55 protein-coding genes (2 of these 55 cut by a window edge) are annotated in these 57,671 nt (G+C 35.0%); 37 read left to right on the top strand and 18 right to left on the bottom strand.

Features of this window, described 5'->3' with window-relative positions; genetic code table 11:
• The 6 genes in view from ABJF08_RS05775 to ABJF08_RS05750 are tightly spaced (at most 53 nt apart) and all read left to right on the top strand, a layout consistent with a single transcriptional unit that may run on beyond the window.
• Positions 1-1,884, top strand: the 3' portion of a protein-coding gene (locus ABJF08_RS05775) for a TonB-dependent receptor (RefSeq protein WP_348115128.1). Its footprint begins 402 nt before the window's first position; only the last 1,884 of its 2,286 coding nucleotides appear in the window; the start codon falls outside the window, past its left edge; it ends in the stop codon at positions 1,882-1,884.
• Positions 1,885-2,367, top strand: coding sequence for a thioredoxin fold domain-containing protein (locus ABJF08_RS05770; RefSeq protein WP_348115127.1), 483 nt, complete (start codon positions 1,885-1,887; stop codon positions 2,365-2,367).
• A 53-nt stretch (positions 2,368-2,420) separates the two neighbouring features.
• On the top strand, positions 2,421-3,329 hold the full coding sequence (locus ABJF08_RS05765; protein WP_348115125.1) for a zinc ABC transporter substrate-binding protein: 909 nt from the start codon (positions 2,421-2,423) through the stop codon (positions 3,327-3,329).
• Positions 3,329-4,066 carry a metal ABC transporter ATP-binding protein gene (locus ABJF08_RS05760; RefSeq protein WP_104514419.1) on the top strand — a complete coding sequence of 246 codons (738 nt, stop codon included), beginning with the start codon at positions 3,329-3,331 and terminating at the stop codon, positions 4,064-4,066. Before ABJF08_RS05765 ends, ABJF08_RS05760 begins: the two co-directional genes overlap by 1 nt.
• A 4-nt stretch (positions 4,067-4,070) precedes the next feature.
• Positions 4,071-5,183 (top strand): metal ABC transporter permease, encoded by a 1,113-nt coding sequence (locus ABJF08_RS05755; protein WP_348115124.1) that lies wholly within the window; start codon positions 4,071-4,073, stop codon positions 5,181-5,183.
• The gene (locus tag ABJF08_RS05750) at positions 5,177-6,337 is read left to right on the top strand and encodes a metal ABC transporter permease (RefSeq protein WP_348115231.1); all 1,161 of its coding nucleotides are present in this window, start codon (positions 5,177-5,179) and stop codon (positions 6,335-6,337) included. Before ABJF08_RS05755 ends, ABJF08_RS05750 begins: the two co-directional genes overlap by 7 nt.
• Positions 6,338-6,401: 64 nt before the next feature.
• Here the strand turns inward: ABJF08_RS05750 and ABJF08_RS05745 are convergent, their stop codons facing one another.
• From ABJF08_RS05745 to ABJF08_RS05735, 3 genes are all read right to left on the bottom strand, one after another.
• On the bottom strand, positions 6,402-6,665 hold the full coding sequence (locus ABJF08_RS05745; protein WP_348115123.1) for a hypothetical protein: 264 nt from the start codon (positions 6,663-6,665) through the stop codon (positions 6,402-6,404).
• Positions 6,666-6,766: 101 nt separating this feature from the next.
• Positions 6,767-7,534: an enoyl-CoA hydratase-related protein gene (locus ABJF08_RS05740; protein ID WP_348115121.1), complete on the bottom strand. Its 768-nt coding sequence runs from the start codon at positions 7,532-7,534 to the stop codon at positions 6,767-6,769.
• 134 nt (positions 7,535-7,668) lie between these two features.
• Complete coding sequence (locus ABJF08_RS05735) at positions 7,669-8,325, bottom strand: ComF family protein (protein WP_348115120.1); 657 nt, start codon at positions 8,323-8,325, stop codon at positions 7,669-7,671.
• A gap of 234 nt (positions 8,326-8,559) precedes the next feature.
• Between ABJF08_RS05735 and ABJF08_RS05730 the strand changes: the two genes are divergently transcribed.
• On the top strand, positions 8,560-9,441 hold the full coding sequence (locus tag ABJF08_RS05730; RefSeq protein ID WP_348115119.1) for a hypothetical protein: 882 nt from the start codon (positions 8,560-8,562) through the stop codon (positions 9,439-9,441).
• Between the two features lie 213 nt (positions 9,442-9,654).
• Positions 9,655-11,202, top strand: a complete 1,548-nt coding sequence (locus tag ABJF08_RS05725; protein ID WP_348115118.1) for a glycine--tRNA ligase — start codon at positions 9,655-9,657, stop codon at positions 11,200-11,202.
• Between the two features lie 130 nt (positions 11,203-11,332).
• Here the strand turns inward: ABJF08_RS05725 and ABJF08_RS05720 are convergent, their stop codons facing one another.
• Entirely contained in the window at positions 11,333-11,770 is a 438-nt protein-coding gene (locus tag ABJF08_RS05720) for a hypothetical protein (RefSeq protein WP_348115117.1), read from the bottom strand.
• Between the two features lie 190 nt (positions 11,771-11,960).
• On the opposite strand from ABJF08_RS05720, the gene ABJF08_RS05715 reads away from it, so the two are divergent.
• Complete coding sequence (locus ABJF08_RS05715) at positions 11,961-12,557, top strand: CvpA family protein (RefSeq protein ID WP_348115116.1); 597 nt, start codon at positions 11,961-11,963, stop codon at positions 12,555-12,557.
• Positions 12,558-12,693: 136 nt separating this feature from the next.
• Positions 12,694-13,599, top strand: a complete 906-nt coding sequence (locus tag ABJF08_RS05710; RefSeq protein ID WP_348115114.1) for a nicotinic acid mononucleotide adenyltransferase — start codon at positions 12,694-12,696, stop codon at positions 13,597-13,599.
• A gap of 223 nt (positions 13,600-13,822) precedes the next feature.
• Here the strand turns inward: ABJF08_RS05710 and ABJF08_RS05705 are convergent, their stop codons facing one another.
• Positions 13,823-14,698 (bottom strand): AraC family transcriptional regulator, encoded by an 876-nt coding sequence (locus tag ABJF08_RS05705; RefSeq protein WP_348115113.1) that lies wholly within the window; start codon positions 14,696-14,698, stop codon positions 13,823-13,825.
• Positions 14,699-14,889: 191 nt separating this feature from the next.
• Between ABJF08_RS05705 and hemA the strand changes: the two genes are divergently transcribed.
• From hemA to ABJF08_RS05680, 5 genes are read left to right on the top strand one after another with little or no spacing between them, the layout of a single operon-like run.
• The gene (gene hemA / locus ABJF08_RS05700) at positions 14,890-16,143 is read left to right on the top strand and encodes a glutamyl-tRNA reductase (protein ID WP_348115111.1); all 1,254 of its coding nucleotides are present in this window, start codon (positions 14,890-14,892) and stop codon (positions 16,141-16,143) included.
• 18 nt (positions 16,144-16,161) lie between these two features.
• Positions 16,162-16,728, top strand: coding sequence for a hypothetical protein (locus tag ABJF08_RS05695; protein WP_348115110.1), 567 nt, complete (start codon positions 16,162-16,164; stop codon positions 16,726-16,728).
• A gap of 10 nt (positions 16,729-16,738) precedes the next feature.
• A complete protein-coding gene (gene hemC / locus ABJF08_RS05690; RefSeq protein WP_348115108.1) occupies positions 16,739-17,692 on the top strand; it encodes a hydroxymethylbilane synthase in 954 nt (317 codons plus the stop codon).
• A gap of 4 nt (positions 17,693-17,696) precedes the next feature.
• Positions 17,697-18,647, top strand: coding sequence for a hypothetical protein (locus ABJF08_RS05685; protein WP_348115107.1), 951 nt, complete (start codon positions 17,697-17,699; stop codon positions 18,645-18,647).
• A 39-nt stretch (positions 18,648-18,686) separates the two neighbouring features.
• Positions 18,687-19,220, top strand: coding sequence for a 3-hydroxyanthranilate 3,4-dioxygenase (locus ABJF08_RS05680; protein WP_348115105.1), 534 nt, complete (start codon positions 18,687-18,689; stop codon positions 19,218-19,220).
• 77 nt (positions 19,221-19,297) lie between these two features.
• Here ABJF08_RS05680 and ABJF08_RS05675 read toward each other — a convergent pair whose 3' ends face one another.
• From ABJF08_RS05675 to ABJF08_RS05655, 5 genes are all read right to left on the bottom strand, one after another.
• Positions 19,298-19,879: a fasciclin domain-containing protein gene (locus tag ABJF08_RS05675; protein WP_348115104.1), complete on the bottom strand. Its 582-nt coding sequence runs from the start codon at positions 19,877-19,879 to the stop codon at positions 19,298-19,300.
• Between the two features lie 265 nt (positions 19,880-20,144).
• Positions 20,145-20,543: a hypothetical protein gene (locus tag ABJF08_RS05670; RefSeq protein WP_348115103.1), complete on the bottom strand. Its 399-nt coding sequence runs from the start codon at positions 20,541-20,543 to the stop codon at positions 20,145-20,147.
• A gap of 48 nt (positions 20,544-20,591) precedes the next feature.
• The gene (locus ABJF08_RS05665; protein ID WP_348115102.1) at positions 20,592-20,987 is read right to left on the bottom strand and encodes a GTPase; all 396 of its coding nucleotides are present in this window, start codon (positions 20,985-20,987) and stop codon (positions 20,592-20,594) included.
• Positions 20,988-20,998: 11 nt separating this feature from the next.
• Positions 20,999-22,018: a phenylalanine--tRNA ligase subunit alpha gene (pheS, locus tag ABJF08_RS05660; protein ID WP_348115101.1), complete on the bottom strand. Its 1,020-nt coding sequence runs from the start codon at positions 22,016-22,018 to the stop codon at positions 20,999-21,001.
• Positions 22,019-22,043: 25 nt separating this feature from the next.
• The gene (locus ABJF08_RS05655) at positions 22,044-22,754 is read right to left on the bottom strand and encodes a hypothetical protein (protein WP_348115100.1); all 711 of its coding nucleotides are present in this window, start codon (positions 22,752-22,754) and stop codon (positions 22,044-22,046) included.
• Between the two features lie 190 nt (positions 22,755-22,944).
• Here ABJF08_RS05655 and ABJF08_RS05650 point away from each other — a divergent pair, with 190 nt between their 5' ends.
• From ABJF08_RS05650 to ABJF08_RS05635, 4 genes are all read left to right on the top strand, one after another.
• A complete protein-coding gene (locus tag ABJF08_RS05650; RefSeq protein WP_348115098.1) occupies positions 22,945-23,895 on the top strand; it encodes an SPOR domain-containing protein in 951 nt (316 codons plus the stop codon).
• A gap of 29 nt (positions 23,896-23,924) precedes the next feature.
• Positions 23,925-24,491, top strand: a complete 567-nt coding sequence (locus ABJF08_RS05645; protein WP_348115097.1) for a GNAT family N-acetyltransferase — start codon at positions 23,925-23,927, stop codon at positions 24,489-24,491.
• Positions 24,492-24,567: 76 nt separating this feature from the next.
• Positions 24,568-25,626 carry a hemolysin family protein gene (locus tag ABJF08_RS05640; RefSeq protein ID WP_348115096.1) on the top strand — a complete coding sequence of 353 codons (1,059 nt, stop codon included), beginning with the start codon at positions 24,568-24,570 and terminating at the stop codon, positions 25,624-25,626.
• A gap of 29 nt (positions 25,627-25,655) precedes the next feature.
• Positions 25,656-26,384, top strand: a complete 729-nt coding sequence (locus ABJF08_RS05635) for a hypothetical protein (RefSeq protein WP_348115094.1) — start codon at positions 25,656-25,658, stop codon at positions 26,382-26,384.
• Between the two features lie 2 nt (positions 26,385-26,386).
• Here the strand turns inward: ABJF08_RS05635 and ABJF08_RS05630 are convergent, their stop codons facing one another.
• From ABJF08_RS05630 to ABJF08_RS05620, 3 genes are all read right to left on the bottom strand, one after another.
• Entirely contained in the window at positions 26,387-27,049 is a 663-nt protein-coding gene (locus tag ABJF08_RS05630) for an ATP-binding cassette domain-containing protein (RefSeq protein ID WP_348115093.1), read from the bottom strand.
• The gene (locus tag ABJF08_RS05625; protein WP_348115092.1) at positions 27,042-27,350 is read right to left on the bottom strand and encodes a hypothetical protein; all 309 of its coding nucleotides are present in this window, start codon (positions 27,348-27,350) and stop codon (positions 27,042-27,044) included. The genes ABJF08_RS05630 and ABJF08_RS05625 overlap by 8 nt, the downstream gene beginning before the upstream one ends.
• 82 nt (positions 27,351-27,432) lie before the next feature.
• Entirely contained in the window at positions 27,433-27,984 is a 552-nt protein-coding gene (locus ABJF08_RS05620; RefSeq protein WP_348115091.1) for a hypothetical protein, read from the bottom strand.
• Positions 27,985-28,215: 231 nt separating this feature from the next.
• Between ABJF08_RS05620 and ABJF08_RS05615 the strand changes: the two genes are divergently transcribed.
• Positions 28,216-28,647 (top strand): hypothetical protein, encoded by a 432-nt coding sequence (locus ABJF08_RS05615; RefSeq protein WP_348115090.1) that lies wholly within the window; start codon positions 28,216-28,218, stop codon positions 28,645-28,647.
• 29 nt (positions 28,648-28,676) lie between these two features.
• On the opposite strand, the gene ABJF08_RS05610 is transcribed toward ABJF08_RS05615, so the two are convergent.
• Positions 28,677-29,600: a histone deacetylase gene (locus tag ABJF08_RS05610; RefSeq protein ID WP_348115089.1), complete on the bottom strand. Its 924-nt coding sequence runs from the start codon at positions 29,598-29,600 to the stop codon at positions 28,677-28,679.
• 183 nt (positions 29,601-29,783) lie between these two features.
• On the opposite strand from ABJF08_RS05610, the gene ABJF08_RS05605 reads away from it, so the two are divergent.
• The 7 genes from ABJF08_RS05605 to ABJF08_RS05575 all read left to right on the top strand — a co-directional run bounded on the left by ABJF08_RS05605 (position 29,784) and on the right by ABJF08_RS05575 (position 40,599).
• Positions 29,784-30,125, top strand: a complete 342-nt coding sequence (locus tag ABJF08_RS05605) for a hypothetical protein (protein WP_348115088.1) — start codon at positions 29,784-29,786, stop codon at positions 30,123-30,125.
• A gap of 100 nt (positions 30,126-30,225) precedes the next feature.
• Complete coding sequence (locus ABJF08_RS05600; protein WP_348115087.1) at positions 30,226-31,266, top strand: transporter; 1,041 nt, start codon at positions 30,226-30,228, stop codon at positions 31,264-31,266.
• 69 nt (positions 31,267-31,335) lie between these two features.
• Positions 31,336-31,797: a hypothetical protein gene (locus ABJF08_RS05595; protein ID WP_348115086.1), complete on the top strand. Its 462-nt coding sequence runs from the start codon at positions 31,336-31,338 to the stop codon at positions 31,795-31,797.
• 131 nt (positions 31,798-31,928) lie between these two features.
• Positions 31,929-33,143, top strand: coding sequence for a GTPase HflX (gene hflX, locus ABJF08_RS05590; protein ID WP_104514453.1), 1,215 nt, complete (start codon positions 31,929-31,931; stop codon positions 33,141-33,143).
• 75 nt (positions 33,144-33,218) lie between these two features.
• On the top strand, positions 33,219-33,749 hold the full coding sequence (locus ABJF08_RS05585; protein WP_348115085.1) for a membrane lipoprotein lipid attachment site-containing protein: 531 nt from the start codon (positions 33,219-33,221) through the stop codon (positions 33,747-33,749).
• A gap of 120 nt (positions 33,750-33,869) precedes the next feature.
• The gene (locus tag ABJF08_RS05580) at positions 33,870-35,111 is read left to right on the top strand and encodes a M48 family metalloprotease (RefSeq protein WP_348115084.1); all 1,242 of its coding nucleotides are present in this window, start codon (positions 33,870-33,872) and stop codon (positions 35,109-35,111) included.
• Positions 35,104-40,599 (top strand): AAA domain-containing protein, encoded by a 5,496-nt coding sequence (locus ABJF08_RS05575; RefSeq protein ID WP_348115083.1) that lies wholly within the window; start codon positions 35,104-35,106, stop codon positions 40,597-40,599. The genes ABJF08_RS05580 and ABJF08_RS05575 overlap by 8 nt, the downstream gene beginning before the upstream one ends.
• 330 nt (positions 40,600-40,929) lie before the next feature.
• Here ABJF08_RS05575 and ABJF08_RS05570 read toward each other — a convergent pair whose 3' ends face one another.
• Entirely contained in the window at positions 40,930-43,386 is a 2,457-nt protein-coding gene (locus ABJF08_RS05570; RefSeq protein ID WP_348115082.1) for a ligase-associated DNA damage response DEXH box helicase, read from the bottom strand.
• 206 nt (positions 43,387-43,592) lie between these two features.
• On the opposite strand from ABJF08_RS05570, the gene ABJF08_RS05565 reads away from it, so the two are divergent.
• The 5 genes from ABJF08_RS05565 to ABJF08_RS05545 all read left to right on the top strand — a co-directional run bounded on the left by ABJF08_RS05565 (position 43,593) and on the right by ABJF08_RS05545 (position 48,104).
• Positions 43,593-43,898, top strand: coding sequence for a hypothetical protein (locus tag ABJF08_RS05565; protein ID WP_348115081.1), 306 nt, complete (start codon positions 43,593-43,595; stop codon positions 43,896-43,898).
• 122 nt (positions 43,899-44,020) lie between these two features.
• Positions 44,021-44,224, top strand: coding sequence for a hypothetical protein (locus ABJF08_RS05560; RefSeq protein WP_348115080.1), 204 nt, complete (start codon positions 44,021-44,023; stop codon positions 44,222-44,224).
• Positions 44,225-44,227: 3 nt separating this feature from the next.
• On the top strand, positions 44,228-44,971 hold the full coding sequence (locus tag ABJF08_RS05555) for a GLPGLI family protein (protein WP_348115079.1): 744 nt from the start codon (positions 44,228-44,230) through the stop codon (positions 44,969-44,971).
• Positions 44,972-44,977: 6 nt separating this feature from the next.
• Positions 44,978-47,677, top strand: a complete 2,700-nt coding sequence (locus tag ABJF08_RS05550) for a carboxypeptidase-like regulatory domain-containing protein (protein ID WP_348115078.1) — start codon at positions 44,978-44,980, stop codon at positions 47,675-47,677.
• A gap of 121 nt (positions 47,678-47,798) precedes the next feature.
• The gene (locus ABJF08_RS05545; RefSeq protein WP_348115077.1) at positions 47,799-48,104 is read left to right on the top strand and encodes a hypothetical protein; all 306 of its coding nucleotides are present in this window, start codon (positions 47,799-47,801) and stop codon (positions 48,102-48,104) included.
• Between the two features lie 59 nt (positions 48,105-48,163).
• On the opposite strand, the gene ABJF08_RS05540 is transcribed toward ABJF08_RS05545, so the two are convergent.
• Entirely contained in the window at positions 48,164-48,703 is a 540-nt protein-coding gene (locus ABJF08_RS05540) for an alpha-ketoglutarate decarboxylase (protein WP_348115076.1), read from the bottom strand.
• Between the two features lie 115 nt (positions 48,704-48,818).
• Between ABJF08_RS05540 and ABJF08_RS05535 the strand changes: the two genes are divergently transcribed.
• The 5 genes from ABJF08_RS05535 to ABJF08_RS05515 all read left to right on the top strand — a co-directional run bounded on the left by ABJF08_RS05535 (position 48,819) and on the right by ABJF08_RS05515 (position 56,167).
• Positions 48,819-51,563, top strand: a complete 2,745-nt coding sequence (locus ABJF08_RS05535) for a 2-oxoglutarate dehydrogenase E1 component (protein WP_348115075.1) — start codon at positions 48,819-48,821, stop codon at positions 51,561-51,563.
• A gap of 3 nt (positions 51,564-51,566) precedes the next feature.
• Complete coding sequence (gene odhB / locus ABJF08_RS05530) at positions 51,567-52,853, top strand: 2-oxoglutarate dehydrogenase complex dihydrolipoyllysine-residue succinyltransferase (protein ID WP_348115074.1); 1,287 nt, start codon at positions 51,567-51,569, stop codon at positions 52,851-52,853.
• 265 nt (positions 52,854-53,118) lie between these two features.
• The gene (locus tag ABJF08_RS05525; protein WP_348115072.1) at positions 53,119-54,213 is read left to right on the top strand and encodes a hypothetical protein; all 1,095 of its coding nucleotides are present in this window, start codon (positions 53,119-53,121) and stop codon (positions 54,211-54,213) included.
• A gap of 88 nt (positions 54,214-54,301) precedes the next feature.
• Positions 54,302-55,084 carry a hypothetical protein gene (locus ABJF08_RS05520; protein WP_348115071.1) on the top strand — a complete coding sequence of 261 codons (783 nt, stop codon included), beginning with the start codon at positions 54,302-54,304 and terminating at the stop codon, positions 55,082-55,084.
• Positions 55,085-55,828: 744 nt separating this feature from the next.
• Complete coding sequence (locus tag ABJF08_RS05515; RefSeq protein ID WP_348115070.1) at positions 55,829-56,167, top strand: hypothetical protein; 339 nt, start codon at positions 55,829-55,831, stop codon at positions 56,165-56,167.
• A gap of 111 nt (positions 56,168-56,278) precedes the next feature.
• On the opposite strand, the gene fabD is transcribed toward ABJF08_RS05515, so the two are convergent.
• Complete coding sequence (fabD, locus tag ABJF08_RS05510) at positions 56,279-57,166, bottom strand: ACP S-malonyltransferase (RefSeq protein WP_104514464.1); 888 nt, start codon at positions 57,164-57,166, stop codon at positions 56,279-56,281.
• Positions 57,167-57,317: 151 nt separating this feature from the next.
• On the bottom strand, positions 57,318-57,671 hold the 3' portion of the coding sequence (locus tag ABJF08_RS05505) for a four helix bundle protein (RefSeq protein WP_348115069.1). 18 nt of this gene lie beyond the right edge of the window; only the last 354 of its 372 coding nucleotides appear in the window; its start codon lies beyond the right edge, outside the window; the stop codon is at positions 57,318-57,320.

Below are 57,671 nucleotides of genomic sequence, written 5' to 3'. Positions count from 1 at the left end.
TTTAAGAAAAATCCAGCTCCTTCTATTTTTGAATCTTTGCAGAATGTAAATGGAGTGCGACCACAACTTAATTGTAATGTGTGTAATACTGGTGACATTCATATCAATGGATTAGAAGGGCCATATACATTTGTTTTAATTGATGGATTACCTATTGTAAGTGGACTGTCTACGGTTTACGGTTTAACAGGGATTCCACAAGCTCTTATAGAAAGAGTAGAGGTTGTAAAAGGGCCAGCTTCTACCTTGTACGGCTCTGAAGCTGTAGGTGGAGTAATCAATATCATTACTAAAAAACCTACAGGAGCAAATAAACTTAGTGTAGATAATTTTACAACATCTTGGGGAGAAGTGAGTACAGATGTCGGTACAGGTTATCAGTTATCTGATAATACCTCTGGGATTCTTGGTGTCAGTTATTTTAATTATCAAAATCCGATTGATAATAATGGAGACGGTTTTACAGATTTAACTCTGCAAAACAGAATTTCTATTTTTAATAAAATTAATTTTAATAGAAAGAACGGTAAATTGTTTTCTATCGCAGGTAGATATGTCTATGAAGATCGATGGGGTGGTGAGCTGGACTGGACTAGTGAAGATCGTGGAGGTGATGAGGTCTATGGAGAAAGTATTTATACAAGCAGGTGGGAAGCCTTTGGAGTGTATGATCTTCCTACTGAAGAGAAATTGAGTTTTCAATTTAGCGGTAATGGGCATTCACAAGATTCTTTTTATGGAACGACTTCTTATGATGCAGAGCAATACATAGGATTCGGCCAGCTTACATGGAATAAGCAATTAGGGACATCACATGATCTACTTATGGGAGCTGCCTATCGTTACACTTATTATAACGATAATACCTTTGCGACTACGGCTCAAAATGGTATTGACGACTTACCTTCTGTAATACATTTACCAGGTGTTTTTGTACAGGATGAAATAGCACTTACAGATCGTAAAACACTGCTATTAGGTTTAAGGTATGATAATAATAGCATACACGGTAATGTGTTTTCTCCACGTGTGAACTATAAATGGACGTCTCGCGATAAGTCAAATGTACTACGTTTAAGTGCTGGTAATGGATTTAGAGTCGCAAACGTGTTTACAGAAGATCATGCAGCTCTAACTGGAGCTAGAGAAGTAGTTTTTGAAGGGGAACTTGAGCCAGAAACCTCCTGGAATGCAAACGTGAATTATGTGAAAACATTTAGAACTAAAAACAATACCTTTTTTAATTTAGACGCAACAGCATTCTATACCTATTTCACTAATAGAATACTTCCAGATTATGAAACTGATTTTAATAAAATCATTTATAGCAACCTAGATGGATATTCTGTATCTCAAGGTGTCTCTTTAAATGCAGACGTTTCCTTTAGAAATGGACTTAAGATTCTTGCAGGCGTTACTTTTCAAGATGTATCCATTACAGAAGATGGAGAGCGTAGAAGACAGTTGTTAACAGAAGGTTATAGTGGTGTCTGGACCATTAGTTATAAAATTAGACCATGGGGTTTAAATATAGATTATACTGGTAATTTATATGGACCTATGCGATTGCCGCTTATAAGTGATACCGACCCTAGGGATAGCATGTCGCCAGTGTTTAGTGTACAAAACATACAGTTTTCAAGAAAATTTGGGACGCAATGGGAGGTTTATGCCGGTGTAAAGAACTTACTTAATTTTACTCCAGCATCTAACAGTATTGCTAGATCTTTTGATCCATTTGATGAAGATGTACAGTTTGATTCAAGTGGACAGGCCATCGCTACTCCTAATAACCCAAATGCAGTTACCTTTGATCCTAGTTATGTATACGCTAGCAATCAGGGTGTAAGAGGCTTTTTAGGTTTTAGATTTAATATATATTAGATGAGATACAATAATATTTTTTCAATCTTATTCGTAGTTTTTGCATTCCCTTTACTGGGTTTTACGCAAGAACCAGATACTCCTGCAGTATATAATTTTGAACAGTTAGAACAAGCTTTTACTAAAGAAGATAAACCTGCTGTGATCTTTCTGCATACTAATTGGTGTAGGTATTGCAAAGGCATGAGTGAAGGAACATTCGGCGATAGTGATCTCATTAAACTGATTAATAAAGACTTTTACTATGTTCCATTTGATGCAGAAAGCAAAGAGACTATCATTTTTAGAAACGTGCAATTCGGTTATGAATCTACAGGTGTTAATACTGGAATCCATCAATTAGCAAAAGAATTACTTAGTCATAGCGAGGATAAATCTTATCCTGTACTTTTGATTATCAATAAAGACCTTGAAATTTTATATCAGTATTCTGGTTTTTTAGACCAAAAAGAGGTGACGGATATATTGAATAATTTAATTTAATAGAGCTTTGGTCATTCCGCTTTCGCGAAAGCGGAACATTTAAAATATGCAACATGAAAAAAATAATATTTCTCTTAACAGTTTTATCAATAGTAAGTTGTGGAGAAAAAAAAGAAGATAACGGTAAGTTACAAGTAGTCACTACCACTACCATGATTACCGATCTAGTAGAAAATATAGGTGGTGATTTTATCGACGTAAATGGTTTGATGGGTAGTGGTATAGATCCTCATTTATACAAAGCAAGTCAGGGAGATGTGAGAAAATTAGATAACGCAGAGGTTATTTTTTATAACGGTTTACATCTAGAAGGGAAACTAGTAGAGGTTTTTGAAAAGATGAATGAGCAGGGTAAAACTACTATTGCGATAAGTGATGGAGTATCCCAGAAATCTCTTATAGGTAGCGAGTATTTTGCCAGTAATTATGATCCACACATATGGTTTGACCTTACTTACTGGAATGAAATTACAGATTATGTCACTGAAAAGCTTATTGAATTAGATCCTGAAAATAAACTAGCTTATGAAGCAAACAGAGATGCTTACCGACTCAAATTAGTAGAGCTTAGAGCAGCGTTAAATGTTAAAATACAGGAGCTTCCTAAGGAGCGTCGTATTCTAGTAACTGCTCATGATGCTTTTAATTATTTTGGTAGAACATTTGATTTTGAAGTAGTAGGCTTACAAGGTATATCTACTGCGACAGAGGCTGGTGTTAAAGATGTTCAACGCATTACAGAATTTATAATAGAAAATAAAATCAAAGCGGTATTCATAGAAAGTAGTGTTCCTAAACGTACAGTAGAAGCTTTGCAAGCTGCTGTGAATGCACAAGATCATGATGTGAAAATAGGCGGAGAGCTTTTTAGCGATGCATTAGGTAGTGCAGGAACTGTAGAAGGTACTTATATAGGAATGTACAAACATAATGTCACTACTATTGTAAACGCACTTAAATAATGGAACAAAAAATAGCAGTAGCGGTAGACGACCTTACGGTAGCTTATAATTATAAGCCAGTCCTGTGGGATATAGATTTATCTATTCCAGAAGGTGTGTTAATGGCTATAGTAGGTCCTAATGGTGCAGGGAAATCCACGTTGATAAAATCTATTCTAGGTATTATAGATCCTATAGCAGGTTCTGTTGCGATTTATGGTAAGCCTTATAAGAAACAACGTGATAAAGTGGCTTATGTGCCACAAAAAGGTAGTGTAGATTGGGATTTCCCTACTACCGCACTAGATGTGGTCATGATGGGTACTTATGGCGCCTTGGGCTGGATTAAAAGACCAGGTGCAAAGCAAAAAAAACAAGCTCTAGAAGCACTGGAAAAAGTAGGAATGCTTGCTTTTAAAGGAAGACAAATATCTCAGTTATCTGGTGGACAGCAGCAACGTATATTTTTAGCACGTGCGTTAGTTCAAAACGCAGCCATCTATTTCATGGATGAGCCTTTTCAAGGAGTAGATGCTACTACTGAAATAGCGATCATTAATATTTTAAAAGAACTTAGAAAAGCTGGTAAAACGGTAATAGTTGTTCATCATGATTTACAAACAGTTCCTGAATACTTTGATTGGGTTACTTTTTTAAATGTAAAGCATATCGCTACAGGTCCTGTAAAAGACATTTTTAATGATGATAACCTAACTAAAACTTATGGTATCAACTATAAAGTAGCTGTTCAAAAATAAGCAGATGGAACTAACAGATTTCTTTACAGATTATACGTTGCGTACCATAACATTAGGGACTGCTGTCCTAGGTGCTATTTGTGGTATGTTAGGTAGCTTTGCTGTGTTGAGAAAACAAAGCTTATTAGGTGATGCGATTTCTCATGCCGCGTTACCAGGTATTGCTCTAGCGTTTTTGTTCACTGGATTAAAAGATTCTAACGTCCTTCTTTTAGGTGCTTTAATTAGTGGTTTCATAGGTACGGTGTGGATACGTGGAATAGTGACCAAAACACACCTTAAAACAGATACAGCTTTAGGACTGATATTAAGTTTGTTCTTTGGCTTTGGAGAGTTGGTATTAAGTTATTTAAAGAAACAACCAGATGCAAACCAGGCAGGGTTAGATAAATATTTATTCGGGCAGGCGGCTACACTGGTACAAAGCGATGTGATAGTAATGATTATTGTCACAGGGATAAGCCTTGTGGTAATGTTGCTGTTCTGGAAAGAGTTTAAGCTTTTGTTGTTTGATAAGAATTATGCCATGACTCTAGGTTTTAATACTCGATTCATAGATGGTCTTATCAGCTTTTTTATTGTGTTAGCGATAGTTATAGGTTTGCAAACGGTAGGTGTAGTTCTAATGAGTGCCATGTTGCTAGCTCCAGCAGCTGCTGCACGACAGTGGACTAATAGTCTTGGGATGATGGTAATTCTAGCAGCTGTTTTTGGTGCTTTTTCTGGTGTTTTTGGTACAGGAATAAGTGCTAGTTATAATAACTTGTCTACTGGTCCAGTGATTGTTTTAGTGGCCGCAGTTTTTGTAGGTGTGTCATTTATTTTTTCACCTAGTCGTGGAGTTTTATTTAAACAAATACGTTTGATAAGAAACCGTAGAGATCTAGAGTTAAAAAAGACTTTGTATTTCATGTATGGTATTGTAGAAAAGCATGAAGATATTTCTAGACCTCACTCTATTAAAATATTAAATGGTTTTCAAGGTTTTACGAGAGGTACTTTAAAAGCGCTGTCAGATAAAAGCTGGATAACCATAAAAGGGCAAGACTGGTCACTGACAGAAGAGGGTTTTCAAACAGCAGAGAATTTATATAACACTAATATGCCTGAATCATGAATGCAGAATTAGCTATTATCTTAATTGCCTGTCTTACTGCTGTAGCATGTGCTATTCCAGGTGTGTTTTTAGTTTTACGTAAAATGGCTTTAATAAGCGACGCGATAAGTCACTCTATTCTTCCAGGTATAGTAATAGGTTTTTTTATTACTGAAGACCTTGCCTCACCATGGTTGATATTGCTTGCCGCATTCAGCGGTATTATAACTGTTGTGCTGGTAGAGGCTATTCAAAAAACTGGTTTAGTAAAAGAAGACACTGCTATAGGGTTAGTATTTCCAGCCTTGTTTAGTATAGGGGTTTTATTAATTGCTATTTATGCAAACGATATTCATCTAGATACCGATGCTGTATTAGTAGGAAGATTAGAATATGCCGCATTTGATAAGTTAATGATAGATCATGTAAGCTATGGACCTAAAAGTATGTGGACCATTTCTATAACTCTAGCAGTAACACTGGCTTTATTATTTGCTTTTTATAAAGAGTTGAAGTTAAGTACGTTTGATGTAGGGTTGTCATCTGCATTAGGTTTTTCTCCTGTTATATTACATTATGGTCTAATGAGTATTGCATCAGTAACAACAGTAGTTTCTTTCGATGCAGTAGGAGCTATTCTTGTTGTAGCGTTAATGATCGCACCAGCTGCAGCAGCCTATTTACTAACTACAGATTTAAAAAAGATGATAGTATTATCTGTTCTCTTTGGAATAATGAGTGCGATAGGTGGTTATTATTTTGCACTATGGTTAGATGCTTCTATTAGTGGTTCTATTACTACAGTTTTAGGATTGATTTTTCTACTGGTCTATCTTTTTGCACCTACTAATGGTTTGATAGCGGTCCTATTCCGTCAGAAAAGGCAGCGTGTAGAGGTTTCTTTATTGACCTTTTTACTTCATTTAAATAATCATGATAGTATAGAAGAAAGAAGAGTTGCTCATTTACAAGAACATATCAATTGGGGTAAAGTACGTGCTAAAACAGTTCTAGAATTAGCACAAAAAAACAACATGATCACCATGCAAGGTGAGGTGGTTGCTCTTACTAATAAGGGTCTTAAGTTCACCGAGAAAGCACTAGATTATATCATCACAAATAAGGATGAGCAAATCGAAGACATGAAAGATGACTTCTTCTTGTTTAGAGGATAGAAGTCTAGATGTTTAGATAACTATGAGTAGAATCAATTCTGCACATTGTGATGTGTAATTCATATCATTTTTTTGTAGTGCTATTTTTTACGACTAATACTAATGGAATAGAAATACCAAAACCTAGCACAGATTCTAAAAGGCCAAAACTTAAAACTTTAGTAAGCCAAAAATAGATTACCATAAAGATCACAAACCAGAGTATGAATCTAAAACCGCTTAGTAAATATTTCTTGTCTTTTTTATAATCATAGTAATAAGCTATTACTATTAAAATAAAAACCGGTGATAATAATAAAGGCAACAAGTTGAGTAGGATAGAATTCATGATTTTAGTAAACACTAAATATCAGATAATAAATTAACATCCATATACCACAAAGGGCAGAATTAATTCTGCCCTTTGTGTATAAAATAAGAATTCTATTTCTAGAACTGTGCTTTACGCTTTTCTAAAAATGCTGTTGTCCCTTCAGTAAACTGTTCTGTGCCAAAACAAGATCCGAAGTTATCGATTTCCACCTGGTAACCATCTGTCCCATCTATATAGCCAGCGTTTACGGCATCAATCGCGGCACTTATCGCCATCGGGCTATTTTTAATGATCTTAGAAGCTAGTTTTTCACACGTAGGGATCAACTCTTCTAGAGTCACTACGTGATTTACAAGTCCATAAGATAGAGCCGTATCTGCATCTATCATTCCTGCAGTCATGATCATTTCCATAGCACGACCTTTACCTACTAGTTGTGGTAAACGTTGAGTACCACCATAACCTGGTATAACACCTAGAGATACTTCTGGAAGTCCTAACCTAGCGTTATCGCTAGCTACTCTAAAATGTGCCGCCATAGAAAGCTCAAGACCACCACCTAATGCAAAACCATTAATGGCAGCAATAACAGGTGTAGAGCAATTTTCAATAGCGTCAAATAATGATTCCTGACCTTTGCCAGCTAGTTTCTTACCTTCTTCTGGAGAGAAGTCTGCAAATTCTGAAATATCAGCCCCAGCCACAAATGCCTTTTCACCGCTTCCAGTAAGGATGATAACACGTGTGTTAACGTCTTCTTCGGCAGTAGATATAGCCTGACTCAATTCCTCAATGGTCTCTTTATTAAGAGCATTCAGTTTTGTAGGTCTGTTTATAGTTATGGTTGTAATTTTATTTTCGGTAGCAACTAGAATATTGTTCATAGTAAATGTTTAAAAACAAAAGTAAAAAGAATATTAAAGCTATGAATAAAGAAAATCATAAGTTTCAGATGGCAAAACTCTACCATACTTGACTTATGATTTTGAATTAAGAAGCACAATGTTAATCGTTAGCCTTACACAGATATGGCCATGGTAGCAATAGAGATTTTAATATCAGGATTTTTGTGCAGTTCTTTGGCACAAAGAGTTAATGTCGTTCCAGTTGTAATAACATCGTCTACTAGTAAAACATGAGTGCCTGGTGCAATTTTCTCTACCAGTTCATATGGAGATTGCGTCTCGTCACTACGTTTTGCCTGCCCTAATTGAGCTTGATTTATGGTGTTACGGTTTTTTATGAGTACGCTTTCGCGAAAGCGAGCCCCAAAAACAGCCGCTAGTTCCTTTCCAAAACCATCTACCTGATTATAGCCTCTTTTTGCGCGTCGTTTAGGATGCACAGGAACTGGAATCACAAGATCTATATTTCTAAAAGCAGGATCTTCCTTAAGACTGGTAGCTAGCCATTTTCCTAAAAAAGGACTTACTTCTTCATGGCCATTGTATTTTAACTGGTAGATCAATTGTTGTACAACGCCTATTTTTTCATAATAGAATAAACTGGTGGCAGTCTCGATATTTACTCTAGCAAAAAAAAGTTCTTTTACTTTATCGTCTAACTGTAAATGATTGAGAGATATAGGGATTTCAGCACGGCATGTAGTACAAATAATCTCTTCTCCAGTGGTTAGACTGCGGTCACAACCCATACAGACGACAGGAAAAAACAAGTTAATAAAATCAGAAATCCACCTCAGAATAAAATATTTTAGTCATATTTATTTTAATTATTAATGTCGTGTTCATAAATCAAATGGACGAGAAGTGAAAAAAACAACAATATCTTGCAAAGTCATTACCGTAAGATATTTTTTTAATGCATTTACACTTTAAGGCAACCGATTTATAGGCGATATTTATAATTGAAATAGGTATTATTACGTTCTAAAGATAAACAACCCAACATGGCACAGCAAAAGGATAATCGAATATTTAAAGTTTTACTAGCAGTTTTACTGTTGGGAATCATAGTATTAGGAGTGTGGTCTTATACTACATATCAAGAAAACGAAGGTATTAAGGTAGCTTTAAATGATGAGAAAGCACAGATTCAAAAAGAACTAGAAAACATCTCTACGGAATATAGTATAGAAATAGATAAAGGGAATGCACTCAATGCAGACCTAGTAGACGCACGAGATCGCATCACAAGATTAGTAGACAGTGTAGGTAAGTTAGAAACAGATGTAAGAGTACTGTCTAGAATGCGTACAGAGCTATCTAACATAAGAAAAGAGCGTGATTTATTACAGGACAGAATAAATACTCTAGAGATAGTTAATCAAAACCTATCTAAAGTGAACGACAGTACCTTATCTGCTTTAAATAGTGAGATATTAAAAAATCAAGATCAAAATTCTACTATAGAAAACATGAATGCTAACATGGCACGTGCGGCTGCTTTAATACCGACTAACTTTGAACCGGTGGGAATAATAGTAAGAAACTCAGGTAAGCAAATAGAAAACGATAGAGCGCGTCGTGTAGATGACATTAAAGTATGTTTTACATTACCAGAAAACCCAGTGGCGGTTACTGGAGTTACTTCTTTCTACCTACAAGTTATTAATCCAGATAACAATGTGCTAGGACTTAATAAAAAACAGGTTTTTGATGGTCAGGAGCTCACTTATTCTAAGGTGATACAATTTAATTATAAAGGTAAAGAGCTAGATATGTGTGATGTAGTAGGTGCAAATGAAGACGATATTATAAAAGGACGTTATAGGGTGAATCTTTATAATGGACCTATACGTGTAAGTAGTAATGAGATTACGTTGAGGTAATTTTAAACTATAAAATCATATTCTAAAGGTGTAATATTTTTATTACACCTTTTTTATTTTGTGTTCCTTTTCTATGATTAGGTTTAAATAAAGAGTTTGATGAATCAATAGTTTTAGATACTAGTAAATAATTGATGTTTTTTCTCGCTTTCGCGAAAGCGAAATACACAAAATCACAACGTTAACTAATCACATTTTTTTACATTTGCAGCTATGGCAAAGAACAACGACCAAGATCAGTTTAAGAAAGTACTCTCTCATGCAAAGGAGTACGGATATGTATTTCAATCTAGTGAAATCTACGACGGTTTAAGTGCCGTTTATGATTATGGACAGAATGGAGTTGAGTTAAAGAAAAACATCAGAGAATACTGGTGGCAAGCGATGACTCGATTAAATCAAGATATAGTAGGAATAGATACAGCGATATTTATGCACCCTACGGTATGGAAGGCTTCTGGTCACGTAGATGCTTTTAACGATCCATTAATTGATAATAAGGATTCTAAAAAACGTTACCGTGCAGATGTACTCGTGGAAGACTACTGTGAGAAGCATTTACAGAAGGCAAATAAAGAAATAGCTAAGGCAGCAAAACGCTTTGGTGAAGACTTTGATGCAAAAATGTATGCGGAGACTAATCCGCGTGTGGTGGGTTACATGAAAAAAGCTACTGAGCCTACAGCTAGACTGGCCCAATTACTAGAGGCTGAAGATCTAGAAGGTGTAAAAGCTTTAATAGAAGAACTAGAAATAGCAGACCCTGATACAGGTTCTAAAAACTGGACAGATGTACGTCAGTTCAACCTTATGTTTGGTACTAAAATAGGTGCTAGTGCAGACACTGCTACAGATTTATACCTTAGACCAGAAACGGCTCAAGGTATTTTTGTAAACTTTTTAAATGTACAGAAATCTGGTCGTATGAAGATTCCTTTTGGGATCGCACAGACTGGTAAAGCGTTTAGAAACGAGATCGTTGCGCGTCAGTTTATTTTCCGCCAGCGAGAATTTGAACAAATGGAGATGCAATATTTTGTAAAGCCAGGTACAGAGTTAAAGTGGTTTGAGATATGGAAAGAAAAGCGCATGGCGTGGCACAGATCGTTAGGGATGGGTGATGAGAATTACCGTTTTCACGATCATGAAAAAATGGCGCATTATGCAAATGCTGCGACTGATATCGAATTTGACTTCCCATTTGGTTTTAAAGAATTAGAAGGGATTCACTCGCGTACAGACTTTGATTTAAAAGCTCATGAAGAGCACAGTGGTAAAAAACTACAGTTCTTTGATCATGAAGATAACAAGAGTTATGTTCCTTATGTTCTAGAAACCTCTATAGGTCTAGATAGAATGTTTCTTGCTGTATTTTCTAATTCTCTAGTAGATGAGAAGCTAGATGGTGGTGGCGAGCGTACGGTTCTTAAATTACCTGCGGTTCTTGCACCGGTTAAAGCTGCGATTCTACCATTATTAAAAAAGGATGGACTTCCAGAAATAGCAAACGAGATCGTAGACGAATTAAAGTGGTCTATGAACGTAGCTTATGAAGAAAAAGATTCTATAGGTAAACGTTATGCACGTCATGATTTAAATGGTACACCGTATTGTGTAACTATAGATCATGATACTAAAGAAGATCACGCAGTAACAGTAAGAGATCGTGATACCATGTCTCAAGAACGTGTAGCAATTAAAGATCTTAAAAACTACTTAGAATCTCGTGTAAGTATGAGTGAGTGGTTGAGGAAGATCTAATCTACCAAACGTAAAAGAATAGATTTATTCTTGTTTAACATAGAGCAAATTTTTGATAAAATTAAAACGGCACAGATTTTAAAATCTGTGCCGTTTTTTCGTTCCAAATAGGGTGGTGGAGTGTCAGTCCTTATGGTATAATCGCATCTAGAACAACACATAGCTCACCTTCTAGGCCGTTTGTGGTCACTACGTCAAATCTGAATTCATCTCCTACTGCAGTTCCGGATCGCTGGCAGGTTACAGCTACCGTATAATTAGTATTACCTAATCCTAGTGTACCACCGTCGCTAGAGTTAGCTGTTACTGCCTTAGTAAGTAACCATATATTACCAGGGTTAGTCGTTTCATAAATCTCTATTTCTGGTATGCCATTACCACTACCGTTAAGAAAAAGTTCGGTAGTTAATTGTGATTCTGGGATAAGTGTTTGTGTAGTACCGTCAAAGAAGGTAAGACCTTCATAAGTACACACGTTTTGATTGTCTGCCATTCCATCATCATTATCACAACTAAAAAGTAGGACGGATATAAAAATTAAAAGGGATGTTTTAAATAACTGTTTCATGAGTAAGTTTATTAAATGAGTATGTAATTGAGATGTGGAAATTAATTATAACCACTTGTTAAATCTACACTCAATAGATATGCACTCACTCTCGTACTATGAAAGGCGCACTTGATTAGTTTAAATGCGTAAAGACTATCTCATCGCAAGTATGGTTTCCCTTAACAGCAATTTTAACTAACTTAGCCCGATGAATTGGTTAGATATAATTATTTGCATTGTTTTATTGATAGGTCTGTATAAAGGTTATTTAAACGGCTTTTTTGTAGAACTTACATCTTTAATAGCGCTGGTAGCAGCTATTTATGGATCTATTTATTTTTCTAACTATGCAGGTGACTGGTTGCGAGAACAGGTGCAGTGGGATGATGTTTATATTACCATCGCTAGTTTTATAATTACTTTTCTAGTCATCATATTGGTAATTACTTATGTAGGTAAATTGATTACCAAGGTGATTAAAACCGTTAACCTTAGTTTTATTAATAAGCTAGCTGGTGCCGCTTTTGGATTGGTGAAAATGGGATTTCTTGCCAGCGTGATTTTAATGTTTATTAATTCGGCTAGTGGTGAGTTTCATATTATAGGTAAAGATATTAAGGAAAAAAGCATCGTTTATGAGCACGTAGAACCGCTTGCTCCATTCTTATTGCCCAAAATTCTTGAAGAGGCAGACCGTGTAGACAGACAGTTACGTGGTGAAGATCCCATAAAAGTTGATGAAAATGAAAATCAGGAACAAGATCTAGAGCAACCTAAAGATTCTACAGGGTTTAATATATTCTAGAGTTTTATTTTTTAATTCTTAGACTATTTTTATTCCGCTTTCGCGAAAGCGGAACTATCAAAACGCTTTAAATCAGTAGTTTAAAATTACGGCATGGTTTTAGAAAACCACTTAGTAACTTTTAAATATTACTATTATGAAAGCAATAACTACTTTTTTAGCAACTGCATTACTAGCTTTTTCAATAACGAGCTGTGATACAGAAATAGTGATAGGTGACGGATTTAACACTCCTACACTAAATGAGGTACTTGCTTCTAACGAGGTGTGGTACGTAGATTTAAACAGTACGCAAGGAATGCCTAACGTGCCGTTTATGACCAGAGCGTTTACCTTAAGTTTTGATTTTGGTACGGTGTATGCAAATAATAACCTAGTAGGAGTAGGAAGTGCGGGCGCAGGACTAGGAATCGATGTAGGTTCTTATAATGCTATTAATAATCAACTCGCTATTCTTCATGATATAGATGGGTTGCATGATTTTGAGGTTATAGTCAGGGCATACGACCGTTTAGAATTAAGAGATTTGCATAACAATACGCGATATTTTCTAGATGGTTATGACAGGTCAAATTTTGATTATGATCAGTTGTTTTATGATAATGTGCAGTATTTTTTACAGGAATATCAAGCTTGGGAAAAAGTGTATACTAGTAATGTGGGCGCTATCAATGATTTTGACAGAGAAAATTACCTGAGATTTTTCCCAGGAAATAATGAAGATATTTTTGAAAGTTCTAGAGATAGAAACGGACTAAGTTCAAGTAGTTTGTTTTGGGACTTTAGCGGAGATTATGCGGTCCGTGATCAGTCTCCTGGAAGTATTAACAAGCAATTAACGTTGGGTTATGATTTTATATGGAATGATTATTTCGATCTTTACATCGTGGATGATAACACCATAGAATTGTATCATATCGATAGTGGTACCACTTATAGATTTAAAGGTCGTGGTTACATACAATTAAAGAATACATCTACCGTTAGTAGTGTAAAAGATAGAATGCTCGATTATAATAGAGCAGTGAAAAATATAAAATAATCAGGTAAAACTGATTTAAGATTTGGTTGGTTGGAAGCCGCCTGTTGAGCAGTCTTTGCTCGCAGGCGGTTTTTTTTTATTCCATGTTTCCGTTTCCCAGCTCTAAAGTGTGCGGATACATTTATTTTTTATTTGGATTATGAGAAAGCTCATCCTTTAGGGCTGGGGAAAAGGTTTTGCAATATGTTAGATTTTAAAAACTTTTACTTTTTCAAGTTTATTCCTATTTCCCAGAAATATATTTCTTAGGTGTCGTACCATATTTCTTTTTAAAAGCACTTATAAAATGACTACCAGTAGAGTAGCCTACCTTTAAACCTACTTCGTTTACGTTGTGCTGACCGCTATCGAGCAACTGGCGAGCATAATCCATTTTATGACTCAATGCAAAACCAAAAACGGTATCACCGTATACCTCTTTAAAACCTTCCTTTAATTTTTTAAGTGATAGACCTATCTCTAGAGCAAGTTCTTGCAAAGAAGGCAGGTCTGTCATGCGTTCTATTACTATTTCTTTTGCATGTTTTATTTTGCGCATATTTTCCTCGTCAGCTAGAAATGGACACGCCTCTAGATTTGCTTCTTCTTCGGTATTAAAATATAAAGAAAGCAACTCATAGGACTTACCTTTAAAGTATAACTGTTTTATGGTGTCGTTGAGGTTGTAATTCATTAATTGGTGTAATGCAACTGCCATAGATGGAGATATTTTCCCGTCTACGTAATATTTTTTATCCTTATTATCGGCACTTAAAAAACTAACATGTTGTGCATCTGGAGAAAATAAGGAGTGAAATTTTTTAATAGAAACCAGTACAGAAATAAACCACGTATTAGGCGCTATGCTCAAGTCCATAGGTAAATCTCGTGATGGGTTATAGAGCAAGTATGAGTTTTGTTCTTTTAAGTCTAGTTTATAGCTACCTTCATTAAAAGCAAGTTGTACATTTCCTTTGATACAGTAATGAAATTGTAAAAAGCTGCTATCTACATGATGTGAGAAAGTTGTTTTTTCTGCGCTATCGTTTTTTATACGTATCACGTGAAAACCTTCTTCTATGATGGTTATTTCTCCAGCACCTTTAGCGATGTTTTCCATTTTTATTGTTATTTAAAACGACTCTAAATAAGTGTTGTTCCGCTTTCGCGAAAGCGAGATAAGCACTATCAATAGTCTATTATACAGTTTGATAAGGCAAAGATAACTCATAGCGACGAAAAAGGATCGTTAAGCGTTATTTTTAAAGCTAATCCTCTATTAATTTTGCCGACTACTACAGAAAGTTATTTATGGCCGCGGCAGCAGCAACACATTTCACATTTTACGCAATAGGAATCAGTTACCGCAAGGCAGACGCTATCACGCGTGGCTCATTCTCATTGAGTGCAGACGCTGTTGATAACCTGCTGGTACAGGCAAAGGCAGAAGGTATTCCTTCTCTTGCTGTTATCTCTACTTGTAACCGTACAGAATTGTATGGATTTGCTCAACACCCTTTTCAATTAATTAAACTGTTGTGTGAGCATTCTCATGGAACGGTAGAAGAATTTGAGAAAATAGCTTACATATATAAAAATGAAGCTGCAAACGACCATCTTTTTACAGTAGGTACTGGTCTAGATAGTCAGATTTTGGGTGACTTTGAAATTATAGGTCAGCTTAAAATGTCATTTAAGAAATCAAAATCTTATCAATTGATCAATCCATATATGGAGCGATTAATTAATGCTGTTATACAAGCTAGTAAACGTATTAAAACAGAAACCGATTTAAGTAGTGGTGCGACATCTGTTAGTTTTGCTAGTGTACAATATATTCTAGAGAATTTTGAAAAAGGATCTAATCAAAATATAACTTTGTTCGGTACTGGTAAAATTGGACGCAATACTTGTGAGAACCTTATTAAGCATACTGATAATAAGGAGATTACTCTTATTAATAGAACAAAGGATAAAGCAGAGCGTATTGCAGGTAAATTTGACCTAGTCGTAAAGGATTATGCGCAATTAGAAGAGCAAATTGCTCAAACAGATATTCTTATTGTTGCCACTGGAGCACAAAATCCTACGGTCTCTAAAGATCTTATATTTACCAATAAGCCTTTATTGATTTTAGATCTTTCTATACCTAAGAATGTTAATGAGAATGTCAAGGAGTTAGGAAATGTTAGCTTAGTGCATCTAGATGAGCTTTCTAGAATTACTAATCGCACGCTTCAAAATCGCGAGAATTTTATACCACAAGCGCATCAAATTATCAAAGAGATACATAGCGAGTTTAAATTATGGCAAGAGTCACGTCGTTTTGCACCTACTATGAATGCTCTAAAAACAAAACTGTCTACTCTTAAAGAAGCAGAAATTAAAAGTAATAGGACTAAGATTAGCGATTTTAATCAAGAGCAAGCAGATCTTATTGCTGATAAAATTATACAGAAAATAGCAGGTCATTTTGCAAATCATTTGCGCAATGAAGAAGAAAGTACGGAAGAGGCTATCGAGTTACTGAATAAGGTTTTTAAGCTAGAGCAAATAAATTCCTAATAACCGCAGATTCTGGTTATGGGAATACTCTCAAATATTCAAGAGTTTATTAATGCAAACTTCGTTCGTCTGGGCTTTGTAATTATTCTATTTATCTACTTCTTATCGTTACTACCAAGAATATCTGGTAAGATAGCCTTACAAATAATGAGATTTTTGATTCTAATTAACTGTACATTCAGTTGGTTACTGGTAATCACTTCATTCTTTACGGACCAGGTAGTTTTTAGCTTAAATAGATTAAGCGGTCCTTATTCTTCTTTCTATATAATAATGTTGTTAGGAAGTTTGATTCTTCCTTTAGTATTATTTATTCCTAAGATGGGCAGTAAAGTATGGATTCTTTTCCTTGTAAGTCTCTTATCTAATATAGGTTTTTGGATGGAGTGTTGGGTTATTATGGTGACTTCTATACATCGCGATTATTTACCACCTACGCACTCTGCTGAGATAGATCTTATGTTAGGTACACAAGCATTAGTTTTAGCTCATTCCTTATTTATTGCAGTTATATTTGTGCTTTTAGGAACATGGTTAGAAAACCGCGCTGAAAAACTTAAAATGAAAACCACATTTTTTAAATAGATTTAAAAGTATGTCTAGTATAATAAGAATAGGAACCAGAGATAGTGAGCTTGCTATGTGGCAAGCAAAAACAGTGCAAGCACAGCTAGAGGCTTTGGGGCATAAAACGATCTTACATCCCGTAAAATCTCAAGGAGACCTCAATTTAACAGAGCCTTTATATGAGATGGGTATCACTGGTATTTTTACTAAAACACTAGATGTGGCGCTGGTAAAAGGAGAAATAGATATTGCCGTGCACAGTTTAAAAGATGTTCCTACACAATTGCCTAAAGGAATGGTCCAAGCAGCGGTTATGGAACGCGCGTCTTCTAAGGATATTCTGGTTTATAAAAGTAATTTTAATCCAGATGAAGAGACTACTATCGCAACTGGTAGTTTGCGTCGTAAATCACAGTGGCTGGACTTATACAGTCATCATAATGTAGTGGATCTACGTGGTAATGTGAATACACGATTATCTAAGTTACATGCTAATAATGAATGGAGTGCTGCCATATTTGCCAAAGCTGGTCTAGATCGCATAGGTCTACTAGCAAAATTAAAAGCAAATTACGGTTTTGAATATACCGACCTCGATAGCTTTATCCCTGCGCCAGCACAAGGTGCTATGATGATTACAGCTATGGGTAGCAATAAAGAAGTTTTCACAGCTGTAGCTGCGCTTAACCATGAGCAGACTGCTGTGTGTGTAGATATGGAGCGTGCTTTCTTGCGCGATCTAGAAGGAGGTTGTACCGCGCCTATAGGTGCAATTGCTGTTGTAAAAGAAGATCAGCTATCTTTTAAAGGTACGTTGATGAGTCTCGATGGTAAGCAACGTATAGATGTAAACGATTCCATGCCTTGGTTTGATAATATAGATAAAGATGCATGTATCGCTTTCGCGAAAACGCAATCTCAAAAAGTGTTATCACAAGGAGGAAAAGAATTAATGGCAGAGATTAAAACAGAGTTAAAATAACTATATGAAAAAAGTATTCCTCGTATTGCTATTATTGATTGCCACTAGTTGTGGACAGTCTGGGAATACGGACCGTGTTATTGACGGTAAAGCTGTTGATTATATACCTGAAAATCAAGAGATAAAAGCTAATGAAGAAGTAGATTATACGGCTATAGCTTCTCAAAAAGCTGGTATAGATTGTAATGATGTTTATCATAGGTTACGTTTTAATGCAAAGCAATTAGATTCTATAATTTCACTTATCGTAGAACAGAATATGGGTACGCCGCAAGTGAACACTCAATTTCTGAAATCGTTGTCAAAAATTGAAGATAATGAATATGAGTTTTCAAAACCTATTGCTGCAATTATTGGTGAGAGTAATACTGAAGCTGGTATTTATGAAGATTTTCAACACGCTAAAACTCAAGATGGATACAGTGTTTCTAATAAAGGATATCGTTTTTTTAAAGATAAAAATGTAGAATTTCCATTTGCAGAATTTCTTAGTTATGAGTGGGATGATACTATTTCAACGCATGCAGAACATAACAATTCATTATTTATACATTCTATTGATTCTAGGTTTGAAGCGAAAGTAGATTCTATTCACTTATATATGGATGAATGTTTAGAATATGTGAAATATTCATTCTCCAGTAAAGATGAAAAAAAATTGATGATCGGCAGTCCGTTTAAATTAGAATTAGAATATAATAATTATCAAAATATTGATAAGTTAATAGCTGCTTCATTTAGTGATTCATGTCTAGATTGTCCTGCAGAATTAGAAAGTTATAAAACATTTGCAACTTTAAAAGGCTATCCAAGTGTGTACTTTACGTACAATGATAATTGGGACGATAACGGTAAATTATATGCTCCTGGGCGTTCTTTAATTTGGGTAGATGGAAAAGATATTAAGGTCTTATGGAATGTGTATGCAGATCAATTTGGTTGCCCTTGCTTATAATAATTACGTACCTTTAAACTCCTAAAAAACGATAAATAAATGGCTATTCAAGCACCTTTTAACCTTAATAAGTGGATAGAAGATAATAGAGATCTTTTAAAGCCACCAGTAGGCAATAAGAATTTGTATAAAGATGCCGGTGATTATATAGTAATGGTAGTGGCAGGTCCTAATGCTCGTAAGGATTACCACTATAATGAAACTGAAGAGCTTTTCTACCAGCTAGAAGGGAATATAGAAGTTCACATTCAAGAAGATGGTAAGAAGCGTACTATGAAGCTAGGTCCTGGAGATATGTATCTGCATCCTGCTAAAGTGCCTCATTCTCCTGTACGTCATGAAAACTCTATAGGTCTGGTAATAGAACGTAAGCGGTTAGAAGCTGGTGCGATAGATGGTTTATTATGGTATTGCGATAATTGTAATCACAAACTGCACGAGACATTTTTTACTCTAGAAGATATAGAAAAGGATTTTCAGCCTCGTTTTAGAGAGTTTTATGCAAGTGAGGAATTGCGTACCTGCGATAATTGTAACACGACTATGCCTACAGATCCTAGATTTGTCGAGTAAGAAGGTTTAGTTTTAATAATAAAAAAAAATCCCAAACTTTATAAGTTTGGGATTTCTTGTAAAATATAAATAGGGATTTACATTTTAGGTAGTAATACGGCGTCTACTACGTGTATAACTCCGTTAGATTGAGCTACATCGGCAATAGTAACTGTTGCGCTACCACCGTTTGCGTCAGTTACAACTACTTTGTCACCTTTAAGAGATAAAGTAAGTTCAGATCCTGCTACTGTTTTTACAGCTGCTTTTCCGTTGTTCTTTTTAATTAACGCAACCACATCTGCTGCATTAAATTTTCCTGCGATGACATGGTAAGTAAGAATACCTTGTAATTTTTCTTTGTTTTCTGGTTTTACAAGAGTTTCTACTGTTCCTGCCGGTAATGCTTCAAAAGCGGCATTAGTTGGTGCAAATACAGTAAAAGGTCCTTTACTAGATAATACATCTACTAAGTCTGCAGCTTTTACAGCAGCTACTAGAGTTGTGTGGTTTTTTGAGTTCACAGCGTTCTCTACAATTGTTTTAGAAGGATACATTTCAGCACCACCTACCATTACTGTTTTTTCTTTCATCATTTTACCCTCTTGAGCAAATGCGGACTGTCCTGCAAATAATGCAACTGCTACGAGCGCTACGCTCAAAAAATTTGACTTTTTCATAATTGTTTGTTTTAGTTATGTCGTTAATACGTATGATATACTAGGTTAGTATGCGTGTGGTTTTCTAACTAACGTGTTTTAACGCTCTATTAACCTAAAACGGTATTTTTTAAGACACTTTGTGAAAAACAAATGATTTTAATCAAAAACACCTTAATTAAATATTAATTAAGGTGTTTAAAGTATTGTAAATAAGTCAATTGCAACTATTTTTAGCAGTGTAGATTGATCCTCATGATGAGGTTATGATGAGAAATATAGAGATTTAAGAAAGTAATATCCCTTCTTCTTTCATTATAGGTAAAGCAGTGAATCGGTCCTCGCTTATAGAGTGTGGTGCAGCGGTAAATACCTGATCATATAAAGTAGGTCCAATAAAATAGGTGAGAATAAACTCATTTGTAAATGGAAATACGTCTTCCATGATTAGTTCTACTTTCAACGCAGATTTTGCAGCGACTAGTTTAAAAGCGTGTCTAAATGTAGAAGTCTTGCGACCGTCTTCATGTTTACCACGACTCATGATCATGATAGATTCAATAGGTTCTAGACCATCATTAATTAAATATACGATCCAGTCTTGTGCTGTTTTTTCTTTATTGTCTTCTTTTACGATAGCGATGTAAACGTCCTTTACCACTGGTACAACGATGTCTTTTTTCATAAATTCATGTATTGATTAGTATCTATAAAAGATAGTATGACAGCCTTATTAAATGACTTTCATTTTAGATTCTAGCGCATTAATAAGGTCTGGTGTGGTGGTAATTTTATTCATTTCACCTGCGCTCATAAAAATTTCAAAACCAGAATCTGTCTCAGGAGTTTTTAAAAGAATACAAGGGTATTCATATTTAGGCAACCACTTTGAGGCATATTCTTTCTCAAATTCATCTATGTGTAAGAACTTTAATTCTATCGATGGATAAGTGTTAGTTACGCTTTCGCGAAAGCGTGCCCATTCTGCATTTTCTTTAAAAATACCATAAGTAAGATCGCAAAGTCTGCACTCATAAGTTTTGGGACTTATTATTTTATGCGCGCTATCTAGCCATGCGTTAAGCTTACCAGAATTTGCATTGTAAACAAAAATGAGTTCTGATTTCACGATACTAATTTTTATAAAGCGTTAGAAAATTGCTTCAAGAAACGTACATCGTTTTCAAAGAACATACGTATATCTCCTATTTGATATAGCAACATCGCGATACGTTCTACACCCATACCAAATGCAAAACCACTATATTCCTCTGGATCGATACCACAGTTAGTTAGTACAGCAGGATCTACCATACCACAGCCGCCTATTTCTAGCCAGCCTGTACCTTTTGTTATTTTATAATCAGTTTCTGTTTCTAGACCCCAATAAATGTCTATCTCGGCACTAGGTTCTGTAAAAGGGAAATAAGATGGACGCAAGCGTATTTTAGACTTACCAAACATTTCTTGAGTGAAATACAGTAAAGTCTGTTTCATGTCTGCAAAGCTTACATCTTTATCTATGTAAAGTCCTTCTACCTGATGAAATATACAGTGTGCACGAGCACTTATCGCTTCATTACGGAAAACACGACCTGGAGAAATAGTTCTTATAGGTGGTTTGTTGTCTTCCATATAACGCACTTGTACACTAGAGGTGTGCGTTCTTAATAATACGTCTGGATCTGTCTGAATGAAAAATGTGTCTTGCATATCACGAGCTGGGTGATGTGCAGGCAAGTTAAGTGCTGTAAAATTATGCCAGTCATCTTCTATTTCTGGACCTTCACTTACATTAAAGCCTATACGAGAGAACACTTCGATGATTTGGTTTTTTACTATAGATATAGGGTGTCTGGCACCTATTTCCATAGGGTAAGCGGTACGTGTAAGGTCACCATAAATACCAGCTTCCTCTTCCTTAGATTCTATAGTTTCTTTTAGAGATTCAACCTTTTCTTTCGCCTTTTCTTTAAGTTCATTGATCGCCTGACCGAATGCTTTCTTCTGCTCGTTAGGAACCTCCTTAAACTTTGCAAATAAGTCCTTGAGTAAACCTTTACTACCTAGGTATTCAATTCTAAAAGCCTCGATAGACTCTTTAGAATCTGCTTTAAAGGCTTGTACTTTCTCAATATGTTCTTTTACTTTATCCAGCATGATCTCACGTTATAAGCTGGCAAATTTAATCATTTTTAAGGTGCTTTCTAGTCATATATCGCTCAGAATTCTCGTTGTCCATATAAATGTATCGCATTAAGAAAAACACCGCGATACCGCCGAAGGTGTGCCACAACCAGTGAGTACCCATATATAGAAACTCTATGTCGTATTTTTTATCTAGAGTTCTAAAAGAAACTGCGGTTATAAAGGAGAATAAAGCAAATGCTATAAATTTAAAATGCTTCCATTTATGACGGTAGGCATATAGAAAAATAGGAAGTAATACCGCAATCGCAGTACCTATGTAACCTATAGAATTGCGATAACCTTTAGGTATAGGTAATATTCTAGGGATAATGTTAAGTCCTAAGATGGTTAGACCTAATGCGATCTTTTCCCAAATACTTACAGGAGACCTAAATATGAAATATAGGGAGCAGGCAAAACATAGCACGACTATGGGAACCCAATCTAATAAGAGCCAAAACTCATCACTGCGAGTGGCGTGATAGATGGTACCGCCTATAAATCCTGCTAGAAAGACAGGCATACAACAAAATAAAAACCAGTGTTTCTTTTCTGACCTATAAATTAAAATACTAAAATATATAATGGAGGCAAGAAAAACAAGATTACTAGCCGTATTGAATGGCTCCACTGGAAACCGTCCCATTATGGTTTCTTTATATATAGGACCGCTATCATTTACTTGTTGCAGCAAGAAGTTGATCATTTGTAGGCTGTTTTTTGGAACAAATAAAGGGTTTTTGATAGGTATTTACGGTTAAATGAATGTAAAAAGTTACGCTTTCGCGAAAGCGGAAACGTTAAAAATTAATGAGTTAGATACGTTGTCCTCAATTTCTTAATAACTAGTTACACCAACTGCTTGATCGTTTTGTTTTAATTTTTATGTTTGTGACATGCAAATCGCTACTTACATATCAGATTTATTGTACCGCCACGAGTGTGTAGTTGTTCCAGGTTTTGGAGCTTTTATCTCGCGTCGCGTTCCTGCACAACATTTTGCTAGCAGTCATACTATTTATCCACCTAAGAAAGGATTGAGTTTTAATGCTCAAATTCAACAAAATGATGGGTTACTGGCTAACTATATATCAAGTGTTGCAAATCTGACTTATGATGAGTCTGTTCAAAAAATACGTAATTATGTACGTTTTCTAGATTTAGAAATGGACAAAAATGGTTCAATAACCATACATAAAGTAGGTCGTTTTTCTCGTAATGAAGAAAAAGCATTACAGTTTACACCTATGTATCTGGTTAACTATTTACCAGAAGCTTTTGGACTTACTTCTCACGAGACATTTGCGATCGATAGACTTCCAGATACACCATTAGCAGTTGGAGAAGAAGAGGTCGTAGAAGATGAAGTTGCTGTTGTAGAGTTAGAAACTGCTAAAACTAATTCTGGTTCTTGGATACGCTATGCTGCGGCAGGTGTTATTCTTTTAGGATTAGGTCTTGGTTTTAAAGGTTATCAATCTCAAGTAAAGATAGACGCTCTAGCAGTAGAACAGTTAGCTGCTGATGAAGTAAATTCTACTATAGAAAGTGCGAGCTTTTTAATTAATGAACCTTTACCGACTATAACTTTAGATGTAGCTCCGTTAACAAAAAACTTTCATGTAGTTGCTGGCGCTTTCCGTGATCCTGCAAATGCAGATAAGCGTGTTGCTCAATTAAAACGTAAAGGTTTTGATGCAAAACGTATAGGTGTTAATTCTTATGGTCTCCATAATGTAGCATTTTCTAGTTTTGTAGATCGTGATGATGCAACTAATGAGCTTAATAAGTTAAGAGCTTTAGGTTTTGATAAGGCATGGTTATTTACTGGTAGCTTACCTAAATAAGTTTTCAATTACTTTTATCTTTTTATAATATGAGCTACCTACTTGCAGGAGAATCTACGGTGCGTTCTACTTTCAGACTCTTGAAGAGAGGAGATTATCAAACCTGGTTACCTATATTTAAACAAGAGGATACCGGTCGGTTTCTAGGCATGAAGCATGGCCTAACTGCCCAAGAACAGTGTGATGTGTGGTTTGAAAAAGCTTTCTGGCGTTATGAGAAAGGTACCAGCGGTATGAATGTGATGATCCATAAAGATACTAGCGAATTTATAGGTCAGGCTGGTTTATTAGTTCAGACTGCAAACGGATTAAAACGACTGGAAGTAGGATATTCTATTTTACCTCATTTTTGGAAACAGGGTTTTGCAAAAGAGGCTGCGGTAAGGTTGAGAGACCTTGCGTTTGAAAGAGGATACGATAAGAGTTTCGGTGACAGTCTTGTTTCTGTTATTCATGAAGAAAACATAGGTTCCATAAAAGTAGCATTGCACAACGGTATGTCTCTAGAGGCGGACTATATAGATAGTACAATTACCGATCGGTTTCTAGTTTATTCTATTACTAGGAAAAAGTGGGAGCAAATTAAAAAGGGCTAAGAAATAAGGTCTTAATAACAAATTAATAATCACAGCAGTAGAATTGTTTATTTTTACGTGATCAAATCAACTTATCATGACATTACTTATTATCTATGCCGTTGTTTCTATTTTCTTCTCATTTCTGTGTTCTATACTAGAAGCAGTTTTGTTAAGTGTCACAGGAACATTTGTTAAGGTAAAGGAGCAGGAAGGTGCTTCTTATATTTCTTCTTTGAAAACATTAAAGGAAGATGTAGATAAACCATTAATCGCTATTCTTACTTTAAATACACTAGCGCATACGGTAGGTGCTATTTTAGTTGGTGTACAAGCTGAAGCGTTAGTAGGAGAAGGTTATCGTGCTGACGTTTTTGGAATACCGCTAGTAGGTGTGGTGTCTGCTATCATGACGGTATTAATTTTAGTGGTTTCTGAGATAATTCCTAAAACTATAGGAGCAACTTACTGGAAAGGTCTTGCTGGTTTTACAACACGCGCTCTTAATATTATGATTTTCCCATTAAAATGGACTGGGATTTTATGGGTACTCCAGTTAACAACAAAGGCTATAGGTAAAAGTGCACACATGAATTCAATGACTCGTGAGGACTTCGTCGCGATCACTGAAACAGCAGAGCAAGAAGGAGTTTTTGAGCCTACAGAAGGTCAGTATATTAAAAGTTTAATGAATTTTAATAGCATTATGGTTCAGGATATCATGACACCTAGATCTGTGATGTTCATGGCACCACAAACGATGCTTATTAGAGATTTCTTTGATCAAAATCAAGATTTAAGATTTTCTCGTATTCCTGTATTTGGCGCAAACAGAGATGATATCAAAGGTTATGTACTGAAAGACCATATACTGTCTGACATTATAAATGATAAACCAGCAAATACACTTGAAGACCTAAGAAGGGAAATCACAATGGTACCAGCTAGTTTGCCTATTCCACAGTTATTTGAAACTATGATAGCTACTAAAGAACATATCGCACTTGCTGTAGATGATTTTGGTAGTATTCAAGGTGTGGCTACTATGGAAGATGTTATAGAGAGTATGTTAGGTCTTGAGATTATGGATGAGAGTGATAAAGTAGAAGACATGCAACAACTTGCACGCAAGAATTGGGAAAAGCGTAATAAGTAATACTAGTAGTTGCTTTTAAATCTTGATAAATGATTTTTTATTACCTAACCATTGCCATACAAATATTTTGCTGCTATCATGCTTATAAGAATAGAAGTGAAGTATATTGGTATGCGATCATATTTCTTCTTCCGGTTATAGGATGTCTCATTTATCTAGTGCTTAATGTACTCAAGAAGAAGGACGCTCAAGTAATTACAGAAGAGATTACTACAGTCATTAATCCAACTAAAAAGATCAACGATCTTATTAATAAAGTGAAGTTTTCTGACACCTTTGCAAATCGTGTCGCATTAGCTGATGCTTATTTTAATAAACAAGAATATCAGAAAGCACTAGATAATTACGAAACTGTTTTGGGCGGTGCTCACAAGAATGATGCTTATGTGCAAGAGCAGCTAGTTATAACTCATTATCATCTTAAAAACTATGAAAAGGTTATCGAGGTTGCTAGATCTTTAAAACCCAATTCAGAGTTAAGAGCGTCCAAGGTTCATTTCTTCCTTGGGTTATCTTATAAAGAACTCGGTAAATTAAACAATGCCGAAAAGCAATTGAGATCTCTCGATGTTAGATATTCTCATTATCCAGAACGACTAGTTCTAGCTCAATTTTTAATAGATCGCGAGAAACCACAGGCAGCAAAAGAACTTATAGAAGAACTTCTTACCGAATACAGTCACATGAGTAAGCCTAATGTAAAGTTGCATAGAAATACTTTTGCCGAAGTGAAAAGACTTCATAGCACTCTAACTTAAATTTATATATAAAGATTGTTTTTTAAATCCTCTTCATTTCTCACGACTACTAGCGTAGATTCTTTAAGGACATAACAAGAGTCTGACATCTCGAGAATATTCCCATAGTAATGATCACTCATCAGAATACCTCTTCTAGGTTTTACTGTTTTGATAATTTCTTTTACACGTTCTATTTGAATAGGTGCTAGCATAGAAAACGGCTCGTCCAGTAGGATAAATGGTCGGTCTGTATGTATGACTAACATGAATTCAAGAAATCTTCGCTCTCCTAATGAGAGTGAATTTACTTTGGTATGATGTATTTTATGAATCATAGGTTCATATAAAATCTTATCCTGATCTTCAGGATCTGGATACCACATTTGTACAGCGTCTACGACTGTTTTAGCAGCTATCATAAATGGATCTTGAGGTAAATAAGCTACTAACTGGTGTTTTAAATGATCTGTTAATTGGATCGCTTTACCATTATAATGAGCTATGCTGTTTATTTTTAATTTTCCAAAAATAATATTCATTAAGGTAGATTTTCCACAGCCATTTCTACCCAATAAGCCTGTGACTTTACCTTTCTCTAACACTATATCTATATGGGAAAGCAAGGCGTTTTTCTGCCAAAAACCTTCTTTAGAGTTGTTTAGTTGTACACGTAATCTAGACATATAGCAACTCTATTAAAACGATTAATAAAGCAGCGATAATAGCAATGATTATATGTGTTACGTAAGCAAACGTATAGCGTTGTAAATTTGAAATAGCAAGATTTTGAAAAACGTATTCTTCACGTTTATGAATAATGCGTTGTCCGATAATACCAACTATAAAGCCGGCAGTAAGAAAAATAAATAGGCTAGTGTAATAATCGGTAATAGTTCTAGCAAGTGCTAGACTTAGAAATGAAAAGCAACTATTGTAAAGCATTATACGCCAGGTGAACCAGAGATTGATTTTATGGTACCACATGCGTTAATTAAATCTTTTTAGGTTAGTATGAAAGCTTTTATTTTTAACGCTTTAATTAACGGTCTATTATTTTGAAACAGAATTACTTTTTAAAACTTTCTAAAATCTCTTGATACGTTTTAGTGTTGTTAGGATTAGATTCTAAATACTCATAAACCTGTCCTATCACATTTTTTGATGCACCTAATTCCTGAAAAAGGTTGATGTCTTGACTCCAGTTTTTCAGACTTCCTTTGCGCGTTGCAAGAGTTTCAGAAAGTAAAGTAATTTTCTTTACTTGTGTAAATCCGCTTGTTGCTTTTATTTTTTCTATTTGAGTGAATAGATCTTCAAAAGTTAATTGCTCTATTTGCTTCTCTTTGGTCATCTTGCGTAACATGGCAGACATGGACTCCATGCGGCCAAAGAATTTTACATCAAAATCATCTAAACCACATTCTTTTAATCGGCTTATTTCTTTTCTTAGACTAGATTCATCCTGAAAACTTCCATTGATTAAAAAATCTAATTTGCTACTCAATAATATTTTACAATTATCAGTTAATGGCAATTCTACTGTAGTCTCTTGTTCTTGAGCATTACTCAAAAAGGTGATGAAAATAAATAGAAAAATAAAAGGCAGTCTGGTCTTCATAATGTAATTAACGATGCTTTTGCAAAGTTCGCATATCTTAAGACAAAGAAAGTGCCAAAACTTTTATTTTCCATAAAATTTAATTTGAAACTTAGAAAAGACCAATTGATTTGATTTATTCCATGAAGAAACATATGTTGTTTTTAAGTATATATTTAATAATGTCTAGTATTTTAGTTATTTAATTAAGAATATGTTAAATTTAAGGCTCAACCTTTAAATATTTGACTTATGGCTTACTCTACTAAACCTAAAATTTGGTTTTGGATCGTTGCGATCCTTTTTCTAGTTTGGAATCTTATGGGTGTCGGAGCATGGTCTGCCGAGACTATGGCAAGTACAGAAACCCTTATGGAGAATTATACGGCCGAACAAGTCGCTTTTTATTCCAGTTTTCCAATTTGGTACACTTGGGCATATGGGATAGCAGTATTTACAGGCGTATTTTGTTGTGTAGCGCTATTGTTTAAAAGAAAGCAAGCTGTTATGCTGGCTTTGGTTTCTCTACTTGCAGTCGTTATTTGTAGAGTTTATGACCTTTCTGTAGATTCATGGAATATGATGGAAACCGTAGATCGTACTTTCTTTATAATAGTCCCTGTATTATCTGTATTGCTTTGGTTATTTACTCGTAATATTAAAGCAAAAGGGTGGCTCAAATAAATCATTAGCCACGTCTTTTTGGCGTGGTTTTAAATAAAAATCTCCCGTGCGACCCTAAAAGTATTGGCATGTGCCTCGATTATGGTTTTTATTTCTGGAGAATAACCGCCACCCATACTGCATTGTACAGGTATGAAAGAATCTTTTTTTGATCTCGCTTTCGCGAAAGCGGATAACGCAAATTCATCTCGTTTTTTACAACCTTCTAGACTCATACTTAGTCTTCCTAATTTATCGCTTTCTAGGACATCTACACCGCATAGGTAAAATATAAAATCTGGTTTTTCTTGATGGATGAGATCTGGTAAGGTGTTTTTAAGTTCGTTGAGATAATAGTCGTCACCTGATCCATCTGGTACAGCTATGTCTAAATCTGATAGTTCTTTTTTAAATGGATAATTTCCCGCACCATGCATGGAAAATGTAAATACGCTGTCGTCATTTTGAAATATTTGAGCAGTACCATTACCTTGATGCACATCTAGATCTACAATTAGAATTTTATCAGCAAAATGATGGTGTTGCAAGTAACGTGCAGCGATAGCCTGATCATTTAATAAACAAAATGCTTCTCCATGATCGGTATAAGCATGGTGTGTACCTCCTGCTATATTCATAGCAATGCGGTGATCGTATGCCTTAAGACATCCATCTATGGTGCCTTGGGCAATTCTCAACTCGCGCTCTACTAATAGGGCGCTGAATGGAAAGCCAGTTTTTCTAATGGCTTTCTTATCTAAAGTAAGTTCTTTTAAATCTTTAAGATACTGATCGGTATGCGCCCTTAAAACATCTATATCAGGACATAGTTTACTAGGTTCAAAAAAGTCTGATGCGATTGCTGTGCCTTCATGCAGTAATTGTTGCGTTAACAATTCATATTTAATCATGGGAAAGCGATGTCTTTCTGGTAACATATGCTGGTAGATAGGATGATAAGCTATAGGAAACAATGAAGGTGTTTTTAAGTTATTTATAGTACTTTCAAAAATAAGTCTAAGTAAGGGGAATAGGATTACATCTATTTGAAATTTAAAACCTATTTATTTTAACGACCACTTACTGTCAATTATCTTTGCGATAAATAGTATTTTATCAAATCACTTTTTGCAATTTTAATGTTACTAACTTTTGCCATGCGACCAGCATATCAGGCGAGTTATTACCTCTATTTTCAAATGAATATAGATGTAATAGTGGCAAAGTATTGTGTAAATAAAGAAAGACCGCAATTAAAATGCAATGGTAAGTGCCACCTGAATAAGCAAATCACCCTTGCTACTCAAGAAGACGCTGGTGCAAATTTTAAGACCGTACAGCTAGCAAATGCTTTTTACCCACTTTATTTTCAGGTAATAGATAATGATTATTCTTTACTTGTTTTTGGTGATATTATTCAAAATAACTTCAGTTATCATAATTCTTACAGGTACTCCAGGTCCTGGAGTTATAATCCGCCTCCTAGGTTACTTTCTTAATTACTTCAGTTTTACTTACTATATACCATCTCTTTGATGGAATATTCTCTTAATTACTTGTGCCTCTAAAAGAAATAGGCACGAGTAGAAATATATTACTATGAAAAAATTTCAATTTATAGCTGTACTACTTGCTGGTATGTCAGCTTTCGCGCAAAGCGATAACAACACAACATCTACAGAACACACTTACAATGGTAACCGACCGGATGGTCATGCGCCTATTAATGTAATGGGTGACCATACACATGGCAAGGGAGAATTTATGTTCTCTTATAGATTTGCCACAACTACCATGAAGGATTTAAAAAGAGGTAGTGAAGATGTTTCTTTTGAGAGTGTTTTACTACCTAACGGTGGTGATTATATGGTTACTCCTACAGAGATGACTATGAATATGCACATGTTAGGAGCTATGTATGCGCCTACAGATAAGTTAACGCTTATGGCAATGACTATGTATATGGATATGAGCATGGAGCACTTAACTGCTACGGGAGGTACTTTTACTACAGAGTCTAGTGGATTAGGAGATACATCTCTATCTGCATTATACCAGTTTTTTAAGAAGCCTACTTATAAGTTACATGCACAATTAGGAGTATCTATTCCTACAGGCTCTATAGATAGTGAAGATGTGACTCCTGCAAGTATGGGTAACGATGTTGTTTTACCTTATCCTATGCAGGTAGGTAGCGGTACTTATAGCGGTATTCTTGCGGTTACTTATTTAGGACAAAGCAAGAATTTTTCTTGGGGATCTCAAATGAGAGGTGAAAAAAGATTTAGCGATAATGATAATGGTTATACACTAGGTGATCGTTTAAACTGGAACAACTGGGCTGCTTATAAGGCTACAGATTGGTTAAGTGTCTCTACACGTATAGAAGCCGTTAAGGTAGAAGATATTGACGGCGCAAATCCTGATTTGAATCCGTTAATGGTTATAACAGCAGATACTCGTAATTCTGGTGGTAGCTGGTTAAATGGTGGATTAGGTGTTAATCTTTATGCGCCTTCTGGATCATTAAAAGGTTTTAGACTAGGCTTAGAGTATAGCTTACCTATTGTGCAAGAGTTTAACGGTGTACAACTTAAGAATCAAGACATGTTTACTGCAGGATTGCAGTATGCATTTTAATTTATATCTAGAATAATCACAATCTATTGATTAGATTGTAGTTATTCTATTAACTTTGAAAGAAAAACTATGAAAAATTCAATTTATATTTTATTACTAGCTGTTCTAACTCTTACCTCATGTAAGAACGAGCCTAGTAAAGAAGAGGTGGCATTACAAAAGCAAATAGAAGCCTATGACCTTCTTATGACTGAGGCGATGGATGTACATGACGAGATCATGCCTAAAATGGGAGAGCTTATGGAGCTTAAAGGAGAACTAGTTGCTAGTAAAGAAGGTGCTGAGTTAAGTGAAGATCAATTAATGAAGTTAGATGCAACTGCAGGTAACTTAAAAGCATCTCACGACGGTATGATGGACTGGATGGCAGACTATTCTGAGAAATTTCCTTATGGTGAACCATCTCCAGAGACTAAAGCTGATCTTGATAAAAAAATGCCAGTTTTAGAACAAGAAGTGGTAGAGATTAAAGAATTAAGAGATCACACGATGACGGCGATTACTAATGCTAAAGAAATTTTAGCTAACTAATTAGAATTTTATCTATTTTAAAAGTCGCATTATCAGCTGGTAATGCGACTTTTTTCATTTCATAAGCTCTTATTAAATAGTATGCTCGCTTTAAGGGAAAAAAGTATCTTTGTTATAGTCTAAAAATCTTTATGTTAGAATTAGAAAATCACGAATACGAAAAAGCAATCCTCGTAGGTGTTGTTACTCAACAACAAAATGAAGACAAGCTTAATGAATACATGGATGAGTTAGAGTTTCTAGCTTATACCGCTGGTGCAACCGTTAGTAAACGTTTTCATCAAAAAATGCAAAAACCCAATCCTAAAACTTTTGTAGGAAAGGGTAAAATGGAAGAAATCGCAGCCTATGTACAATCACATAATATAGGCACCATTATTTTTGATGATGAGCTTTCTCCATCTCAGCAAAAGAACATTGAAAAAATTCTCGAGGCAAAAATTATTGATAGAACTTATTTGATTCTAGACATATTTGCACAACGAGCACAAACCAGTTATGCACGTACTCAAGTAGAACTGGCGCAATATGAATACCTCTTACCTCGATTAGTAGGACTATGGACACACCTTGAAAGACAAAAAGGTGGTATAGGAATGCGTGGTCCTGGAGAAACAGAAATAGAAACCGATAGACGTATTGTACGTGATCGCATCACGTTACTTAAGAAAAAACTCCTGACTATCGATAAGCAAATGTCTACACAACGTGGTAATCGTGGTGCATTAGTTCGTGTAGCGTTAGTCGGTTATACGAATGTTGGAAAAAGTACGTTGATGAATACCGTTGCAAAAAGTGAGGTATTTGCAGAAAATAAACTCTTTGCAACATTAGATACTACGGTACGCAAAGTAGTGCTGCGCAACATGCCTTTTTTATTAACAGATACGGTAGGGTTTATAAGAAAACTGCCTACACAGCTGGTAGAGTCTTTTAAATCTACGTTAGATGAAGTTCGAGAATCTGATTTACTGCTTCATGTAGTAGATATATCTCATGAATCTTTTGAAGATCATATTGCTTCTGTAAATAGAATTTTGGGAGAAATAGATGCGACCGATAAGCCTATGATCATGGTTTTTAATAAAATTGATGCTTACAAGGCTCAAGATTATGACGAAACCGATTTAATGGAAGAGCGTACTTCTGCTCATTACTCATTAGAAGAATGGCGTGAAACATGGATGGCAAAAATGGGTGAAAACGTGATCTTTATTTCAGCTACCGAAAAAGAAAATATGGATGATTTCCGTAAGAAAGTATATGATCGTGTTCGTGAGATTCACGTGAAGCGTTTTCCTTATAACGCATTTTTATATCCTGAATACGTAGAGGAAGAAGAGTGATAGAAACTATTATTTATAATTAAAAAGGGTGGAGTTAATTCCACCCTTTTTATATTTAGGTGTTAAAGTTGCCTTATGAAAAAAGTCATTTATGCACTAGTACTACTAGTAACCTTAAGCTCGTGCCAGAAAAAAGAAAGAGCACAAACGTTTATTGGAGAAGAATTGAAAACTATGGAAGATAGAAAAGCATTTCTTCAAAAGGTGTTTGAATCTGACCAAGAGGTTAGAGAAGGTCTATCTGAAACTGAACTAAGTGAAAAAGAGTACTACGATAGAATGAATAAAGCAGATGATGTTAATCTATCTAAAATCAAATGGTATCTAGATAACTATGATTACCCAAGTAAAAAGGTGTTCAATGAATCTCAATCTATGATTCCTGCCTTAGTAGTTCATCATTCTTTTGAGCCTAATATTAGGAGAAAAATGTATCCTAAATTCAAGAAGGCTTATGATGTAAATAATTTGGATTCAGATTTTTTCGCCCTTTATCTTGGTAGACTTTTTGAAATTGAAAACGATACATATTTTAGAATGCAAAGTCCTTATAGTATTGAAGATCAAATAACGACTCTTATTGATACTTTAAAATTAGAAAATTAAACTATAGGCTGCTATAGAAAAGAGAGGTATTCATTAAACCATTTTTGATAAGAGCAAAGGATAAAATCATCGTCGTTTTCCTTAACTTTAAAGCCTAGGGGAAATACATAATATAATTGAATGACTGACGACGTTGCAATAGATCAAAAGGCACTTTTAGAACCTTTTCCATACCATAAAAAACTAAGAGACCATTTAAAAAGTCGCAAGAAAACCTGGCAATGGTTTAAAGACGAGAAGATTAAAGCACAACAAGTAGAGTCTTTTAAAAAGAATCTGCTTAAAAACACCTACCGTTTAGATCTAGATAGTCATGCAAATTTATACCGTGTGTCTGATGCTATTTGTAAAGATCTAAATATCGATGCACAAGTAACTTTCTACCAAGAGAACAACAGCTTACAAGTAAATGCAAGTATTTCAGTAATAGAGAGAGAAGCGCACATTGTTTTTTCTGGTAATGTTTTACAGTTGTTAGATGATAAACAGTTAAAGGCTTTAATAGCTCACGAGCTATCGCATTACCTTTTCTTTAAAATAGAAGATGGAGATTATGAGGTGACGCAACGTATAGTTCTCGCTCTAGCAAATGATTCTCGTAGTGAGGACAGCATCATAGAAACGGCACGTATTTTTCAACTGTATTTAGAACTTTTTTGCGATACAGGTGCTTTTAAATCCTGTAGAGAGCACTACACCGTTATACAAATGCTCATCAAATTAAATACAGGACTGGCAGACGTAAATGCACAAAGTTATCTGGATCAGGCCAAAGAGATCATAAGTCAGGAAGATGAATCGACTAACCAGCAAACACACCCAGAATCTTACTTGCGCAGTATTGCTCTAGATTTAAAAGCGCGCAATTCTAAAGATTATGAAGAAGAATTGCACAAGTTAATAGAGGGAAAGTGGGATATCAATAGCTTAGATATTTTTGAACAAGAAGAGACTCGAGCATTAACCTCTGACTTTATACAGCTTATTTTAAGGCCTCAATGGATCAATTCTAATGCTGTGATAAATCTAGCACAACAGTTTTTTCCCGACTTTAATAGAAGTGAAAAGATAGATACGAGTACGCTTTCGCGAAAGCTAAAACACACCACACCTAGTACTAAGAGTTATTTATGTTATCTCTTATTGGACTTTGCTAGAATAGATAGCGCACTAGAAAAATTACCGCTCGCGCATACGTTAGAGGTATCAGAATTGTTAGAGTTAAAAGAAGATTACGAGCGTATTCTAAGAAAAGAATTAAAACTAACTATTAGAGATTTCAAGAAATTAAAGGAAGAGGCTATGAGTGATTTGAGCCGTGTAACCGAGAACCAAGATAGCAGTATATACGACAATGAGTGATTATAAGGCAAGTTTTTTCAGTCTGCTAGATGAGGTTAAGGACCATGGCGGCAGCACGACACCAGATTTTATAGCTAGAGTTTTACCACTTTTAGAAAAAGCACATTTTCTTAGAGAGCGCAATCTAGTTTTAGGTATTTATTCTATCGATTCTATTGATTACAACGGTCGCGTACTGGTTACCGAATCTGAGGGGAAGAATTTTACACAGTCTAGTAAGATATTTAAGAAACCTAAACAACGTTATGCAGTTGAGGTAAGTGTAAATTATAAAGAAGCAAGTTCTCTCGATCCTTTAGACGCTCCAGATGATTATGGTGATAGACTTTATGATCATGATGCGATTCATAAAGATCTAGATGTGCCTATTTCAAAACCGGTCTATTTACCACATTATAAAACCTGGGATTTTGAAACTGGTCATTACGATCCTATTACCGAGATTTTCACATTAGGTTTTATACTAGCTAGTGTAGCCTATGGGATAGATTTTAGAGATGTAGAAGAGTTAGAACGTTTTGTAGAAAACAGAGAGCGACTTTATTTTTATAATAAAAACCTGCACCCTACTATACATCATGTAATTAGGGAGATGACACCACTTTATAGAGAAGATCGTGCGCCTAGTCTAGAAGAAATAATAGCAAAACTTAAAAATTATCGTGATTTTAATCCAGAAAACTATGTAGATCTTACCGATACAGAAGGTTTTAGAAACCTGAATCTGTCGGATCGTGGTAGTTATATTCTTGATAAATTAAAACGCAGACTTTTTGATATTTCTAGAAGAAACAAATTACTCTACTTTAATGATCGAGGTGGCTTTTTAAACCTGACAGAGTCCTCTGTACCTATGTTGTTGGACTATAAAAATATTAATGAGAAAGATTTAATATTTTGGAATAGTCATATAGAGACTCAATTTATAAGTAAGAAAAAGATAAATCTTAATCGTTATCTAGACATAGATCAAAATAGATTTTTATCTCCAGCGCTTAATAAAATACGATTAGAAGCGCGCAAAAGTAAGAACGAATACGGTTTTGATCAGCTGCGTGTTGTGGTCGCTTTTTTACACTGGTATAATTTTAAAGAAAGTGCAGACGAGCGTATAAGTTCGCCTCTTTTATTGCTACCAGTTTCTATCACAAAGAAAAAAGGAATAAAAGATAAGTATGAATTAACGGTAAATGACACAGAGGCAGAGGTAAATCCTGTTTTGAGTTATTACCTCAAGGATCTTTACGACATAGATTTACCAGACTTTGTAGATCTAGAAACAAGTAGCATAGAAGAGCTGGTACAAAGTATAAAAAACCAGATTGCGTTAGGCGGTACAGGAATAGATTTACAATGGCGCGACAAGCCTAAAATACAGCTCATACATAAAATTGCAAAACGCAACTTTAAACTTAAAAAGCGCAAACTTAATAACCGTAACTCTGGTTTGAGCACTCGCAGTTATGATTATTCTTATGATGCCGAAAATGTGAAGCCGTTAGGTCTAGCTATTTTTAATAATCTAATTGCCAAAAAGCACAACCAGTTAGAATACATCATTAACGAAGATATTAATCCCTACACAGACCTTGCCGTTGCAGAGCGCAGGCGCAGTTTTTACCATACCGATAATGATGGAAAGGTAAATCCGCTGGTGTGGGAAGTGGATACTTGTAACATGACTCTAGGTAATTTTAAATACCGTAAAATGAGTCTGGTGCGTGATTATTCTGAGATTTTAAAAGCAGATATTAAAGATGATGTTTTTGATGAGCTCTTCAGTGATCAGCCTAAAAACATTAATCTAGACGCTTATAAAAAGACCAGTCTAGAAGAGTTGTATCCTATAATTCAGTCAGATCCCACACAGTCGCAAGCGGTGTTAAAAGCACGATCTGGTGAGAATTATATCATTCAGGGACCACCAGGAACAGGTAAATCACAGACCATTACTAACCTCATAGCCGACTATGTGGCGAGAGATAAAAAAGTGCTTTTCGTTTGTGAAAAACGTGCGGCGTTAGATGTGGTTTTCCACCGTTTGAAGAATAAAAAACTAGACGAATTGTGTTGCTTGATTCACGATTCTCAAACAGATAAAAAAGCTTTTATCATGAACCTCAAAGATACTTATGAGGCTTTCATGAAAAAGAATATGAATACGAGCACGCTTTCGCGAAAGCGAGATAAAACCATCCAAGAAATAGAAACGCATCTAGGTAAACTAGAAAAGTTTCATGTAAATATGCGAGATGGTGAGCCGCCTTTATATGATTTATATCAAGTACTGATAGCGTATTATCAAGAAAAGGAGATGCTTTCAGATCAAGAGTTGATTTATGTGCCTTTTTATAAAGAATGGGCAGATAATGAAGCGTGGATTACAGAATTTATCTCACAAGTAAAGCTCAATGAGCACGGTAGTTCTATTGCAAATTATGCTTTAAATGGTGTTGCTGTAGAGATATTACAAGCGTCTAATGTAAAAGGAGAGGTACTTGAGAAAATAGAAAAAGCAACAGATGGGTTAGATGCACTGGTAGAGCTGTTAGATCAACAAGAGGTTGAGGTAAAAGAACAATCTATAGAGGCGTGGCATCAAGAATTTGATTTTGCAGAGAAAGTAGCTAGAATAGTTGAGCGTGATTCTTTAGGCATTTTTGATAAAAAAACCATCGCCGCGTCAGAGTTAGATAACTTGAATAGAAAACTAGAGAAACAGCGAAGACTGCATGAGCGACTTATAGAAGAGAATGAAAACTGGACTCAAAAATTTGATGATACAGATGCAAAGACAGCTCTTCAAAAATGGGAGAAGCTAGACGGTAGTTTCTTCAAATTTTTAAATCCGGGCTGGTATAAATTAAAAGGACAGGTAAAAGCTTCTTATAATTTTAATGCCCACCAGATAAAACCAGAAATAAGTAGTGTGCTTAAATCGCTTAATGAAGAATATGAAGCGTTAGAGCAGTTAGAGGAACAACGAGAAGAGGCAGCACAAAGATTTGGTCTTACTAATTTTGTAACAGATTATCAGTGGATTCAACAGCAACAAGATCATCCAGATCATATTATTAAGGCATGGACGACTACAGATCATACTTCTTATGTACGTTCTTTATTAAGTTTTAAATCTCAATTTGATGATTTATATAGTCATCTAAAAGGTTTGTTCTCTAATCATGGAGCGCAGACACTATCGCAAATTGAAGACCAATTGCAGCGTGGAAGAGCCGCTGTACATACGTTAGGTTTATTTGCTCCATATATAGAGCAACTTCATGGATTGAGTCCAGAAATGCAAGAGAACCTACGTACTAGAGACTGGCAAACAGATGATATTGCTTTTCATACGGCATATAAATCTGTAAAAGAGGTTTATGAAAAAGATCCTGTGTTTTCTCAATCTAGTGAAGACGGTTTAGGGAATTCTGTACATAGGATAAGCTCACTACTAGATAGTTATTACGATTCTAATGTCGCATTTATACGCTCTAAGATTAGAGATAAATTCTTAAATAAAGTGCGTATTACAGAGTCTGTGGCTGCACAGTTAACAGAAGAAGAGAAAGTTCTTAAAAAGGAATACAATGCATCGCGCAGGATTCTAGAAAACGAATTCGGTAAGAGCATGCGTTATAAATCTATACGTGAACTTGCGACCGGAGATGCACAAGATATTATGACTACACTTAAACCAGTGTGGTTAATGAGTCCGCTTAGTGTTAGTGATTCTATGCCTATTGATACTTCTATCTTTGATGTGGTTATTTATGACGAGGCATCTCAAATAACGGTAGAAGAAGGAGTTCCATCACTTTTCAGAACGCATCAAACTATAATTGTAGGAGATGAGATGCAAATGCCGCCTACTAACTTTTTCAGTGCAAATGTTACCGATCAAGAAGAAGATGAAGAAGAAACAGAAGAAAAGATAGGTATAAGCCTCGATGCCGATAGCTTATTGAATCAAGGAGCTCGTAAATTGAGTTCTGTAATGTTAGGTTGGCATTACCGCAGCCGTCGTGAGAGTTTAATAAGTTTTAGTAATGCAGCGTTTTATAAAAGAAACCTACTTACTATACCAGACAGTCGCATACCTAATGCTGGCATTGAGCCACTAGCACCTATAATAGATCCAGATCAAGAGATCGATTATAAAGATGTTTTGAGCCGCAGCATCAGTTATCATTATATGGAAAATGCTATTTACCATAAGCGTACGAATAAAGATGAGGCTGCTTATATCGCAAACTTAGTGCGTACTTTTTTAATGAATGACATTAAGAAAAGTATAGGTATTGTAGCTTTTTCTATGGATCAACAAAGTGAGATAGAAAGTGCTCTAGATAAACTAGCGTTAGAAGATCCTCAATTCGGTATACAATTAGAAGAAGAATACCAGCGTACAGAAGAAGACCAATTCATAGGTTTATTTGTTAAAAATCTAGAAAATGTTCAGGGTGATGAGCGTGATATTATAATCATGAGTATTTGTTATGGGTTTAATAATCAGGGCAAGATGTTTATGAACTTTGGACCTATTAATAGACGCGGTGGAGAAAAGAGGCTTAATGTTATTTTTTCAAGAGCAAAGCAAAATATGATGATCGTCTCTTCCATTCAGGCAGAAAATATCAAGAACGATTATAATGAAGGAGCAAATTACTTTAAGAAGTTCTTGAAGTATGCAAAACATACATCTGATGGTCAGTTAATGGCGGCCAATTCTGTTCTCGATAGTTTACATGCTCATGAAGATGAAGCTGAGAAAACTAAACGACTTCCTATTATTAATCAGTTGAAAGAAAAGCTGGAAGCAAAAGGTTATACGATAGACGATGCCGTCGGGCAATCTCATTTTAAATGTGATATCGCTGTGCGCGAAAACGAGGCGACTTCTTACAAACTTGCTATATTAATAGATCGTTCTACTCATTATGCAACTGATAATATTCTGGAACAATACTGTCAGAAACCAGATGTTCTAAGAGCATTCGGCTGGAAATTACAACATGTTTATAGCAAGGACTGGTTAGAACAACCAGAACGTGTGATGGAAAAAATCATGCAAAAGCTAGAAGGAAAGGAACAGGAAATTGAACCTGAACTCGAACTTGAAAATGAAGTTGAAAACAAATTAGAGAGTCCTATTGAAGAGCAGATTTCATCTACAGTAAATGAAGAATTACCTGATTCAAAACCTCAAGAAAAGAATGATCTATTAGAGCTTGATAATGATTTGAAACCTAAAGAAAAAGAAATGTCAAGTAACGATTTAATCTTTAAACGTTATGAATTCTCAGAAGGTTCTAGCAACAAGTTTTGGGAAATTGCTGTAGATGAATTTGATATCATTACTAGATATGGTCGCATAGGCAACAAAGCACAAGAGAATAGAAAAACCTTTGAAGATCAAGTATCAGTTCTCAAAGAAGAAATGCGATTAATAGGAGTGAAAACTCGTAAGGGATATAGGCCTATTTAAATCTGATTACGTTTCTAACTGAGCTGAATGTCATTCTTTTAGGTAAATGAAGGTAAATGAAAACCCATAAGATTTTACATGCCAACTATTTCTGTTGGCATTGTCTACATCTTATCTCGATGTTTTTTAATATTTTTTATTTTTTTTTCTTCCATAAGAGTAGGGTTAATTCCGCCCTTATGAAAGTATATATTTAATGTTACTATCATTTCTCATCGAAGTAACTTTTAATTTCAAGTGAGGTTTTGATACTTCGATCTGTTCCTTGCAGAGTTACTAATCAACCAGCATCGTATTTTTTAAATTCGAATTCAAATTCAAGTTTATTCCTCATTCCCATTTTAACTGCATTCTTTTTATACGATCGGCGAGCTTTTCACTAGATAACTTTTCGCGTAAGCGGTCTGTAATTATTGGGAAAGAAAATGGTGTAGGCTTTTCACAAGCTTTCCATACTATCGTCTGGTTTTCTATACGTTCAAAAGCCTCTCGCAAACGGTATTCTTCTATCTCTTGCTCATAGGTCTCTGTGTATGCCTGACGGTATAGCAAATTATCAGGCTCATTATCTCTAAATACCTCAAAGAGTAACTGACTGCTGCTTTGCAGGTGTTTTACTTTTACAGCCTTATTAGGATAGCCAGTAAATACTAGTCCAGAAATAACAGCGATATCTCTAAATTTTCTTTTGGCAAGTTCTGTTGCATTGACACTTGCTTCTAGATCTTCAAGAATCATGTCTGATGTGATGAGGTTGTTGTCCAGCACATTTTGCATATCAAACTCTTGATCGCTTAAGATTTCAAAACCATAATCATTATAAGCTAGAGTAAAACTAATGGGTTGTAATAAGCTCATGCGATAAGCCAGGAGTCCTGCCATAGCCATATGAACTAATCGACCTTCAAAAGGATAAAATACCGAATGGTATCCTTCTCTAGTTTTGAAAGTTTCTATTAGAAACTCATTATTTTTTGGTACAATGCTTTCCTGCTGTTGTCTATTGATAATGTCTTTGAGCGCTTTCACCTCTGGAGATCTTTTTTTACCGCTTTGAAAATGCTGCATTTCTTCTCTTAGTAATTCACCTAATTGAGAGGTTAATGGCATGCGGCTGCCCATCCAGCTGGTAACCTTTGCTTTTTTCTTTGAAGAATTACGCACTTGGGCTACCATTCCCTTTAAACGTACAAATTCTAGAGTACGACCGGCAAATACAAATACATCACCACTTGATAATTGGCTTATAAAATATTCTTCTATGGAACCTATGTAACCACCAGTGGCATATTTTACAGTAATACTAGTTCCTGTTACTATGGTTCCCATTTGTAAACGATGTCGCATGGCGATACCGCGATCGTTTATAAAATAACGACCATCCTCATCTATGGAGACCTTTTTATACTCGTCATAAGATTCTAATGAAGCACTACCATAAACTATAAAGTGCAAGCACCACTCAAATTCTTCATAAGTAAGTTCTTGGTAACAAAAAGTAGCTTTTATCTCTGGATATATGTGATCAGGATAAAACCCTCCAGAAACAGCTAGTGTGCATAGATACTGAATAAGCACATCATAACAATTAAGGTAAGGCAGTCTATCCTCTACAGCTTGGGTTTTAACGGCAACTTGTAAAGCGCTTGCCTCTATTAGTTCTAAAGCATGTGTAGGTAAAAAATAAATAACTGACGTTACTCCAGGTCGGTGACCAGATCTTCCTGCACGTTGTAAAAAACGAGCAACACCTTTGGGGCTTCCTACTTGAATGATGGTTTCTACTGGCGCAAAATCTACTCCTAAATCGAGAGAAGAGGTGCATACACACGCCTTTAACGACTCGTTTCTAATCGCATTTTCTACCCAAATACGTGTTTCCTTATTAATGGATCCATGATGCATAGCTACCTCACCAGCAAATTCTGGATGTCTATGCATCAGTGCCTGAAACCACAATTCACATTGTGCTCTGGTGTTGGTAAAAATCAGTGTCGATTTACTTTGGTTGATAATCTTTACAACATCTTCAAGGAGATGCAATCCTAAATGACCACGCCATGGAAATTTCTCCATGGTCTCCGGGATGATAGAACGTACTTCTATTTCCTTTTTTAGATTAGCTTTGATGAGTGTGCTATTATTGAAACGGTCAGAATCTACTCCTAATAAAACCTGTCTAGCTTGTTCGAGGTTTCCTATTGTAGCACTAATTCCCCATATGCGTAGGTTTTTATTAGTTCCTGCGAGACGAGAAAGTCCTAATTCCATTTGTACACCACGTTTGGTACCTAAAAGTTCGTGCCATTCATCAATAACAATCGCGTTGCAATCTTTAAATACATTTACATGATCCTTAGTAGCAAGCAATAGGTGCAAGCTCTCTGGCGTGGTGATTAATAAATCGGGCATCGCTTTTTTTTGTGCGGCCCTTTCTTTTGTGGTGGTGTCACCAGATCGTATTCCTACTGTAAAAGGTAAGCCAATCCCATCAACAAATTTTTGCGAAGTTTGTGCTATTTCTTGAGATAACGATCTTAAAGGTGTGATCCAGATCGCTTTTAAGCCTTTTTTATTTTTGGTTTTATAATCTGGGTTTGATTTAATGTAACTAAGAACTATTCCTACCCAAAGTGCGTAGGTTTTACCACTTCCAGTAGGTGCGTTGAGCAGCCCGTTTTTACCAGATAGAAAAGCATTCCAAGTCTGTTTTTGAAACGGAAAAGCTTTCCAGCCTTGAGTCTCAAAGTAGGATTCGGCAATATGGAGTAATTCTTTTTTTGTCATAAAACTTTCCGCGTGGGAGGAAGGCCTTTAGTTAGTCAGTCCTTTTACTTCTTTTAAGTATCTTGAAGGTCCAGTAGAGATTTTGAGATTGATTTTGTTATTTCTCGCTTTCGCGAAAGCGTAAACAAATTATTGATCAAGAATAAGAAATAAAATAATGGACTTGTGTTAGTAACCTATTAAATTTGAATCTTTAAAGTCAGCATATGTCAGAAAAGCTTACCGTTTTACAAGATAAACTAGAAGATAGGCATCATGTTTTTATGGTGTACAAGAGTCAAGTAAATAAAGATTTACAGCGATCTGGTTATGAGTCTATAGAAATTAATGAACCTAAGGAATTTCTGGAAGCCTTAGTTTCTTTATTAAATGAGGCGATAGAAGATAGCGATCCAAAATTACAACAGTTATATTATCTGGCAGATGTGCAAGAAAAAAACCTAGAACAAGGTATTATTCTAGGTTTTATTATGAGAGAATGGAGTAAAATTCAATTTAGGTTGAGGCAGTGATTTGAATTTTAAAGTAATTAATTTGCATATTTACTTTGCTTTACTTTATGCTCTAATCAAAAACTTTAATAATTATTAATAATGTTTTAAGAGCTGGTCTACTAGCTGTTTTATTTGTAGGGATGAGTGGATTTTGTTCTATAAAGTCACCTAGTAATAAGGTTGAAGACCCACAGGATTGTGATGATTTTGCTGCGGGCGGTTATTGGGGTGTTCTAATAAATGGTGGTTCACAACAAGAAGCAACTAATGCGTACAGTTCACTTTATTGGGCATGTATTAATAATGGAGGTAAAAGCGACACAACGACAACTATTAAGCCATAAAACATGAAATTGACATATCTGTTTATTTTCTTTAATTCTTTTTTGTTATTTGGTCAAAATTTACAAGTTACTTATAAGGCCTCCTATAATGGAACTTCAGTAAAAGAAGGAATTGAGTTAGCTAAAAAAAATAATATTCCAAATGGTCAACTTCAAGGATTTAAATATTATCTCCAGAAAGTAAAAGACGACATTGAAAACCAAAAAATTATTTTAAATACGATAGGTGACGATCAGTTTATTTTGTCATTGCCTTCTAGTGTCGATTCCGATTATAGCTTGGTAAGAAGTATTGCGCCTGTTAGTTTAGGCTTGTATGATTATTTGTATAGTAAAGGTGCTAATATTATTATAGGAGTAAATGATTTAAATGATCATGCTGTTCTTTATGATGACAAACAAGCTACATGGTTAGTGACATCAGAGTCTAAGAATATTTTGGGTTTTGAATGTTTTAAAGCTACTATCAAATATAAGCAATCTTTGCCGCGTCAATTTGCTAGAGATCATGTGGAAGCATGGTTTGCTCCTAGTATTAATAAACGTGGAGGACCTATTGTTTATACTAATTTACCAGGCCTAATTTTAGAGGTCAAGGTAAGAAATGCAACAATTACTGCTTCAAATATTGAAACTGGCGAAAATAAGGTTTTAAAGGAAACAACAAAACAGATTATCACTGAATTTGAATCCCATAAAAAAGCAACTTTGGTTGGGAAAGCGATAGAGGAAAGGATAAAAAAATAGAGGCTAATGTTTATTCATTTTAATAAACAGCAAGTAATTATCTTACTTGCTGTTTTTTTATTATTAAATTTCGCTGCTAGTCAGGAGATCGTTCTTAAAGGTCAAGTAACTGATAGTTTGTTAAACCCTATTGAGAATACCACAATTTATTCTAAATCTTTAGGTGAGGAAGAAGGACTACTCTTTTCCATAAGTGATATAGATGGTAATTATAAATTAAAACTTTCTAAGGATAAATCTTATGTCATTACTATAAGTTATTTAGGGTATAATGAGATTAAAGATACTGTCATCTTGAAAAACGACTTAGTCAAAAATTATATTCTCAAAGAAAGTGCTGAATCACTTGATGAAATTATACTTAGAAAAAAACTAGCCGTTTCTGTAAAAAAAGATACTATTACTTATCGTACAGATCAGTTTACAGATGGTACAGAGCGTAAATTGAGAGATATCTTAAAAAAATTACCAGGTCTCGATGTGGACAGAGAAGGTAATGTGAAGGTTAACGGTAAGGATGTGACAAAATTAATGGTAGATGGAAAAGATTTCTTTAACGGCGACGAGAAATTAGGAGTCAACAATATCCCGGCAGACGCTATTGATGAAGTTGTCGCCCTCGATAATTATTCAAAAATACCATGGCTTAAAGGACTTACAGATAGTGATGAACTAGCACTTAATATCAAGCTCAAAGATGGTAAGCGCAACTTTGTTTTTGGAGATGTAAATGTAGGTGCAGGAATTGAAGATCGCTATAAAATAAGTCCCCTTTTATTTTATTACAGTCCTAAAACCGCGGTAAATTTTATAGGTGATGTAAACAATACTGGTGTGCGGTCTTTTACAACGAGTGATTACCTCAATTTTGAAATGGGTAATTCTACTTTGCTCAACGATTATTCAAAAATAGGTGAAACATTAAATGATGAAGTTGCAAGGTCTTTATCAAATGCGGATTTTCAGGAACTAAAAACTTTATTTGGCGCATTTAATTTGAATCACGATTTTGATTCTGGCCTTAATATAACTGCTTACACGATCAATAATGGTAATAGCCAAAAAACCATGGACGAATCTATAATTAATTATCTTATCGAGGATGATTTTACAGAGACTCGGTCTGACGATAGTGAGCAAGATGCTAGTTTTACTGCAAACACAGTAAAATTAAATTATACGACTAGCAATGATTTAGATGTTCTAGGGAGAATAGATTTCAAAGATTTTAGCTCAGATTTGAAAAGAAACTTACTTTCTACATCACCACAAAGTAATCAGTTCAATAGCACAATTCAAGAAACAACTGATTTTACATTTTCTCCTCAATTAAACCTGAACAAACGTTTTAATTCTAAGCACATTTCAACACTCGAGACTAGTTTTAAAATTGAAGATCGAAGTTACATCGGGATAAATTTGTTTGACCAGCCTATTTTTTTAGGAATCGTGCCTTTAATTACGCAAGAATCTGGAGTTTTCAATGTAAACCAATTTTCAGATAGAAAAACTACCGAATTCAAATTGGGAATAAAACATTATTACGTCATTAACTCAACCACACATTTATATCCTTTGACAGGATTTAATATTTCAAATACGAACTATACAAACACAGATTCTCAACTTTTAGATGACGGCTCTATAAATAGTTTTCAAAACGATGGTTTTAATAATGATTTGTCTGGTAGTATAGAAGATTATTATTTGGGTTTTCAACTTAAAAAGAAGTACGGCAATTATATTATTAAACCTGGTTTAGTGGCTCATTTATATGAATGGAATGCCCGACAATTAGAAAATGATTTTTCTTCAAAATCAAAATTAGTTCCTCTTCCTGAACTCTCAGTAGAATATGAGCCATCTAGTTCTAGAAAGCTTAGATTTAAATACCAAATGAATTCAAGATTTGCGAACCCAATTAATTTTGCTAATAGATTGCGCATCAATTCATTCAATCAAATTACACGAGGGAACGAAAATCTAGATAATTCCCTTTATCATAATTTTAGTTTAGGTTATCAATCTTTTAAGCTACTTGAAGGGACTCTTTTTAACGCGTCACTTTCCTATAGCCGTTTTATAGAAGGTATAAGGAATGGCATTGCTGTCGACGGAGTAAATCAAATTCAAACTTTAATACAAACAGATCTGCCAGAAAACACTTATAACGGGCGTCTTAATTATTCTACGTATTTATGGAATATGAAATGGTCTTATAAAGGAAACATTAATATGAGTGACTACAAAAGAATCGTGAATGAGTCTGTTCTAGATTATAGATCTGCTTTTATCAGTAATAGTATAGAAGTAGGAACAAGATTTAAAAAATCGCCTAATTTTGAAATTGAAATTGGTCATCAATCTAATAATTTAGAGGGTAGTAATATTTCAAACAATTTTGAAAACTGGACTTCTGTAGGAGCTATTGATTTTAATTTCCTCAAGAGCTTTTTATTTACAGCAGATTATGAACTGAATTATTTTACAAATAATAGTGCCGGTCAGACTAATGATTTTAATACAGTTAATGCATCTTTAGAATATTGGAAAGAGTCTTCTGCATGGAGTTTTAAAATAGAGGCTATTAACCTGTTAAACAACGAGATAAAGCTGTCAAGTAATTTGTCTCAGTTTCAGGCTTCTGAGAGTCGAGTGTTTGTGCAACCTAGGATATTATTTTTTTCAGTCACTTATAAATTGTAATAATTTTGTTTTAATAAGCACGCTTTCGCGAAAGCGTATACAAATTATAAATCAAGAATAAGAAATAAAATAATGGACTTGTGTTAGTAACCTTTTAAATATGAATCTTTAAAGTCAAGATATGTCAGAAAAGCTTACCATTTTACAAGATAAATTAGAAGATAGGCATCATGTTTTTATGGTGTACAAGAGTCAGGTAAATAAAGATTTACAGCGATCTGGTTATGAGTCTATAGAAATTAATGAACCTAAGGAATTTCTGGAAGCCTTAGGTTCTTTATTAAACGAGGCGATAGAAGATAGTGATCCAAAATTACAACAGTTATATTATCTGGCAGATGTGAAAGAAAAAAACCTAGAACAAGGTATAATTCTAGGTTTTATTATGAGAGAATGGAGTAAAATTCAATTTAGGTTGAGGCAGTGATTGAATTCTAGAGTTTGTTTTTATTCCGCTTTCGCGAAAGCGGAAAACTTGATAACCCTTTAAAACAGTACCCTAACAAATGGTTGTATACCATTTTGGTACACACTTTTACGATCATTATATAGGACATCATATCGAGCGCCTATTACAAAATTACCTTGTTGATATCCTGCGCCTAAAAACAATGCAGGTACCCAGTAGGTGTCATCAAAAACAGGATTATCAAAGTTTCTATTCACATGTAAATATTCAAAATCTGCACTAACTTGTAGAAAATCTAGCGGCTGTGCAATAGCTATTAAACTACCACCAGCAATGTTAGATTTATAACCTTGTAGACTAGAATTACTGTTAGGATCAAATTCTGAATAGCTATAATTGAGTCCGGCCCCTAGACCAACAAACTGATTTACCTGATAAATGGCTTGTGGTGCAATTAATATGGATGTGTAGCTATTTCCAAAGTTTGCGCCAATATTTCCTCCGAATCGGACTTTTTTCCAAAATTCTGATTCATTTTGTTTCTGGCTGAAAGAAACGCAAGAAAATAGCCCGAATAATGATAATATGATAATGTTTTTAAAATAATAGGTTTTCATGATAGAATGATTAACAAATTGTAGTGTTATAAATATACAAAACCTTATGCCATGACGACGTATTTCTTTATTTTTGCCATAACAATTGATAAAAAGGATAAATTTCCTTCCATATATGGACAAGTTTTCATTTCTCAATGCAGCTCACACTGCTCAGTTCGCACAACTTTACGACGAATATTTAATTAATCCTGATCAAGTAGAGCCGTCATGGCGTGCTTTTTTTCAAGGATTTGACTTTGGTATGGAGAGCGCCCACGAGGGCGATCTTATAGTAGAGCACTCAGGAACACCGGTTGCGGTGCCTGAAAATGTGCAAAAAGAATTTCAAGTAGTTAAATTAATCGATGCCTATCGTACAAGAGGTCATTTGTTTACTAAAACAAATCCTGTTAGAGATAGACGTAATTATGAACCTAAACTAGATCTAGTCAACTTCGGTCTTTCTGATAGTGATCTAGATACCGTTTTTGATTCTGGCGAGTTAATAGGCGTAGGTAAAACTACTCTTAGGAACATAGTTGCTCATTTAACTAAAATCTATTGCGAGAGTATAGGTGTAGAATATATGTATATACGTAAGCCTGATGAGGTGAAGTGGATACAAAACTGGTTGCACAAAAATGATAACCACCCTACTTTTAATAAAGATCAAAAAGTACAGATTTTAAAGAAACTTAATGAAGCGGTTTCTTTTGAATCATTTCTTCATACTAAATATGTAGGACAGAAACGTTTTTCTCTAGAAGGAAACGAGTCTTTAATTCCAGCACTGGATGCGTTGATAGAAAACGCAGCGGATAAAGGTGTGGATCAATTTGTTCTAGGAATGGCTCACCGTGGTCGTTTAAATGTGTTGACTAACATTTTTGGAAAGCCTGTAAAGGATATCTTTTCAGAATTTGACGGTAAAGACTACGAGCAAGACATTTTTGATGGTGATGTAAAGTATCACTTAGGTTATACGAGTAAAAGAAAAACCGATAATGGTAACGATATCAATATTAATATCGTGCCTAACCCATCTCACCTAGAAACAGTAGGTGCGGTAGTAGAAGGTATTACTCGTGCAAAACAAGATATGCACACGCCAGAGAATTTTTCTAAGGTGTTACCTATTGTATTACACGGTGATGCAGCAGTTGCTGGTCAGGGAATTGTGTATGAAGTAGTGCAAATGGCACAACTAGATGCTTATAAAACGGCAGGTACTATTCACTTAGTTGTAAATAACCAAGTAGGTTTTACAACAAATTATCTAGACGCAAGATCTAGTACATATTGTACTGATATTGCAAAGGTGACACTATCTCCAGTATTACATGTGAATGCGGACGACGCTGAGGCTGTGGTACATGCGATGAATTTTGCACTAGATTACCGTATGGAATTTGGTCGTGATGTATTTATCGATCTATTAGGTTATAGAAAATATGGTCATAATGAAGGTGATGAACCTCGTTTTACACAACCACAATTATATAAAGCGATAGGGAAGCATAAAAATCCGCGAGATATTTATGCAGAGCGATTACTTAACGAAGGAATTATAAATAATTCTAAAGTAAAAGAATTAGAAAAACAATATAAAGAGCGTCTAGAAGAAGAACTTGCTACTTCTCGCCAAATGGAAAATACCATTATCACACCATTCATGCAAGATGAGTGGAATGGTTTTGAACAAGCGACCGAAGTGGAAATGATGCAACAGGTAGAAACTGGTGTAGATCGCAAAATCTTAGAAGAAATAACTGCGACTATTTCTAAGTTGCCAGAAGATCGCAACTTCATTAGAAAAATAAAGAAGATCGTAGAAGTACGTCAGAAAATGTTTGATGAAGACCGACTAGACTGGGCTATGGGGGAACATCTAGCTTATGGTTCTTTAATGCAAGAAGGTTTTAATGTAAGAATGAGTGGTCAGGATGTAGAAAGAGGTACTTTTTCTCACCGTCATGCAGTGGTCAAATCAGAGAATAATGAGCACGAGTTTATCTTACACAACAACCTTGATGTAAAAGGACAGATGTACATCTATAACTCACACCTTTCTGAATATGGTGTGGTAGGTTTTGAATACGGTTATGCACTGGCACGACCTAAAACACTAACGATTTGGGAAGCACAATTCGGTGATTTCTCAAATGGTGCACAAATTATGATGGACCAGTACATAAGTGCTGGAGAAGATAAGTGGAAAAATCAAAACGGTTTGGTGAAATTATTACCACACGGTTATGAAGGACAAGGTGCAGAGCACTCTAGTGCCCGTATAGAACGTTATTTACAGCTTTGTGCAAAGGATAATATGTTTATGGCTAACTGTACAACGCCAGCAAACATTTTCCACCTATTGCGCCGCCAGATGAAGGTAAATTACCGCAAGCCTCTTGTTGTTTTTACTCCTAAATCTTTATTGCGTTACCCTAAAGCGGTAAGCACGGTGTCTGAATTTGAGAATGGACATTTTCAAGAAGTTATAGATGTTGATGGTGACGCTTTCGCGAAAGCGGAAACATTAGTATTCGTTTCTGGTAAATTCTATTATGATTTATTAGAATACAGAGAAGAAAATAATCGTACAGATGTGGCACTGGTAAGACTAGAACAATTGTTCCCACTACCAGTAGATCAAATGCAAGAAGTTATTAAAAAATACGGTTCTAAAGATGTCGTTTGGGCACAAGAAGAACCTAGAAATATGGGAGCATATTCCCACTTAATGCTACACATGCCAGAGACTAGATCATGGAGAGTGTGCTCAAGAAATATGTACGCAGCTCCTGCTTCTGGTAGTTCTACTAGATCTAAAAGAAGACAGGCAAGAATAATAGAAGATGTATTTAATACCAATAAATAAATTATGGCTCTAGAAATGAAAGTGCCTTCACCAGGCGAGTCGATTACAGAAGTAGAAATAGCAGAATGGTTAGTTGCCGATGGTGACTGGGTTGAAAAAGACCAAGCCATAGCAGAGGTAGATAGCGATAAAGCTACCCTAGAATTACCAGCAGAAGCTAGTGGTATTATTACCCTAAAGGCTGAAGAAGGTGATGCTGTAGCCGTAGGTGCTGTTGTGTGTCATATTGATACAGAGGCAACAAACCCTAATGGTGGTTCTAAAGATGTGGATAACGCACCGTCTTCTATGGGAGGTGGCGATGAAGGAGGTAATAATGGAGATGTAGCCAAAGAGATGCAAAAGGATAATGCTGATAAAAGCAAGACCGCATCTTCTAAGGCTCCACAACCTACTCAAGCTAAAGAAACTTATGCTAGCGGTACTGCAAGTCCTGCGGCAAAGAAAATTCTTGATGAAAAAGGTGTAGATGCTAAGTCTGTTTCTGGTAGCGGTCGTGATGGTCGTATTACTAAAAGCGATGCAGTAAATGCAAAACCATCTATGGGTACTCCAGGAAATGGATCTCGTGGTGAGTCTCGTTCTAAGCTTTCTATGTTACGTAGAAAAGTAGCAGAGCGTCTAGTAAGTGTTAAGAATGAAACAGCGATGCTGACTACTTTCAATGAAGTAGACATGAAACCTATCTTTGATTTACGTAAAGATCATAAGGAAGCGTTTAAGTCTAAACATGGAGTAGGATTAGGATTTATGTCTTTCTTTACTAAAGCTGTAACTAGAGCATTAGAACTATATCCAGCGGTTAATTCTATGATCGATGGAAAAGAAATGGTTTCTTATGATTTTGCAGATATTTCTATCGCGGTTTCTGGTCCTAAAGGATTAATGGTTCCTGTAATTAGAAATGCAGAAAACCTTTCTTTTAGAGGTGTAGAACAAGAAGTAAAAAGACTTGCACTAAGAGCGAGAGATGGAAACATCACTATAGATGAGATGACTGGTGGTACGTTTACGATTACTAACGGAGGTGTTTTCGGTAGTATGATGAGTACACCTATTATCAACCCACCACAGAGTGCTATCTTAGGAATGCACAACATTATAGAGCGCCCAGTGGTAGTAGATGGTAACATCGTTGCACGTCCTATGATGTATCTAGCTGTTTCTTATGACCACCGTATTATCGATGGTAAAGAGTCTGTAGGTTTCTTAGTAGCTATTAAAGAAGCGCTAGAAAACCCTATCGAGATCTTAATGGATAGTGATGTGAAGAAGGCGTTAGAATTGTAGAAATTTTCTAATTATCTAACATAGATATAAAGGACTCAATCGATTGGTCGATTGGGTCCTTTTTTGATATAAATAGCAATGTATTCTATTTTAGTAAGTTATATTTTTTATTATTATTTTGAAGTGTTAAATAAAAGTTAATAAATTATCTATCTATCTATCTATCTATCTATCTATCTTGATCTGGTCGTAAGTTTATAATCCCCTGAATATTATAATCATTTACTAACCAGCCTATTTTATGATAGGTACAAAACCATTATCTATGTTCAGGAAATCTTACCTGTATTACTTATTTTTCATAGTCATTGTTCTTACTTCTATCTCTTCTTGCGAGAAAGACGATGTTCATGAGTTAGATGCTTTAAGTAACACAAAATTTGTTATGAAAGGTTCTATGTCAAGTCTTTATGATATACAGAATAACGACGTAAAACTTTTTAATTATCTTTCTGTTAGAGCTCATTCACATAACCATACCAATGATCTACAAAGTAAGTCTGGAGGTGTTTCTAGTAATGTCGTTTTAGACACAGCGAGTATTCAAGTTTTAGAAGGAGATAATTTTAAAAATTATATATTTAGAGTGTTACCAGATAGTACACAGTTAGAAGATGTTCTAAAGAATTATATGCTGGTCGTTTTAAAAGATAGTATTCAACAACAATTTATGGTGACATATCCTTACGTTGATCATAAAATAGACACAACAAACGTTTTGATAGAGCCTATTTTTGGAACAGATATACTAAATCAAACTGTTTTAAAATGCGGAGGAGGTTCTTATCAATCCGTATGGATACCAGGTGGCTATACGGATTATTCTTGTAGAGAGGGTAGGCATAATGTTGATGATGGACCTGGTAGTGGTGGTTCTGGTGGTTGTATTTACTATGGTGGCTGGGGATCTGCTTCAAGGATATTTTATGAGGGTTATTTTACTACTCAATACGTAGAACAACAACCTTGTGAAACATTTGACCCAGGTAGTGGCTCAAATGGTGGTGGTGGAAGTGGCGGCTCATACACACCACCTATTGATGATGAAGATGAAGACGAACTAAGTATAGGTGTTGGTATAACTCCTAATGATGGTAATCCTGTGGAGACCTTAAACGTTGTAGGAATAAATGTCCAAGCCTTTTTTGATCAATTACCTGATGAATTAAAAGACTATATTAATAGTACACCTCAGAATCCACTTCGTTTGATCATTAACAATTATTTTAAAACAGAAGGATTAACGGATGAAAATAAAGAATTTGTAGTAGATTTCTTAGAAATTAAGGAAATGAATAACGACGTTAAGTTTGAAAGATATAAAGCACTTGTAGAGGAGTTATCTATCAATCTTCAATAACCAAATTCAAAATAGTCATCAAAGCCCTACTAATTATTTAGAACTATACAATCATTCTATACCTGCAATTTGTCAAAGTAAACTTGATTTGCTTGGCGCAGGCTACAGTAATCAAACGATTGATCAAGGCAATGCTATGTTGGCTAATATCGATTATTATGCTGTTGAAATATCAGTAATGCCAGATTTAAATGGAGATCATGTACCAGATGATCCAAACGTGGTCTTTAGGAAGTACAAAGAAAAATTTATTGAGTTTGCCAGTGGTGAACATGAAGATTTTGAATTTACATCTGATGTAGCTTTGTATGGTTCAATTAGAACTGATATTTCTTGGGATTTTATCCCTCTTGATAATAATGATAGAGTGTTATGGGAATCTTTAAGTCCTGTATCTGCGATCTTTAGAATTGAAGCCGATGCGGATGATTTAGTGGCTTGGGGAGCTGTTGATCATGGTGCTGTAATTATTTCTGACTACAGTGATAATTATTCTTGGACTGTTTCAACTATTCAAACACCAAGTACTGGGACTCAACCATTTTCTGGTAATCGACAATGGGGAATTAGACCACCTAACAGAAATGGGAATGTAGAATTATATACTGCAGCGGTGGATATAGCTTTAGTGAGTGATGTAATTAGGTGGGAATCTGATACACAACAACAACGTGAAAATCAAGAAAGAGATTATTATAATATTGCCGATGCAACTTGGAAAAATATGGTCAATGAGATAATACAGTGGATTTATGATAATGGCGGTGTTGCTAATTTATCACGAGATAATTTTCAACATCATATTGATAGAGACGAATTAACAGATTATCTTGAGGAAAATATAACCTTAGACCAATTAACGGATAACTAATGAGAAAGATGTTACTAACTACAGCTGTTGTTTTTATAGGCTTTATACTGATGTCTTATATAAAAGTATTTACTGTAAGCTTGCTTCCATTTACTCTTATTCTATTATTTTTCACGCAATACTGTCATTGTAGAATAAATAATATGATGAGAGTAATAGGTAAACATTTATTATGTATTTTTTCTGGTATTAGTATCTTCCTTTTATCGTTATTTTTATTGAAATTATATCATGACTATTTTAGTACAACAGATTCAAATAGAGGACGATTGTTTGATATGATTATATTTTTTATCTATCCCATGGGAAATTTTTTATTCTATAAGTTTATTTTTAAATTAAATTATTGGACTATATTTATTGGCTTTATGTTTTCCATACTGCTACTTATATGGAGACAATCTGGCGGAGACTATTTTTTTGAAAGTGTTCAAAATTTGGTGTCATCAAGATATATTATAGTCCATTTTACAATTTTAGTAGTTTTACATTTTATGTTTATTTATAAAGGTAGAAATGAACATATTCTCAAAGAATGAAGTTGCAAGTCGTTTGATTATATAAAAAAATGAAAAACTTAATAATAATGTTATCAATTTTTACTATTTCATGTAGTAGCCAAGTAAATATTTTAGCAGCTAATGATTATCAGAATGTGAAGTTTGATAACACTCTTCTTTCCGATATTCTAAGTACAAAGGAGACAATGTTCTTTTGAGAAATTTGTTTGTAGATAATTTTACAATGGATTCTGGTTATGAGCTGGATTATTGGGTGCAATTTGAAACAGCATCTATTTACTTTTTATTTCAAGATGGAATAGTTGATCCGTCTGGAAATAATATATCCTCTTATCAATTAACTAATCTAAAACTAATAGATAATACAAAGAGTTTGTTTATTAATGGAGTAAATATTAGAGTGGGCGATAATATTAGTATTTTGGGGGCTGTGAATTCTATGAACGATCCTTCAACAAGACAAAAGAAAGTAGTATTTAGGATTGGCTCAGAAGTAATACGTATAAGGTTTAACCGAAATACAAGTGTTATTACTCTTATTGAATACGAGTATTTTAACTAGGTACAATAAAGTTAAACGTCGAAAAAAACCTCCCATGAAAAACGTAGTTTTTCATGGGAGGTTTTTGAATTCTGAGAATGCTATAAATTTTATTCTCTTTGATCTAATTTCTTATTCGGCAACACTACCTTGACTCACTGTGGTAGAGCGATCTATTTTCTTAATCAAGCCTTGTAATGCTTTTCCTGGACCTACTTCTATAAATTCTGTAGCGCCGTCTTTAATCATCTCTTGAATAGACTGTGTCCATTTTACAGGTGCAGTAAGCTGGTAGATAAGGTTGGTCTTAATATCATCTGTGTTTTCTACTGCAAATGTGGATACATTTTGATAAATAGGACACATAGGTTTATTGAATTCGGTACTTTCTATTGCTTTAGCAAGTTCTTCTCTCGCTGGCTCCATTAAAGGAGAGTGAAAAGCACCACCTACTGGTAAAATTAAAGCTCTTTTTGCTCCTTTTTCTTTTAGGATTTCGCAAGCTTTTTCTACTGCGGGAATTGCTCCAGAAATTACTAACTGTCCAGGACAATTATAATTTGCTGCTACTACAACGCCTTCTACATCTTTACAAACTTTCTCCACGTCTTCGTCTGCCATACCTATAATGGCCGCCATAGTACTAGCCTGGTGCTCACAAGCTGCTTGCATGGCAAGTGCACGTTTTGAAACTATTTTTAATCCATCTTCAAAGGTTAATGCACCTGCTGCGGTAAGTGCACTTAATTCACCTAATGAGTGTCCTGCTACCATATCTGGTGCAAAATCATCACCCATCATTTTTGCAAGAACAACAGAGTGTATGAATATAGCCGGTTGGGTAACTTTAGTTTCTTTTAATTCTTCAGCAGTTCCTTCAAACATGATTTTTGAAATCTCAAAACCTAGAATTTCATCTGCTTTTAAGAATAATTCTTTTGCTGCTGGATAAGTATCGTATAAGTCTTTACCCATTCCTGTGAATTGAGCTCCTTGACCTGGAAAAACGTATGCTTTCATTTTATTTGCGTTAGTTAATGTGGTAAAAATAATGTAATAACTATTAATTACTAAAAGAACTGTATAGAAGTCTCAGTTTTCAGTTTCAGTTTGCAATCTTAGTCTCAGTTTTATTTTTCACTTCGTTAAAAATATGACCAGTTGTACTGAATTACTCTTTTCCTACTCCAAATTTCCCTGGATTTTTGATCATATAGTTAATTAGTTTTCCAACTTCTTTAGATTTTGAAAGCAAAGGCTCTTGCTGCGATTCGGTAATGTAGTGGCAAGCTAGAGCATATCTCAACCAGACTACAGTTTCTGAATTTTCTCCATCGGCATCCGTTAGTTTACTTATAAAATGTTTTGGATACCGTCTTTTTCTATAAGCTTCAGCAATATTAGCATTAACACTCCTAGAAGATCTTCTGATTTGATCGGTTAGACTGTATTTTTCTTCATTTGGAAATGACTTACTTAATTCAAAAATTTTCATCGCATTTTCAAACGCCTTTTTATGAGCTAA

The organism is Nonlabens sp., from assembly GCF_039941875.1.
GTDB lineage: Bacteria > Bacteroidota > Bacteroidia > Flavobacteriales > Flavobacteriaceae > Nonlabens.
Note: the sequence above shows the minus strand (reverse complement) of the source record. Positions and strands in the feature narration are given on the sequence as shown.

What these genes read in the sequence shown, in the direction of transcription:
- ABJF08_RS05710 (WP_348115114.1), top strand. Translation starts at nt 12,694, where the DNA reads ATGAAAGCAATAACTACTTTTTTAGCAACTGCATTACTAGCTTTTTCA.
- odhB (WP_348115074.1), top strand. Translation starts at nt 51,567, where the DNA reads ATGGCTCTAGAAATGAAAGTGCCTTCACCAGGCGAGTCGATTACAGAA.
- ABJF08_RS05685 (WP_348115107.1), top strand. Translation starts at nt 17,697, where the DNA reads ATGAAAAAAGTATTCCTCGTATTGCTATTATTGATTGCCACTAGTTGT.
- ABJF08_RS05550 (WP_348115078.1), top strand. Translation starts at nt 44,978, where the DNA reads ATGTTTATTCATTTTAATAAACAGCAAGTAATTATCTTACTTGCTGTT.
- ABJF08_RS05760 (WP_104514419.1), top strand. Translation starts at nt 3,329, where the DNA reads ATGGAACAAAAAATAGCAGTAGCGGTAGACGACCTTACGGTAGCTTAT.
- hflX (WP_104514453.1), top strand. Translation starts at nt 31,929, where the DNA reads ATGTTAGAATTAGAAAATCACGAATACGAAAAAGCAATCCTCGTAGGT.
- ABJF08_RS05605 (WP_348115088.1), top strand. Translation starts at nt 29,784, where the DNA reads ATGCGACCAGCATATCAGGCGAGTTATTACCTCTATTTTCAAATGAAT.
- ABJF08_RS05535 (WP_348115075.1), top strand. Translation starts at nt 48,819, where the DNA reads ATGGACAAGTTTTCATTTCTCAATGCAGCTCACACTGCTCAGTTCGCA.
- ABJF08_RS05655 (WP_348115100.1), bottom strand. Translation starts at nt 22,754, where the DNA reads ATGATCAACTTCTTGCTGCAACAAGTAAATGATAGCGGTCCTATATAT.
- ABJF08_RS05540 (WP_348115076.1), bottom strand. Translation starts at nt 48,703, where the DNA reads ATGAAAACCTATTATTTTAAAAACATTATCATATTATCATTATTCGGG.
- ABJF08_RS05765 (WP_348115125.1), top strand. Translation starts at nt 2,421, where the DNA reads ATGAAAAAAATAATATTTCTCTTAACAGTTTTATCAATAGTAAGTTGT.
- ABJF08_RS05650 (WP_348115098.1), top strand. Translation starts at nt 22,945, where the DNA reads ATGCAAATCGCTACTTACATATCAGATTTATTGTACCGCCACGAGTGT.
- ABJF08_RS05525 (WP_348115072.1), top strand. Translation starts at nt 53,119, where the DNA reads ATGTTCAGGAAATCTTACCTGTATTACTTATTTTTCATAGTCATTGTT.
- ABJF08_RS05565 (WP_348115081.1), top strand. Translation starts at nt 43,593, where the DNA reads ATGTCAGAAAAGCTTACCGTTTTACAAGATAAACTAGAAGATAGGCAT.
- ABJF08_RS05545 (WP_348115077.1), top strand. Translation starts at nt 47,799, where the DNA reads ATGTCAGAAAAGCTTACCATTTTACAAGATAAATTAGAAGATAGGCAT.
- ABJF08_RS05570 (WP_348115082.1), bottom strand. Translation starts at nt 43,386, where the DNA reads ATGACAAAAAAAGAATTACTCCATATTGCCGAATCCTACTTTGAGACT.
- ABJF08_RS05715 (WP_348115116.1), top strand. Translation starts at nt 11,961, where the DNA reads ATGAATTGGTTAGATATAATTATTTGCATTGTTTTATTGATAGGTCTG.
- hemC (WP_348115108.1), top strand. Translation starts at nt 16,739, where the DNA reads ATGTCTAGTATAATAAGAATAGGAACCAGAGATAGTGAGCTTGCTATG.
- ABJF08_RS05670 (WP_348115103.1), bottom strand. Translation starts at nt 20,543, where the DNA reads ATGAAAAAAGACATCGTTGTACCAGTGGTAAAGGACGTTTACATCGCT.
- ABJF08_RS05745 (WP_348115123.1), bottom strand. Translation starts at nt 6,665, where the DNA reads ATGAATTCTATCCTACTCAACTTGTTGCCTTTATTATTATCACCGGTT.
- ABJF08_RS05555 (WP_348115079.1), top strand. Translation starts at nt 44,228, where the DNA reads ATGAAATTGACATATCTGTTTATTTTCTTTAATTCTTTTTTGTTATTT.
- ABJF08_RS05620 (WP_348115091.1), bottom strand. Translation starts at nt 27,984, where the DNA reads ATGAAGACCAGACTGCCTTTTATTTTTCTATTTATTTTCATCACCTTT.
- ABJF08_RS05730 (WP_348115119.1), top strand. Translation starts at nt 8,560, where the DNA reads ATGGCACAGCAAAAGGATAATCGAATATTTAAAGTTTTACTAGCAGTT.
- ABJF08_RS05645 (WP_348115097.1), top strand. Translation starts at nt 23,925, where the DNA reads ATGAGCTACCTACTTGCAGGAGAATCTACGGTGCGTTCTACTTTCAGA.
- pheS (WP_348115101.1), bottom strand. Translation starts at nt 22,018, where the DNA reads ATGCTGGATAAAGTAAAAGAACATATTGAGAAAGTACAAGCCTTTAAA.
- ABJF08_RS05600 (WP_348115087.1), top strand. Translation starts at nt 30,226, where the DNA reads ATGAAAAAATTTCAATTTATAGCTGTACTACTTGCTGGTATGTCAGCT.
- ABJF08_RS05585 (WP_348115085.1), top strand. Translation starts at nt 33,219, where the DNA reads ATGAAAAAAGTCATTTATGCACTAGTACTACTAGTAACCTTAAGCTCG.
- ABJF08_RS05720 (WP_348115117.1), bottom strand. Translation starts at nt 11,770, where the DNA reads ATGAAACAGTTATTTAAAACATCCCTTTTAATTTTTATATCCGTCCTA.
- fabD (WP_104514464.1), bottom strand. Translation starts at nt 57,166, where the DNA reads ATGAAAGCATACGTTTTTCCAGGTCAAGGAGCTCAATTCACAGGAATG.
- ABJF08_RS05770 (WP_348115127.1), top strand. Translation starts at nt 1,885, where the DNA reads ATGAGATACAATAATATTTTTTCAATCTTATTCGTAGTTTTTGCATTC.
- ABJF08_RS05580 (WP_348115084.1), top strand. Translation starts at nt 33,870, where the DNA reads ATGACTGACGACGTTGCAATAGATCAAAAGGCACTTTTAGAACCTTTT.
- ABJF08_RS05635 (WP_348115094.1), top strand. Translation starts at nt 25,656, where the DNA reads ATGATTTTTTATTACCTAACCATTGCCATACAAATATTTTGCTGCTAT.
- ABJF08_RS05725 (WP_348115118.1), top strand. Translation starts at nt 9,655, where the DNA reads ATGGCAAAGAACAACGACCAAGATCAGTTTAAGAAAGTACTCTCTCAT.
- ABJF08_RS05515 (WP_348115070.1), top strand. Translation starts at nt 55,829, where the DNA reads ATGGATTCTGGTTATGAGCTGGATTATTGGGTGCAATTTGAAACAGCA.
- ABJF08_RS05675 (WP_348115104.1), bottom strand. Translation starts at nt 19,879, where the DNA reads ATGAAAAAGTCAAATTTTTTGAGCGTAGCGCTCGTAGCAGTTGCATTA.
- ABJF08_RS05755 (WP_348115124.1), top strand. Translation starts at nt 4,071, where the DNA reads ATGGAACTAACAGATTTCTTTACAGATTATACGTTGCGTACCATAACA.
- ABJF08_RS05740 (WP_348115121.1), bottom strand. Translation starts at nt 7,534, where the DNA reads ATGAACAATATTCTAGTTGCTACCGAAAATAAAATTACAACCATAACT.
- ABJF08_RS05695 (WP_348115110.1), top strand. Translation starts at nt 16,162, where the DNA reads ATGGGAATACTCTCAAATATTCAAGAGTTTATTAATGCAAACTTCGTT.
- ABJF08_RS05615 (WP_348115090.1), top strand. Translation starts at nt 28,216, where the DNA reads ATGGCTTACTCTACTAAACCTAAAATTTGGTTTTGGATCGTTGCGATC.
- ABJF08_RS05595 (WP_348115086.1), top strand. Translation starts at nt 31,336, where the DNA reads ATGAAAAATTCAATTTATATTTTATTACTAGCTGTTCTAACTCTTACC.
- ABJF08_RS05705 (WP_348115113.1), bottom strand. Translation starts at nt 14,698, where the DNA reads ATGGAAAACATCGCTAAAGGTGCTGGAGAAATAACCATCATAGAAGAA.
- ABJF08_RS05680 (WP_348115105.1), top strand. Translation starts at nt 18,687, where the DNA reads ATGGCTATTCAAGCACCTTTTAACCTTAATAAGTGGATAGAAGATAAT.
- ABJF08_RS05575 (WP_348115083.1), top strand. Translation starts at nt 35,104, where the DNA reads ATGAGTGATTATAAGGCAAGTTTTTTCAGTCTGCTAGATGAGGTTAAG.
- ABJF08_RS05560 (WP_348115080.1), top strand. Translation starts at nt 44,021, where the DNA reads ATGAGTGGATTTTGTTCTATAAAGTCACCTAGTAATAAGGTTGAAGAC.
- ABJF08_RS05630 (WP_348115093.1), bottom strand. Translation starts at nt 27,049, where the DNA reads ATGTCTAGATTACGTGTACAACTAAACAACTCTAAAGAAGGTTTTTGG.
- hemA (WP_348115111.1), top strand. Translation starts at nt 14,890, where the DNA reads ATGGCCGCGGCAGCAGCAACACATTTCACATTTTACGCAATAGGAATC.
- ABJF08_RS05640 (WP_348115096.1), top strand. Translation starts at nt 24,568, where the DNA reads ATGACATTACTTATTATCTATGCCGTTGTTTCTATTTTCTTCTCATTT.
- ABJF08_RS05625 (WP_348115092.1), bottom strand. Translation starts at nt 27,350, where the DNA reads ATGTGGTACCATAAAATCAATCTCTGGTTCACCTGGCGTATAATGCTT.